We start from the raw sequence: 57,671 nt of genomic DNA on the forward strand, positions 1-57,671 counted from the left end.
TAACGGTTCAATTTCTTTAAAGGCTTCTCGACTAATGTCGCTGGGATATGGTTTTCTCATTGAATAATTTTAACAAATTCTTTTTTTAAGTGCTAAAAAAGAATGAAATTAATACTGGATAGGCTCTTAGTTACTGGAGCTGGTTCTGGTATTGGCAAAAGTACCGCTATGCTTTTGGCCCAACAGGGCGCAAGTGTGGTGGTTTCAGATATTAACATGGAAACTGTTCATAAAGTTGCTAATGAGATCATATCTTTAGGTGGGAAAGCTGTAGCAAATAAAGCCAATATAGCTGAGCCTGAAGATATGAAAGCAGTGGTTGAATTTGCTGTTAGTACATATGGTGCACTGCATTTAGCATTTAATAATGCGGGAATTCTGGGGGAACTTAACCCAACTGCAGAATTGAGCATTGATGGGTGGCATCGTGTGCTTGATGTTAATCTAAATGGGGTATTTTATAGCATGCGCTATGAGATTCCTGCAATATTGGCTGCTGGAGGTGGAGCGATTGTTAATACCTCTTCAATTGCAGGCTTAATCGGGTTTAAAAATATTCCTGGTTATGTGGCTGCAAAGCATGCTATTACCGGATTAACAAAAGCAGCGGCATTGGAATATGCGGATCAAGGTATTCGCATTAATTCGGTACATCCAGGTTATATTAAAACGCCTTTAAGTGCTGAAATTGATGAGGGAGAGATGGTGAAATTACATCCGATTGGTCGAGCAGGCAATCCGGAAGAAGTTGCTCAGGTCGTTGCCTTTCTGCTTTCTGATGATGCTTCATTTGTGACTGGCAGTCAGTATGTGGTCGATGGTGCATATACTTCACAATAAAAAACAACAAAGATGGCTATGTGTGTCTAGTTGTTTGGCTAGGATCATGTCTTATCGTGTGTTCTATGTAAAAGTATTCCCATGGTTTCATTTTTATTCCTCTTGATGAGTTTTACCATTCATTGAATAAGTTTTTTATTTTTTTCATAAACAATATACAGTTCATAGCCATAACTGCAACACATGCAATATTCCAAATCTTTAAGATGGTGTGATAGTGCTCTTGCAGATTAGCCGACTCAAGAGAATTTTGAGTCGGTTTTTTGCTTTTAATATCTGTGGATAAGTTGTTGTAAACACCAAGATTACACCAATAAGTTGCAAGGTACTGATTATTATAAGGAGTATCTATACAATGATTTTAGTGACGGGTGGTTTAGGCTTTATAGGCTCACATATTGCGTTAAGCCTGATGGCTCATGGACAAGAAGTCATCATTGTTGATAATTTATCCAATGCAACTTTACAAACCTTAGAACGACTTGAATACATTTCCGGCATGTATGTGCCTTTTGTCAAAATTGACATCCGAAATACACCCGCCTTAAACAAAGTTTTTGAACAATATTCTGTAGAAGCCGTCATTCACACCGCTGGTTTTAAATCGATAGAAGAATCTGCGCTTAAACCGTTGGAATATTATAACGATAATGTCAGTTGTATTATGAGTTTGCTGCGATCTATGCAGCGTACAGGCATTCGAACCTTAATTCACTTATCCAGTCTGGCAGTCTATGGTCAGTCCAGCTTAATTCTGAGCGAAGATACGCCATTTAATTATTCCTACCCCAATCCCTATATCAAATCGCAGCAGATGACGGAAGAAATTATCCGTGATACCGCACTGACCGACAACGAATGGAAAATTGCCATTTTAAGACTATGCAACATTGCCGGTGCTTTTGAACATGGCGTGCTTGGAGAATTTGTGGCGCCATTGCCGAAAAATATTATTCCACTGGCTTTACAGGTTGCAGCGAAAAAACGTGATTATATTGAACTGCGACAGCAAGCCCAAACCCTGGACCGTACCGTTGAGCGCAGCTTTTTGCATGTATTGGATTGCTGTGATGCCATTTTAGCGACTCTACAATGGTTAAGGACTCAGCCTTATACCTGTGATGCCTTTAATATTGCAGGACAAAATATGTCCATTCGAGCCTTGCTCAGTGAAGTTTCAAAAGTCACCCAGACTGAAATCAAAACCATGGATGTGCCGTTTTATACTTATGCTGAATTGGATCAGGTGGGGGCGACCTCAGGCAAAGCCCATGAAATTTTAAAATGGCAACCTAAGCGCAGCATTACCCAAATTATTGAAGATGCCTGGCGTTTTTATCAACAAACACTGAAGGGAAATTAAAGCAGCTGAGAAACAAAGTGAATAATGTAAATAATAATCATTTACAATTATAATATGTTTGATTAAGATCAGTAAATATGTCAAAACTATTGAATTGGTTTAAATCATAAAACGACATCGATATGAGGTGGAGAATGCAAACACGTATTGAACATGACACTATGGGCGAGGTAGAAGTTCCAAGTGAAGCAATGTGGGGTGCGCAGACACAGCGTAGTTTGCAAAACTTTAAGATTGGTCAAGAACGTTTACCCCGACCGATGATTCGGGCGATGGGCTTGGTCAAAAAAGCGGCCGCCATGACCAATGCCGAGTTAGGTCAAATTCCTCATGAATTGTCACATTATATTGTCAATGCTGCAGAAGAGGTGATTTCTGGAAAGTGGGATAGTCAATTTCCACTGGTGGTGTGGCAAACAGGTTCAGGTACGCAAAGTAATATGAACTGTAATGAAGTCATTGCTAATATTGCCAACCAGAGACTGGGTAATCCTTTGGGTTCTCAAAAGCCGGTTCACCCCAATGACCATGTCAATCGTGCACAATCGACCAATGATTCTTTTCCGACAGCCATCCATGTGGCTGCAAGCCTGCAAATCTATGAATTGCTGATTCCTGCCGTACAACGTTTACGCGATACTCTAGAGGCTAAATCGCAAGAATTTTCCGACATTGTCAAAATTGGCCGTACCCATTTACAGGATGCAACACCCTTAACGCTCGGGCAAGAATTTAGTGGCTATGTGTCACAACTGGATCATGCCTTAAAACGTTTGCATTATGCCTTACTGGGTTTATATGAATTGCCTTTGGGGGGCACAGCAGTTGGAACAGGTTTAAATGCACATCCGGAGTATGCAGTAAAAGCTGCAGCACAGTTAGCTAATTTAACCGGTTTGCCATTTGTAACGGCTCCGAATAAATTTGAAGCTTTAGCTGCGCGTGATGCTGCGGTATTTGCCTCTGGGGCTTTAAAGACGTTGGCAGTGAGTTTAAATAAAATTGCCAATGATATTCGCTGGTTGGCCAGTGGTCCGCGCTGCGGTTTTGGTGAAATCCGTATTCCTGAAAATGAGCCAGGTTCAAGCATTATGCCCGGCAAGGTCAATCCAACCCAAAGTGAAGCCATGACCATGGTGGTGGCACAGGTGCTGGGGAATGATACGACTATTAATGTCGCCGGAGCTTCGGGCAACTTCGAGCTGAATGTGTTTATGCCGGTCATTGCATTTAACCTGTTGCAATCGATTCAACTGTTGGGCGATGCATGTAACAGCTTTAATGATCATTGTGCCGTTGGCATTGAGCCCAACCGCGAAAAAATTGATCATTTCCTGCATAATTCACTGATGTTAGTCACTGCTTTAAATCCGGTGATTGGTTATGAAAATGCTGCTAAAGTGGCAAAAACAGCATATAAGGAAGGCAAAACCTTAAAACAGGTCGCGGTCGAATTGAACCTGGTCACTGCCGAACAGTTTGATGCCGTGGTAATTCCGGAAAATATGGTTTCACCTAATGTGAAATAGCCATCTAAAAGTTGGAACAGCTATCAATTGATCATCAGTGGTTTTTATCTGGGGCATATATGCGTACAATAGTCCTAGAAATTAACTGCTGATGATTGATTATGCTTGACGTTTATTTAACAGATGTTCAGAGAAAGGTTCAATTTAAGGATTATCCGGGTGAGCATCCTGTTAAATTTATTTTGAATTTTAAAAAGATTTTTCCGAGTGTGATGGAATTATTGCTTCCGGTTCTGCCTGGCGATGAAAATCTGGATGAAATGACCTGGGAATCGACCACTGAAGATTTTGAATTGTTCAAATTATTACTCAGCGGCTGGGGCGTGATTGAATTACGTTTAAATGCGATTTCTCAATTTAAAAATAAAAACTATGCCGATCAGCTAGTCAAAACTGCGCAGCAAAAGCGTAAAGAGTTTGCGAAAAACAACCATCAATTGAAAACTGTAGAACTCGATTATCTGTTTATGCACGAAATTCATGCACTGATTGATGCAGAACTGGTTGAAATTGGTGAAAAATTCTATTTACCCACACTGCGTGATTTGTGGAAACACAAAGTTCCGCAAAATGTGTTAAATGCCAAATTCTAGAACAGCATAAAATACGATAACAATCCTCCAAATATTGGGGGATTTTTTATGCCAGTTTTAGCTGTAAAAAGATAAACTTAAGCTATTTAAATGCATCTATATAAAAAATTAAAGATTTAATTATCAATAAAATGTACTAGAAATTGGAATTATTATTGCATATGGTAAGACAGCAATACATTTACCTAAATATTGTTATAAAAGTAGATATTTCACATTTTATTAACAGTGAGGGTAGATTGTTTCAAATTTTCGCGAAGAAATATCACAGGATTTCATTGAATGTCAAATCAGTTTTTAGATTTAATTAAGAAACGCCGTACCATTTATGCAGTCGGTAAAAATGTAGAGCAAAGCCCAGAGTATTTAACTGATTTGATTAAACATGCGATCAAACAGAGTCCATCCTCTTTTAATTCGCAGTCTTCACGTGCCGTGATTTTGTTTAATGCCGAGCACGAAAAATTTTGGAATTTTGTCAAAGAAAAACTCAAGTCTTATGCCAAAGATGAAGAAAGTGCAGCAAAAACCAGTGCCAAAATGGACAGTTTTGCCGCAGGTGTGGGTACCGTTTTATTCTTTGAAGACATGGATGTGATTAAAGGTCTGCAAGAGCAGTTCCCGTCTTACGCAGAGAATTTCCCGATCTGGGCAGAGCACTCAACAGCCATTGCCCAGTTCGCAACTTGGACCGCCTTACATACTGAAGGTTTAGGCGCTTCACTTCAGCACTATAACCCGATCGTGGATGAACAGGTACATGCTGAATGGGAAATTCCAGCCTCCTGGAAACTGCGTGCCCAGCTGGTGTTTGGTTCAGTAGAAGGTGAAGCCAAAGATAAAGCTTATATAGATGATGCAACACGTTTTAAGGTATTTAAGTAATTCATAATTTTTCGAAATCCCCTTTATAAAAGGGGATTTCATATATTTTAGCCAATGGTTTTAATTTTTCCTGGCGGTATTGGAAAATGATTAAGCAGCTTTAATGGCTTTACTTTTCACTTTATGTCCATGTAATACATAGTAGAAACCAATACAGATCAAAGCTGCAATCGCGCTATACATATACAGCTGCGCATAATTTATATAATCCAGCGCCCTACCAATAAAATAAGGGCCAAAGCCGAGTCCTGCATCGAGGAAGATGAAGAAGGTCGAGGTAGCAAAGCCCATACGATCCAGCGAGGTACTTTTCACAGCAACAGTCTGACAAACTGACTGAATGTTGCCATAGCCCAGACCGAGCAAGCCTGCACAAAGTAACAAGGTCATCGGACTATGGGCCTGACTGAGCAGATACAAGGCCAATGCCATAATGATAAATGCGGGATACATAATGATATTTTCACCTTTACGATCCATCAGTGGGCCGGTAAATGGACGTGAAAATAAAATCGCAATCGCATACATTAAGAAGAAGAAAGAAGCTGTTTCAACCAGATCAATTTCTTTGGCATAGAAATTAATAAAGGATAAAACCCCAGAATAACAAATCGATGTCAATAACATGATGATCGAGATCGGCAAGGCTTTCATTTCAATAAACTGGGAAATGAAACTCGGTTTTTTCACATTGACTTGAGTTTCAATGGTTTTGGGGTGTTGTGGCAAATTAGGTACTTCAATCAGCAAAGCCACGATTAAACAGCTCATAGCGACCATGCTAGATAAGGCAAAAATCGCAGTATAGCCGACGTGCAACATCATCCAGATGGCCAGAAACGGGCCAATCGCAGTACCCAATGTACTGCTCATACTGTAGTAACCAATCCCTTCACCGCGACGGGTCGGCGGTAAAATCTGCGCGATGATGGTACCCAATACAGTCGATGCCATACCCATCATAAAACCATGCATGAAACGAACACTCAGCAAGGCAGTGACATTCATCGGAATAAAATAGAATCCTGAAAAAATCAAAAATCCAATTAAACCCACAATCATGGTGGTTTTGCGGCCAAAACGTTCCAGAAACTGACCAACAAATAAACGACCAATCAGGGTACCGACAATGAACAAACCGGAAATCAGACCGGCCTGAGCCGTGGTTGCATCCATTTCAGCAACTGCGTAGCCGACAATGACCACCACCAGCAGATAAAAGGTCAGGACCAGCTGAAAGTTAATGGCACTGACAAGAATAAAATTTCTTGTCCATAAGGGCGTATGTTCACTCATGACTGGCTACCTTTCATCTCTTGCAGATGCTCCATAAGTTGATGCAGGGTATTTAGCGTACTATTTTGCGCAGCTTGATCTAAGGGCAATAACAGTCGTTGTTCAAACAGGTCCAGTTTTTCAGAGCACGCGGAAAAAAGTTGTTGACCTTTAATGCTTAGAATCAGTTTCTTTTGCCGTTTATCATCAGTGTCGACCTGATCCAAAACCTCCAGTTGTATTAATGCATGAATACGTTTTGCAATCGAAGGTTTGGAAACATTCAGGTATTCAGCAATGTCAATAGAGGTACAGCCTTGCTTAAGCTGTATGACATACAGCACCTGCCACAATGAATAATTCAGCTGATGTGGAAGCAAAATAGTATTGATTTCATCACTCATTAAACGCGCACAGCGCAGTAATGAAGCACGAAAGTTAAGTCGATTTGGCATAATAGTTAGCTAGGGTAACTAAATTGAGATAACTTTACGCCTGTTGAGTTGATTGTTCAAGTATTAGTCAGGGAGCAAGAATAATTTATTCTGAAAATGACAGAATCATATTAAGGCACTTCAATTCTCAGTAATAAGTTGCATTTCAAAATTATTTATACCGGTTTGTCTTACTGGGTGTTCCGCGACAAAGTACGCATTGGTGATGAAGGCTATCATTAAGGAGTAAATATGAAACTTTCACAGATGCAGTGGTTTATTGTGTTGTGGCTAGGTGGATTTTTTGCATTAGCATTGATTGCTGGAGCATTCCGACTGCTTGTTCAACTGGCTTATTATCTTTAATTGTTGATAATAAATTTTAAAGTGGCTTGTTTTAAACAAGCCACTTTATTTTTTAACCCGCCAGTGTAATCCATGAAATCAAACTCGAAACTATATTTGAAGATAATTATTTATCTATTCTAAAATTCTATTTATTTCGCTTACGATAAACACTAGGGCGTACCGGATGCGAATTTTTCCATAAGCCTTTTTTCTGCTTCTTGGCCTGAAGTTGTAGAGCTAACCATTTCTGTTTTTGCGTCGGGTTTTTAATATATTCCTCATACACCCATGCCGCGCCGCGTTTGACCAGTTCCTGATTGATATTTCGTCTAAAACGGTAAATGACGCCAACGCAGCGCCCATAGCGATCGACATCGGTAATCTCGACACGGACCAGTTTGTAATACACCATTTTTTTAACCAGACGCTGAGATTCCTTGCCATAGGTTTGTGTTGATTCGGGAGCATCAATATAGGCAAAACGCAGTTTGGTTTCTGAGCGACGCAAGTTATAGCGCGTACAGGTGATGGTATCGCCATCACTCACCGCAATGACTTTGCACCAGTATTTTTTTCCTTTTTTAAACGGTTTAAATACATCGGTAAGGAAAGCGTGAATTTTGCGGAAGATAAAAAACAGCACTGCACAAAGCAGCATGCCCAAGATAATGAGCCAAACAGGGGAGAGATTTGCCAACATAGATAAAATTTGTGGAATCTGACTTGAAAATACCAGTCCAGATTCAACAATAAAAAGATAAAAAATGAGCTGCTATATTAATGGAAATTCTCAAAAATAATGGCTTGAGAAATAGTCAAATAGCATTAAAAGCCTTGCCAGTTCAACATTTCGGTTATTTATTCAGTAAAAGGTGATATCTGCATAAAAAATCATTCAGATCCATAACAAATACTTAAAATAGCCTAAGCAAATAATAGATCTATTAAAATAGCCTAAGTAAAAATTTTAATTATTTCGCTGCGCAAAAATTGATGACGCGAATTATCTTCCAAATCTTTATGCCAATACATCCCCAAAGTAATTAGCGGCAAGTCCACAGGCACTGCAAAAATATTTAATGTAGTAGAAACTTGTAAATGACTAAGCAAATTTTGAGGAATAGTTAAAACGGATTGAGGGTTTTGTAGCAAAATCTGTAAAGCGGTTGAATAATGTTGGCAACGTAAAAAAATCTGTCGCGACAGTTGTTTGCGGTTTAAATATATATCTTCAACCAAAACTCCAGTTCGGCGTGATGAAACCCCAATATGTGGAGCAGCGAGATAAAGCTGTTCCGTCATTTCAGGTTGCTGCGTACATACCACAAATTGATCTTGTACCAGTTTCTGAAATTGAATTTTCTCACCGAAGTTTTGTTCCAGATCAATGACAAAGTCTATTTGCTGGGTGGCGAGATCTGTGACAAGCGTTTTACGGTCTAATTTGCTACTGAAAAATTGAATCTCTAGATTTAAGCCCTGAAAATGCTGAACCAGTTTGGGAAAAATCATCGGTTCTATTTCATCATGCACCGCAATTCTTAAGCTTTGCACCATACGGGGTTCAAAATGCTGTTTTTGCATTGAAATGTTTTGAATAGCGAACAGTGCATTTTTAATGATGGGATAAATTTCCTCGGCAAATGAAGTAGGCAACATTTTATTGCCGGCACGTGCAAATAAATCATCCTGTAAATGTTGTCTTAAACGCTGTAAGGCATGGCTGGCAGCAGATTGGCTGATACACAAAATCTGTGCAGCCCTGGAAATGCTTTTTTGTTCATAAACTGCAATAAATAAGGGATATAAGTTAATGTCTATGCGATGAAAAACACTCAGGTCAATCGCGGCTTTATTATGAATACTGTTCATAGTGTTATATTGAATTAAATCATTTTATTCATAATAGTTTTCGGGTTATGTTGTTGTAAAGATCAGATAATATATATTTTGAGGGAATTGGCCATGTTTGAGTTATCAACACGTGCACAAGATTATATTGAAAGAACAAAAACGTTCATTAAGGAAGAAATTGAACCGGTTGAAACCGAGTTTTGGAATGATGTCCATGAGCTCAATCAAGGGGGAGACTGGACAACATGGCAATGGCCCACTCAACTTGAAATATTAAAAAATAAGGCCAAGGCAGTGGGTCTTTGGAATATGTTTTTGCCATGTCCAGAATTGGGGCAAGGCTTATCAGTTCAGGAATATGCACACATTGCCGAACTTTCCGGTCGTAGCTTGCTTGCACCAACGGTCTTTAACTGTAATGCACCAGACAGTGGCAATATGGAGGTGTTGTGGCGCTATGGTTCTGAAGAACAAAAACAGCAATGGCTCATACCATTATTGGAAGGCAAAATTCGTTCCGTATTTTGTATGACTGAACCTGCTGTGGCATCTTCTGATGCCACCAATATGCAGGCTACGGCGGTGATCGACGGTGAGGAAATTGTGTTAAACGGTCGCAAATGGTGGTCGTCAGGTTTGGGCGATCCCAATGCAAAAATCATCATTTTTATGGCGCATACGCCTGATGAAAGCAAAGACCGTCATCATCAACATTCCATGGTTTTGGTTCCTGTAGATACTGCGGGCGTAACAATTGAACGCATGCTGCCTGTATTTGGGGATTATGATGCACCGCATGGACACGGCGAAATTAGCTTTAACAATGTCCGTGTACCAGTGGCCAATTTTATTGGTGGTGCAGGTCAGGGTTTTGAAATTGCGCAAGGCCGTTTAGGGCCAGGTCGTATTCATCATTGTATGCGTTGTATCGGTGCAGCAGAAAAATCTTTAGAGTTGATGATTGATCGTGGTATGAGTCGTACTGCTTTTGGCAAAGAAATTTTAAAGCTGGGTGGCAATCTGGAACGTGTTGCAGAAGCACGGGTAGCCATTGACCAGGCACGATTACTTACACTTTATGCTGCTTACAAAATGGATACTTTAGGTAATATGGCAGCATTGACTGAAATCTCAGCAATTAAAGTGGTTGCACCAAGCGTACTGGAAAAAGTGGTAGATATGGCCATACAGATACACGGTGGTGCAGGTGTTTCTCGTGATACACCTCTAACAGGATTCTTTGCTCAGGCTCGAAGCTTACGTTTGGCCGATGGCCCAGATGAAGTGCATAAAGGCATGATTGCTAAACTTGAACTGGCAAAACGCGGTTACAGTTCAGGTCGGAAAAAAGATTAATTACATAAATAGTTGAGGCTGCTTATCACTTGCCTGAAAATTTTGCTGTTTATGAGAAATTAAACGGGTATAAATAAGTAAGCGATGAAGTGTTATAACATTGATGATTTAGGGAAATAACAATGTCAGTGATTGATGTAGGTGGGAAGGTTCGTCAAGGCGAAGAGCTAGATGTCATTGCTGTTGAGAATTGGCTCAAAGCACAAGGAACTGATTTACAGGGTCAAGCCGAAGTTACACAATATTCAGGTGGAGCGTCCAACTGGACTTATCGTTTGAAATACGACAATACAGACTTGATTTTACGCCGTCCTCCAAAAGGAACCAAAGCCAAATCTGCGCACGACATGGCACGTGAATACAATGTGCAAAAAAATTTGGCACCATTCTATCCTGTACTGCCTGAAATGGTGGCGCTCTGTCAGGATGAATCGGTGATTGGCTGTGATTTCTATGTCATGCAACGTGTGGAAGGCATTATTCCACGTGCTAATTTACCCAAAGAGCTCAACTTTAATGAAGCTCAGGTCCGTGAATTGTGCATCAATGTCATTGATAAATTGATTGAGTTGCATCAAGTTCCTTATCAGGGTACAGAACTGGAAAAGCTCGGCAAGGGCGAAGGCTATTGTCGTCGTCAGGTAGAAGGCTGGGATGCCCGCTATGAAAAAGCCAAAACCCTAAATGTACCGTCTTTTAAATATGTCCGAAACTGGCTAAAAGACAATATCCCTGCCGATTCAAAAACCTGTGTCATTCATAATGACTGGCGTTTTGATAATGTAATTTTAGATCCGAAGCATCCGACACAAGTGATTGGCGTTCTAGACTGGGAAATGGCAACCCTCGGCGATCCTTTAATGGATTTGGGTTCAGCCCTCGCGTATTGGGTTGAAGAAAGAGACAATCAAATTTTTAAAGCCACGCGTCGTCAGCCCACCAATTTAAAAGGTATGTTCACGCGTCAGGAAGTGGTGGATTATTATTTGCAAAAAACTGGCTTGCAAACAGAGAACTGGACCTTTTATGAAGTGTTCGGCATTTTCCGTTTAGCCGTAATTGCACAACAAATCTATTACCGCTACTACCACAAACAAACCAATAATCCAGCCTTTAAGGATTTCTGGGTTGTGATCCATGCCTTGCATATTCGTGCGCTTAAATTAATTGGCCTACAAAAACTTGAGGCCAATGAACTGGCACAAAAATATATCGCGAAATTTAAGGAATTGATGCCAACATGACCACAATTTATCTGATTCGTCACGGGCAAGCCTCTTTTGGGGCTGAAAGTTATGACCAACTTTCTCCCAACGGTGAATTACAGGCGAAATTATTAGGGCAATACTTTGACCAGATTCTAAAAGAGGCACCTTATGTGGTGTCAGGTTCGATGCAACGTCATCAACAGACAGCCCACTTGACTTTGGCACAATGTTTTCCTGAGGCTGAGATTCAGACCGATAGTGCATGGAATGAATTTAATCACCAGCAGGTTTTTGCCAGATACGAACCACGTTTTAATGAACCGCATCTGTTAAAGCAGGATGTCGCCAAGGAAGATAATCCTCGGGCTTACCTGGCTAAAATTTTTGAAGGGGCGATTGAGCGCTGGACGGGTGGTGACTATCATCATGAATATGATGAATCTTGGCCGCATTTTAAAAACCGGGTTGAAACAGCATTGCAAAACTTATGTGATGAACTGGCTAAAATAAAACCGCGTTATGCCGTAGTGTTTACCTCTGGCGGGGTGATTTCGGTGGCTGCAGGAAAACTGTTAGAGCTGAATGCTAACCGAACTTTTGCCTTAAACTGGGCAATCGCCAATACCAGCATGACCACACTGCGTCTAGTGGGAAATGAACCACAATTACTGAGCTTGAATGAACACCATTTTATTAAAGCCGAAGATCCCGGCTTACTGACCTGGATCTGATTAAAAAAATAGCAAAGGAAGAAAACATGGCAAAAACAATTTTAATTACCGGTGCAAGTTCAGGGATTGGTGCAGGTATGGCACGTGAATTTGCACAAAAAGACTATAACCTTGCCATCTGCGCCCGTCGTTTGGAGCGTTTGGAAACTTTAAAACAAGAGTTGGAAAGCAAATACGGCATAAAAGTCATAGCCAAAACCTTAGATGTGACCCATTACGACCAAGTCTTTGAAGTGTTCCGTGCATTTAAAGAGGAATTTGGCACCATCGACCGTATTATTGTCAATGCCGGTGTGGGTGAAGGTCGCCGGATTGGTAAAGGTAATTTTGAAATTAACAAAGCCACTGTCGAAACCAACTTTATTTCAGCTTTGGCACAATGTGAAGCCGCAGTGGAAATTTTCCGTGCGCAAAATGCAGGGCATCTGGTGATGATTTCTTCCATGAGCGCGATGCGTGGCATGCCGAAACATTTAACCGCGTATGGAGCCAGTAAGGCAGGAGTTGCGCATTTGGCTGAAGGCATCCGTGCCGAGTTGATTGATACCCCGATTAAAGTCACTACCATTTTCCCGGGTTATATCCGTACAGAACTGAATGAAGGTGCGAAAAAACTGCCTTTTGAAGTGGATGAAAAAACCGGTTCACATTTACTGGTCAAGGCCATTGAAAAAGCACCGGTTAAAGCCTACGTTCCACAGTGGCCTTGGTTACCTTTAGGCTTGGCCATGAAAGTATTGCCACTGAAACTGGTTAATAAGTTAGGTTAATTTTTGGATTCTAAAAAGCTCATTCAATGGGCTTTTTTTATACGCGGGAAAAACATTGTAAAACTAAGCTCGATAAAAAAATAACATCATCAGCAGATATCGACCACCCTCAGCCCTAGATCGCTACTGACCTGATGCAGCCATTCACTATTTAATTAGATGAAACTTATTGTAATTTAAGTCAATGCTTCTCACCCCATAAACTCCTATATTGATACAGATATCATTGTGAATCTTATTTTGTATGCTGTTAAAAATTTCAACCATCGTTCTGATTCCATCCCTGATTATTCAAGGCAATGCCGTTAAGAAAAATACTCTACGTTTAGCAGAACCAGAAGGACAACGTCAGGGGACAGTTGGAACTGGAAAAATGCTGTCTATTTTAATTTTAGGAGATTCGGCTGCGGCTGGAGTCGGTGTTGCAACTCAGGAAGATGCTTTACTCGGTGCAGTGCTGAAAGAGTTAAAAGATGGCTATGAAATCAGTTATCAACTTGAAGCTACCACTGGCCATACCAGCGGACAAGTGATTCAGACGGTAAAGAATATGCCCAATCAACACTTCGATGTGGTCATTACTTCTGTCGGGGTAAACGATATTACCAAACTGACCTCACCTAAAGACTGGATTCAAAAGCAGCAACAACTTTATGCAGAAATTAACCAGAAATTCACGCCTGAATTAGTTATTGTATCTGGCGTGCCACCGATGAACATGTTTCCTGCATTACCTCATCCACTGGCTTGGTTATTTGGACAATATGCCAAAGGCATGAATAAAAATCTTGCCAAATTTGTTCAGCGGAACGGCAATATGCAATGGATTGAATACGATTTGCAACGTTTTAAAAGCCTCAATCTGGAAATGGCAAAGGATGGTTTTCATCCCAGCAAGGAAATTTATACACTTTGGGGCAAACAGGTAGCAGATAAAATCCGTCAAATGTTTTAAATTAAACTGAATACGAATAAATGGACTGTTATGAGCACCGAACCAAATATTGAAACCCATCCACTGGAACCTTTTTTACCCCCAAATGCCAGATTGCTGATGATGGGTAGCTTTCCACCACCTAAAGTCCGCTGGAAAATGGAGTTTTATTATCCAAATTACCAAAATGACATGTGGAAAATTTTTGGTTTGGTATTCTTTGGCAATAAAGAACACTTTTTAGATATTGCCAATAAAAATTTCAAGGAACAGCAGATCCGTGATTTTTTAATGGAAAAAGGCATCGCAATTTTTGATACGGCGTACCAAATTATCCGTTTAAAAGGGAATGCTTCGGATAAATTTCTGCACATTGCTCAAGCAACTGATTTAAACAAGCTGCTACAGCAGATTCCTGAGTGTAATAGCATCATGACAACTGGAGATAAAGCAACCGATACCTTGATGCTTTCAATGCCAGAACATACTGAAAAACCGTTAATTGGTCATGCCTCAAAAACCTACTTTGCGGAACGTGAATTGACTTTATACCGGATGCCATCTTCATCCCGTGCCTATCCACTTGCTTTGGAGAAAAAGGCCGAAGCTTACACTCAGTTGTTTAAAGAAATAGGCTTACTATAAGTAAGTTAAATAAATCAAGAGTTAATTAAACGCATCCAAGGATGCTGACTGTATTTTGTCCATTTTAGGCTGTGCTAGAAAAAGTTTTTGATATCTTTAAGAATGTCATCGAAAACTTTTCAAATGATAAATAGATTTAAAAAGGAATTTAAGTGATTCAGAGTAGGCCACAAAAGCTATCCATCATATTCAACATAGTCCCATAAATTTAACCGGGATTTAATCTCTTTACGGATATTTGGCAACATTGGCAGCAGGGTTCCGTCAATCCACAGCCTTAAGGCCTGAGCAGAAATGACCTGTTGATTAGCATCTATAATTTTTGCGCCTTTGACCATCACCAGAGTTTCTTCACTCGCTGCTGTTTCAATGCCTTTAAACAGGACTTGGAGTTCAAAACCGGTATCCTGAATCAGCCATTCCAGTTCCAGCTGTACATTCTGATTGGATTTTAAAATGGCCTGACCTTCAACAATTTCAGAATCGGACTGGCAGTCATGCTCTACACGAACTTTCGCTAAAAACCAGTCTTGGCGGCCTAAATCGTCCAGCGTTTTATACGGGGTTAAAATATCACTTAAATTAAATTGACGGCTTAAATCAAAAAATTGCATTGCAGAAGATCACGATTGGGAGAGAACTGAGTTAAAAACTCGAAAATGGCATGTTAAATCAAATCAGGAAACGAGTAAAATCATTGTATGGATTGATCTAAAATATATATAAATAACATTTAATTTCTTATAAGTTTTCGCAGAAATATTCATCAGGGAAGTGCCCAGTCTGATAGATGAGACAGGGAGGATTATAGACTTGTAGATTTTATCAAGGCGGGTTGTGTAGATTCATGAGCACAATATGATCCCGTGCTGATCTTCCAGTACTCGATGATTTAGAAAAACAAGACTTGTGCGTGTTTTAATGTCATTAATTTGTCATTACATCATCCATTCAAATGGGAGGGATGACACCGCTTGCATGCTAAAACGCTGAAATCTGGTCGATTGTGGATCATGTGAATACTCTGTGCGAGTTCCATCTTTATGATGCTCTATCCAAATCACTTCACCTTGTGGATTAAGTTTCAATTCATAGGCAATGAGCGGTAAATATTTATCTAAAGCGTTCGAAATTCGTTCTTGTAACATAGCGGATTCGACCACCAGTCCCACTTCACTATTTAAATTGGCGGAACGGGGATCAAAATTGGCAGAACCAATAAACACCATTCCATCTATATCCAAAAACTTGGCATGCAAACTGGAGGCGTTTTTCCATTTAGCTGGAATGACATTACCTGTCATCACTTCATACCAGGTCCGTTTATTGCGTTCTATATAGGGCTTAAATTCATATAATTTTATCCCGTTTTTCAGTAAATCATGGCGATATTGTCTATAAAAGGCATGTACCAGAGGAACGTCATTGGCAAGGAATGAATTGGTCAGCACTCGAACATTCACGTTGTTTTGGGCTAAACTGGTTAAATAATCCCTGCCTTTTTTTGTGGGGACAAAATAGGCAGAGACCAGCTCCAGATGCTGTTCAGGTTTTCCCACAAGCTGCATTATTTGACGGTAAATCAGTTGATTATCCGATGCCTGAGCGCGAATTTTATCGGGTGAATCTGCGACAAAATGTGCTTTTGCCCAGTTAATCGGACGATCTTTTAGATGTTCAGTGATCTGTTTTTCAGCCAGTTCAATCCGCCTTTTTAGCTGGTCTTTTTGTAAGGCAGTCAGCTCATAATATCGACGTAATTTGGCAAGCTGTTCTGGACGGCTTTTACCCAACAGCAGGGGTACAGGATAACTTAAATCATCACTCCAAAAGTCCTGAAATACTTTGTTGGCATGCTTCACGGCAGTGCCATAAAACAAAATGTCCATATCGGTAAACTGGAAAGACTCACTGGCTTCAAAGTATTCACGGCTAATGTTGCGGCCACCGGTCACCGCTATGGCACCATCGGCAATAATCAGCTTGTTATGCATACGGCGATTAATTTGTTTGAAACGAAAAATATAATCAAACACGCGCAGTTTTCTGACCCTAAAGGTATAGGGATTAAAGATTTTAATTTCAAAGTTTGGATGTTGTGCCAATTGTTTTAAGGTAGCATCGAGTTGGGAGCCGTTCTGGTCATCAATCAATAAACGGATTTTTACCCCACGATCAGCGGCTTTTAGCAATTCAGCCAGCATCAGGTGACCAATTGAGTCATCTTCCCAGATGTAATACTGCAAATCGATATTATATTCTGCTTTATTAATCAAATGCAGCCTTGAAGCAATACTGGTAAAAGCATCATCTAAAGCAAGATAGGCGGTAAGGCCCTGGATAATTTGTGTATCTACATTGGAACCGTTTAACCAGTGCTCGGCATGCACCTGAATGGGAGACTGCTTTTTGGATTCATTCATCGGCAAACCGCACCCCGTCATTGTAAAAATTGTAACAGCAAACATGACAGCATGCATGGATGGTCTAATCTGCATAATTGTTATGAAGTCATAAAGTTATAAGTACATATTATCATCATGTTATAGGTTGAATCGGACAATAAAAAGAGGTTACTGTAGCTCATCTGTTAAAGAACCAAAAAAGGATGAATCATTCATGAAATCACGTGCTGCAGTCGCATTTGGTCCAGGTCAACCGCTCCAAATTGTTGAAATTGATGTTGCTCCACCGAAAGCAGGTGAGGTTTTGGTAAAAATTAGCCATACTGGTGTATGTCATACTGATGCCTTTACATTATCAGGTGATGATCCTGAAGGCGTGTTTCCCGCAGTATTGGGCCATGAAGGCGCTGGTGTTGTAGTGGAAGTTGGTGAAGGCGTAACCAGCGTGAAACCGGGCGATCACGTTATTCCACTTTATACTGCAGAATGTGGTGAATGTTTATTCTGCAAATCGGGTAAAACCAACCTCTGTGTCGCAGTTCGTGCAACGCAAGGTAAGGGTTTGATGCCGGATGGCACCACCCGTTTTTCTTATAACGGGCAGCCGATTTACCACTATATGGGTTGCTCAACCTTTAGTGAATATACCGTGGTCGCTGAAGTCTCTTTGGCAAAAATTAACCCTGAAGCGAATCATGAGCATGTATGTTTGCTCGGTTGTGGCGTGACCACAGGTTTGGGTGCGGTAAAAAATACTGCTAAAGTTCAGGAAGGCGATACCGTTGCTGTATTTGGTCTGGGCGGTATTGGTCTGGCTGTGGTGCAAGGTGCCAAAAAAGCCAAAGCCAGCCGCATTATTGCTATTGATACCAATCCTGAAAAATTCAAACTGGCTGAACAGTTTGGCGCGACAGAATTTTTAAATCCAAAAGATTATGACAAACCGATTCAGGAAGTGATTGTTGAAAAAACCGGTTGGGGTGTAGATCATTCTTTTGAATGTATTGGCAATACCAATGTGATGCGTTCTGCACTGGAATGTGCTCACCGTGGTTGGGGACAATCCATCATTATTGGGGTTGCGGGTGCAGGTCAGGAAATTTCAACCCGTCCATTCCAGCTGGTCACCGGCCGTACCTGGAAAGGCACCGCTTTTGGTGGAGTGAAAGGCCGTTCACAATTGCCAGGTATGGTAGAAGAAGCCATGAAAGGAGATATTCAGCTTGAACCTTTTGTTACTCATACCATGGGACTGGAAAAAATTAACGAAGCCTTTGAGTTAATGCATGATGGTAAATCGATTCGTACCGTGATCCATTTTGAAGACTAAACATTCTCAAATAAAAACGAAATAAAAAAACGGGCAGATTGCCCGTTTTTTTTATATCAGCCTAAAGAAATTCGGCCCAAATTAAGCAGTGGCTTTAATGACTTCAGCAATCGATTCAGCCACATAATCGATATTACTTAAATTCAGACCCGCAACACACATACGGCCACTACGCACTAGGTAAATGCCGTATTGATTTTTGAGAATATCGACCTGTTCAGCACTCAGCCCGGTATAGCTAAACATGCCTTGCTGTTTGACTAAATAGCTAAAGTCACGCTCTGGTAAGGCTTGGCTGAGTTTATCTTTTAAAATGTGACGCATTTTAATAATACGTTCCCGCATTTCTTTCAGTTCAGTTTGCCACATCGCGGTAAGTTTCTCGTCATGCAAGACATTATTGACTAACAATGCCCCAGTCGTTGCCGGACTGGAATAAATACGGCGTACTGTCGCTTTGAGCTGGCCCAATACTTTTTGTGCAGTGGCCGAATCATCACAGACAAAAGTTAAACCGCCTACACGTTCACCATAGAGCGAGAAAATTTTAGAGAATGAATTGCTGACAATAAAGTTCATGCCTGCTTTATCTAAGGCACGAATCGCATAGGCATCTTCTTCTAGTCCTTGACCAAAACCTTGATAGGCAATATCCAAGAAGGGAATCAGATCCTGTTGTTTTAGTACAGCAATCACCTGATCCCATTCAGCAGGCGTCAAGTCTGCACCCGTCGGGTTATGGCAACATGGATGTAATAACACAATACTTTTTGCCGGTAGCTGGCTTAATTTTTCCAGCATTACTGGCACATTAACGCCATTGGTCGCTGCATCAAAATAAGGGTAGAAATGTGAGTGAATGCCGGCACCGTTAAAAATGGCAATATGATTTTCCCAAGTCGGTTGGCTAACCCAAACATCAGATTCAGGAAAATATTTTTTCAGAAAATCCGCACCAACTTTAAGCGCGCCAGAACCGCCTAAGGTCTGGATGGTCACCGCGCGTCCATCACGGCGCGCCGAACTATTTTCTCCCAATACCAGTGCTTGAGTAGCCTGATTATAAGGTTTTAAGCCATCCATCGGTAAATACAGCTTAACCTGTTCATTGCTTGCTTCAATATTCTTATACGCTGCTTTGATCGCTTCAAGTTGAGGCACAATATTGTCTTCATTGTAATAAAGCCCAATACTTAAATTCACTTTTTGTGTCCGTTCATCTTTAGCAAATTCTTCCATTAAAGAAAGAATCGGATCACCTGCATACGCATCAACATGTTGGAACATGAATACATCCTTCGTTATGGAGTAAAACAAATCAAGCTTTCAGTATGAATAGCATTCTAGCGGCTTATTGCAATTGCTGTGCTGCTTTTTTCTTATCAAAAAATCAACAACTCTTACTGTTTTTTTGTTTATGGAAAATAATAATGGAGTTAGAGAGAGGTGACTTTGAGGTGATTTTATAGAGATATAACTCGAAAAAGAAAGGTGAATCTTTGCTATTTAAAAATCTTTCACAATCACTTGAATTTTATCTGGTCCGGTTTTTAACCCATATATAAGCAAAAGTTTAATGATTGATGTAGTTTTATTTTAAATAAAACTATTGTCAAATATGGCAATACAGCGTATTTTAATTTCAAGATACATACTTTTTTGAAGAAATAAAGATGTTAAAGCAACCTGTACTCTCAAACGCGACTTATTACTTTTGGCAATTTAGATAATTGCCTGAATGCGTTCGGGCAAGAAAAGGTTGCCCACCAAGTTTATAACCTGATCGGGCAACCCTGATCAGGTTTTTTTTATATCTTATTTTTTACATTTTGGGAGTTTAGACATGCAAACATTAAATTATTCATACTTTAGCAATTTTTATTGGTTTTACTTTAGTCAATTGATGACTCTTCACACGCAATCCATTAGACCCATAACGCTCAAATAAAAGATTGGACTGAATAGTCCCCAGGAAAGACCAATGAATGCTTTAAATACTGCTTTACAACAAACTCAAACAACTGCAAAAGAAACCATTTTAACTTTGCCTCACCAATTGAAGGCACAATTGCCATTATCGAATAAATTGGCGCAACAAATTGCTGCGCAGCGTCAAACCATTGAAAATATATTGGCAGGCAAGGATCATCGTTTGATGGTGGTGACAGGCCCATGTTCGATTCACGATCCCGTGGCTGTACTTGAATATGCGCATAAATTACAACAATTACAAAGCCAGGTGTCAGATCAGATTTTCCTGGTGATGCGTGCCTATATTGAAAAACCGCGTACCACCATAGGCTGGAAAGGCTTCCTCTATGACCCAAATTTAGACGGCTCATCCAATATGCAATTGGGACTAGAAAAATCACGTGAGTTGTATCTACAAATTATTGAAATAGGTTTGCCGATTGCTTCGGAAATATTAAGCCCAATGGCGACTGCGTATTTCGATGATTTACTGGCATGGGGTGCTATTGGTGCACGGACCAGTGAATCTCAGATTCATCGTGAAATCTCAAGCCATATGCCATACAGCATCGGTTTCAAAAATGGCACCGATGGCTCCATTCAAATTGCACTGGATGCTATTCAATCTGCATCGCATCCACATCAATTCCTGGGGCTGGGCCAATCCGGTTTACCGTGTATTTTAGAGTCGCAGGGCAATCCAAAAGCACATTTAATTCTACGCGGTGCAAATTCAGGTCCCAATTACCAGCTGGCGGAAATTGAAAAGATCAAAGAAAAATGCAAAGGTGAATTACCGGCTTTGGTGATTGACTGCAGTCATGGCAATAGCCACAAAGATCCGCTTTTACAGCCTCAAGTGCTCAAGACGATTATTACGGAACGTACTCAAAGTCAGGTTCGTGGGGTAATGCTGGAAAGTCACCTGGTTGATGGCCAACAAAAAATTTCCTGCGATATGACTTATGGTCAGTCTGTAACAGATGGCTGTCTGGGTTGGGATAAAACCCAGCAACTATTAATGGATGTAGCAAATTCACTCCGTGTTTCTCAATTAAAACAGAGTGCCTGATTTTCTATAAAAAGTTTATCGATGATCAATAATCTATAAATAATGTTGTGATAAAGCCCCTGAATTTAGGGGCTTTTTTCTTGTATAGATCTATTTTTGTTATCTGGTTAATTTTAAACCACACGTTTATTGATGGTGTATGCAATTTCTATGCATATTTTTAACCAGTTAAAAATAACAAAGTTGAGTACTTTACTATGTTTATGCACAATAGGGAAAAATAGTAATCAATAAAACATGAATTGTTTCTTCACGACTGAGATAAGCATTTAAATAAATTAAACCAATTTCGGTATGCGTGAATCATAGAAACAATTCTCATCGGGGAATATATGTATAGTACGGAATTACTGGAAGAAGCACGTAAAATGATGTTCCATATGCTGACTAAGGTGGTGGAATATGGCGGCTCGGATTTATTTATTTCAGCAGATTTTCCACCGAGTATTAAACATCAGGGCTTAATGAAACCGCTTGGCCAGCAGGCATTGACTGCCGACAAGACCAAGTTGTTTGCCTATAGTTTAATGAATGAAAAACAGAGGCATGAGTTTGAAACCGAGCTGGAATGTAATTTTGCCATTAGTGTTCCCAATGTTTCGCGCTTTCGTGTCAATGTATTCCAGCAGCAATTACATGTAGGGATGGTAATACGGACCATTACCGCAGAAATTCCAAATTTTGATCAGTTAAAGCTTCCCGAGTCCTTAAAGCATGTGATGATGGCAAAACGCGGTCTGATACTTGTGGTGGGTGCTACCGGCTCGGGTAAATCGACTTCTTTAGCCGCCATGATTGATCATCGTAATGAAAATTCTGCCGGGCACATTATTACCGTGGAAGATCCGGTGGAATATGTGCATAAGCATAAGAAATCGATGATTACCCACCGCGAAGTCGGCGTGGACAGTCATTCATGGCACAATGCCTTGAAGAATACCTTGCGTCAGGCACCGGATGTTATTTTAATTGGTGAAATCCGTAATACCGAAACCATGGAACATGCCATTGCCTTTGCCGAAACCGGACATTTATGTTTAGGTACTTTACATGCCAATAATGCCAATCAGGCGCTGGATCGAATTATCAATTTTTTCCCGGAAGAACGTCGCAATCAATTGTTGATGGATTTATCTTCCAATATGAAGGCGATTATTTCACAGCGTTTGGTGCGTACTGAAGATGGACGTGGACGTCGTGCAGCCATTGAAATTTTGCTGAATACACCTTTAATTGGAGATAATATCCTGAAAGGCCAGTTTCATGAACTCAAAGAAATCATGAAAAAATCCCGTGAATTGGGTATGCAAACATTCGATCAGGCTTTATATGATTTATATAATGAGGGTGCGATCAGTTATGAAGAAGCATTGCGTAATGCCGACTCCATGAATGAATTGCGCTTGCAGATTAAATTGAAAAATAACAGACAGGATCAAACGGTTCCAGGTTCAGCTGCATCATTCAGTATGCTGCAAGATAAAGATCCGGAAGAGAATCAAGCTAAGACAGGCCCGGAAACACCTTAATCATAAATGTCTTAAGTTAGATACTTTTTTATTAAAAAATTTGAGCTTTCTTTTTCAATTTGCTTTTTCAAAGATTATTTTTTTAAAGTGTACTGCATTTTTCTGACGATAAAAAAAATCAGCCATACAGGCTGATTTTTTTATTTAAAGCAGTATTACAAACCTGCTTCATATTCACTACTGGAAAGCAGTTTCTCTACATCCGCCATGTTGTCTGGCTTGATTTTATAAATCCAGCCTTTGCCATAAGGGTCATCATTGACAAAATCAGGATCATCTTCAAGTGCTGAGTTTACTTCAACCACTTCACCTGAAACAGGTGCATGAATATCAGAAGCCGTTTTCACCGATTCAACTACGCCTGCCTGTTCACCGGCAGTGATTTTCTGACCCACTTCTGGCGCTTCAACATAGACCAGGTCGCCCAAAGCATCTTGTGCATGGTCGGAAATCCCAGTAATAACCAGATCACCTTCAATTTTGACCCATTCGTGTGTACTTGCGTACTTTAACTCTGAAGGGTGATTCATGGATGACTCCTTTAAAATATTCAAATCATTTTTGCCATGTTTTATACATGTTTTTTGATAAAAACAAAAGTTTATAGATAAGGATCTTTACGCCAATTGCTTGGACTACGCCCACTCCAACGCTTAAATGCACGGCTGAAATTGGCGACATCGCTATAACCAATTTCATCGGCAATCTGCTCAAGCGTGTAATCAGTACGTGACAGCAGGGAAGTGGCATGCCGATAACGTACTTCATCTACCAATGTAGAAAATGAGGTGCCTTCGGCTGCCAGTTGACGTTTTAAAGTGCGATCCGACATATGCAGACGATCTGCCACATTTTCAATACTTAAATAATGCTGTTCAGAATTGGTCAAAATGTCACGCACCCGCATGGCTAGGCGGCGACGTTCGCCCAAGGCAGACAGTTCCGCTTCACACTGGTTAATCGCAATCTGGCTGGCAATTGGGTCAGCATTGACCATTTTCAAGCTCAGATATTTTTTATCAAAACTGCTTAATAGATGTGGCTGTTCGAAACGGAACTGATGCGATGGAAATTTTGCCATGTAACGTTCAAAACCGGACGGTTTGGGAAAATCAAAATCAATCTCCCCGGACAGGTCCTCACAACCGGTCAGGGCTTTGGCCATGGTAATAATGCCAAAGGTCAGGGCAATGGCAATTTCAGTACGTAAGGGTTCAATATCAAAATCACACTGCAACTGTAAGGTCGCTTTTTCACCAAAGGTGGAAAAATAAAGTTGTAAAAATGGCATACGTAGCTGGATAAACCGGTTCGCCAGTATCAGGGCATCAGTAATGTCATGTGCCGTCATAATGGCATAACCAATAAAACCATGAATCGAGATACGCATCTGGGTGCCCAAATGGAAACCCAGTGTCGGCTCGCCAGTTAAACGTAGTGCATGCTTGACCAGTTCATTGGCAACTGGTGTCGGAATACGAAAGTTGGGGTCTGCCAACTGTTCACTGTTTAAATGAAATGGGGTGAAGAGTGCTTCAGCAGTGTAACCCCAACGGGATACCACATCTAACAGCAGCAGTCCATAAACACCCGGTATGCCTTGATCCTGTCTTGGAGAAATCGTTTTCATGCGCCATCCATTGCATTCATTCGTTTTTCTATTTGTAGATGCCATATTGGTATGAGTTGAAACAGTATTCGATTAAAATTGTTGGACAATATTTTTAAAGCCTGAAAATTATTCAGGCTGAACATCTTTTTTAAAGACCACAATTTTAGTGGTTGAAATAAGTAATACATCATGGTTCTGATTGAATGCCTGAGTCACATAACTGACTATAGCTCGGTCATTTTTACTTTTTGATGGCGTAATTGCCACAATTTCGATCTCGACATGAATCTTATCGCCAGGACGGGTCGGACGCGGCCAGCGCAGGCTGGACTCTGAACCAATCAAACCATAAGCGACCGGAAAACACTCAGTCCATAAACGCATGGTAACTGCACAGGTGTGCCAGCCACTGGCAGCAATGCCCTGAAAAACAGGATGTGCTTTGGCCTCATGTTCATCAGTATGAAAAACTTGAGGATCATAAGCATGTGCAAACTGTTTGATTTCTTCTAAGGTCATTTCATATTCACGGCTAATGAAACGATCACCCACTTTTATATCTTCTAAATACAGCATCAATACATATCCTTTTTCTTCAATGCCTGTTGTTCGATTAAAAAACTGCCCGTCTGTCTTTGCCACAAATGTGCATAAATACCACCCAGCGCAACCAGTTCTTCATGCGTGCCTTGCTCTACAATGTTACCTTCATCCAGCACAATCAAACGGTCCATTTGTGCAATGGTGGATAGTCGATGGGCAATCGCAATCACGGTTTTACCTTGCATCAATTCATCCAGACTGGATTGAATTGCCGCCTCTACTTCAGAATCTAAGGCACTGGTGGCTTCGTCTAAAATCAGAATTGGCGCATCTTTTAAAAACACCCGGGCAATGGCGATACGCTGGCGTTGACCACCCGATAGTTTAACACCGCGTTCCCCCACATAGGCTTCATAGCCAGTTTTGCCACGCAAATCAGTGAGCTGTGGAATAAAATCTTCCGCCTTGGCTTTGCGCACGGCTTCAAACATCTCTTCATCTGTTGCATCGGGACGGCCATATTTAATATTTTCAGCCACGGTACGATGTAACAAAGAGGTATCCTGAGTTACAAAAGCAATATTTTTACGCAAACTGTCCTGAGTCACATCTTGAATATTTTGACCATCGATCGAAATACGACCTTGGTTAATATTATAAAAATGCAATAACAGTTGAATCAGGGTCGATTTTCCTGCACCAGAGCGGCCGACAATGCCAATTTTTTCTCCCGGTTTAATGGTTAAATTAAAATGATCAATCACATTTTTATTCTGATAAGCAAAACTGACATCTTCAAATTTAATTTCACCATGCTGTACCTGTAAAGGTTGTGCATCCGGTTTGTCCTGAATGTGAATTGGCCGTCCCAAGGTTTTCATACCATCCTGAATGGTTCCGACATTTTCGAACAGTGCGGATGACTGCCACATCATAAATTCGGCAATACTGTTGAGTTTTAAAATCATGGCGGTCGTTGCAGCAATAATACCGAGTTCGGCCTGACCGTTGATCCATAACCAGATGGCGGTACCTAAAACGCCACCATATAAAACCACACTGAGTAAATTGATGCTGATCTCATACTGTGTGCCCAGGCGCATTTGTTTATATACCGTGATCATGAAATCTTGCATGGATGCTTTGGCATACTTGCTTTCACGCCCAGCATGTGCAAATAGTTTCACGGTTTGAATATTGGTGTAAGCGTCGGTAACACGACCAGTCATGACTGCACGGGCATCGGCCTGCTGGCTTGAAATCTGGCTTAAACGTGGAATAAAAAAGCAGGCAGCACAAATAAACAGTACCAGCCAAAGCAGCAGAGGCAAAATCAGCAACGGAGAAATTGCCCCCAGAACCAGACTGATCGTGACAAAGTAGATCAGAACATAGGCAAGCATATCACCCAAAATCACCCAAAATTCACGTACCGCCAGTGAAGTCTGCATTACTTTGGCAGATAAACGTCCGGCAAAGTCGTTGTGAAAAAAGTCTAGACTTTGCTGTAACAGTAAATTATGGAAACGCCAGCGTAAACGCATGGGAAAAGTACTGTATAAAATTTGATGCTTGATAATAGACTGTATATTGGCAAATAAGATATTGGCCAGCAGAATGCAGCTCAAGATCGTAAGATTTTGGCTATGTTCAGCCAAAAAAATGTCTGGTTGACTCTTGCTTAGCCAGTTCACCAAATCACCGATTTTAGAATAAAGAAAGGCTTCAAAACTTGCAGCAGCTGCAGTAAACAGCACCAGCAACAATAAATAAGGGCGCACACCTTGAGCGGCTTGCCAGACAAAAGGGAAAAAACGGGTAGGAAGTGGTTCGTTTAAACCTTTGGATGGATAAGGATCGACGAGTTTTTCAAACCACTGCAACATGCGAATTTCCTTGAGTAAATGGCTGTTAGGTTGAATATTATTGCAACTTCAATAGTATAAATAATAATTTAATGAATATCTAAAAGTCTGATTAAATCAGTAAACTTTTCATTTTAACGGCTTTGTTACATAAATATTTAAAAGCTGAATTTACTCCAAATCATTAAAATTTAGGAGATCACTTGGGTATGAAGGTCTACCTCACTGGGTAAATTTGTTCAGTACAGCCACACATACATGAATTTCATTAACCTGGCTTTGAAAATGTCTTGAAGTTAATTGATCACCTAACAATTTGATACAGTGCATTTTGGCGTCATCTAAACTTCGTCGATGATAGCCCCCGATCATTTTTTTCAGAAAGTTCTACCTGAGAAACACTGCTTCGCAAGATTAATGGTTTGAATTAATTCATTTCGATCAATTGAACTGATTTTAGAATTTTTTTAGGGCTTGGCATTCTTTTAGGTGGATTCTCCTCAGCACCTTAGAGCAGCATTCAACTGAAACGATTTGTAGATTGCAGTAGTTTTGGGTCTCGCCCTGATTGAACAGGGCGATTCTTTAATATTTCCAAGTCAGATTGCCTTAAACGCCTCTATGGCACGCTTGCGCGATAAGCTTAAATCCACAATTGCCCGTGGGTAATTTAATTTTCGCACCTGTGGGTAAGCATAAGGATCATGGATTTTTTTTGCATCCAGATGTGCCAGTTCCGGTACCCATGTTCGGATATAATCGCCGTTTTTATCAAACTTTTGCGATTGGGTGATTGGGTTGAAGATTCGGAAATAGGGTACTGAATCGGTTCCCGTTGAAGCACACCATTGCCAGCCACCATTATTTGCGGCCAAATTGCCATCAATTAAATGCTGCATAAACCATTTTTCACCCAGACGCCAGTCAATCAGCAGGTTCTTGGTTAAGAACATTGCTGTAATCATACGTACCCGGTTGTGCATCCAACCGGTTTGCAGCAACTGACGCATACCCGCATCTACAATGGGAATTCCAGTCTGACCTTGTTGCCAGGCATGCAGGTCTTGCTCAGCATTACGCCATTGAATCTTCTCAGTATTGCTTTTAAAAGGTTTATGTTTGGAAACGGCAGGAAACTGATAAAGAATGTGTTGATAGAACTCACGCCACAACAATTCATCCAGCCAGGTTTGTTGTCCCGCATTGTCTATATGAAAATGACCATTTTGTTTTCTAAACACGGCTCGTAAGCACTGCCTGATTGAAACCGCACCGATATTTAAGTAAGCAGACAATCGGCTGGTTGAATTAAGATCAGGAAAATCCCGTTCCTGTTGATACTGCTGTATTTTAGAGTCAACAAAATGATTCAAAATATTCAGTGCATAGTCTTCCGTTACCGGCCAAAGCTGCTGTAACTGATCTGATACAGAGCTTTGCATATATGTTGATGCACTGTTTTTCGTTTTTTCTGATTCCAGGTTCAGCGCTATTTTTTCCTGCTTTGCCACTGCTGGATAACATTGCTGTAGGCCAATGCCAAGTAATTCATAACAGCGTTTTTTAAACGCACTAAACACCTGATAAGGCTGATTAGATTTATTTGTGATTGAACCGACAGGAAAAATCGTCTGGTCATGATAAAGCTCAAGCGAAATCTGATGCTTTTCCAGATTTTGTTGCGTTTGGGCATCTCGTTTTAATTCATTCACTCCAATTTCAATATTGGCATGTACAGCGTCAATACCAAGTCGCAGACAAAGCTGCAGCATCTCATTGGGGACATCTTTCCATAAAGGAATGTGCTTGATCAGCAGTGGAATATTTAGCTGATTGAGCTGTGATTTTAGCGTTTCCAGTTGGCGTAAATAAAATATTTGTTTGGCAGGGCTGTCATCATGTCGTTGCCATTGCTCAGGTGAGAGAATCACCAAGGCAACACAGTTTCCAGATTGAGCTGCATGCCAAAGTGCAGCATGGTCTTGTATACGCAAGTCCTGTCGAAACCATATTAATTGCATGAACGGGGGATGCCTTATTTTCAGTTGAATCATTCAAGTACAAATAAGAATAATAGCAATACGTTTTAACTATTGCATCAGCCCGTTTGTTTTTAAAGTTCGGCTTGATCTGCTGAACGTGCGGTGAATTGCCTGAAATCCGCACCGGATGGTGCCTGATAAACTCTTAAACCAAATTCCGGGACAATTGCAATCAAATGATCAAAGATATCAGACTGTATCGCCTCATAATCTTTCCATACTGTCGTATTTGCAAAAGCATAAATTTCCAGGGGCAAACCTTCACTGGTCGGTTGTAATTGTCGAATAATCAGCGATTGATTTTGCGCGATGCCTGAATGCTGTTTTAAGTAAAACTCAACATAGGCGCGGAAGGTACCTAAATTGGTTAAACGGCGCTGATTGTATAAAGATTGGTTCGAGAGTTGCTGGTTAAAGCTTTCCAGCTCATCATGTTTGCTATTTAAATATTGATCCAGCAATAAAAAATCTTTTAGTTTTTGCTGCTCATCCGGTGTCATAAAATGCACACTACTTTGATCAATAAAGATGGACCTTTTGATACGGCGTACTCCAGCATACGCCATACCGCGCCAGTTTTTAAAAGTATCTGTTACCAGCTTATTGGTTGGAATAGTGGTTAAGGTTTTGTCAAAATTTTGCACGGTAATGGTATGTAATGACATATCAATGACATCACCGTCGGCATTCAGTGAAGGCATTTCTATCCAGTCACCAATTCGCACCATGTCATAAGATGAAATTTGTACTGAGGCTACCAAGGAGAGAATGGTATTTTGAAATATCAACATCAGTACTGCTGCCATGGCACCAAAACCTGCCAGCAAAGTAAAGACATCTTTTTTGAGGAAAGTACCTAAAATCATCAAGCCACAGACAATAAAGATAATCAGCTTAACCAGCTGTAAATAACCTTTAATTGGTTTGTTTTTTGATTTGGGATTACGTTGATAAACCAGATTGAAAATACTTAAAAATTCACTGATGGCTAAAGCAAGAGTGAGAAAAATAAATGCCTGTGCCGCCATCTGAACAAAAACAATGACTTTTTCTGAAAGATGCGGAACAGTGACAATACCATTCATAATCACAATCGCTGGCACAATGTTTGAAACCCGGCGGATAACACTATGCTGGGCAAAAATGTCCTGATTGACAAATTTCATCTTGGAAATCAGTTGGCGGATACCACGAACCACGACTTGCTTGGCAATAAAATTTGCCAGGAGTGCCAGTAAAATTAAAATACTGAGAGAGGTGAACATTTCTAGCCATGGATAGTGATCTGACCAGTCCTGAATATTTTGTATGAATGCCAATTGTTCCAAAAAATTATCCTGAATTTTTTAAATTATGGAATAGTGTATAGCGTTATTTTTTGATTATTATAAAGATAACGTTTTATATACATGAACTCAAATAAAATTCACCAGCTGGGCTGATGCTGAAATTACTTAATTTCTTATCATTATTCTGTTCTTGTTATCTATGCCAATACGAATACTGGCATAGTGAATTCCTTCAACGATTGATGAACTGGACTTACCACATTAAATCATCAGGAATGACGTAGGCTGCATATGGATCGTCTTCATCGGTGGTCTGTTCATTCTTTTCAGAATTGTTGACAATAATGAAGCCTTCCATCTTGTCGTTAATGCGCTCTGCCAAGGCTTTAGGCAAAATGGCATAACTATCTGCTTCTTTTGCAATAATGAGTGAACCTGCAACCAGCGCATTGTAAATCTGCTGATTGAGATAAATCTTTTTGACTTTATTGTCATCAATAAATTGATAGGCAACTTCGCCATCGGTGTCTTTAATTTTGTGCTGATTGATCATTTGCACAATGGCAGCTTTTAATTCTTTACCCTGTAACAGGCGTTTTTTTTCTAAATCCAGCGCCTGATCGCGAGCCAGCTTTTCTTGCTGGTCTTGAGCAATTTTGGCCTTTAATTCAGCTTCATTGCTTTGTCCGGTACGTTGCTCATGTACTGCCTGTTTTGACAGTTTTTTAGCCTTTTTATTATCGACTAAACCCGCTTTTAGCAATTGAGCCTGTAATGCATTTTTGACCATAATAAATTCCGATATTACTCTTGAGTCTGCCGATAACGATAATAAATAACCCAATAAATCAAGCTAAGTGTCCAGCTTAACATCACTGGGACGAGGTAGGCATGCAATTTTAAATAAGGATAAATCACGCTGGCAAGTAGACCGCCAATGAAAAATCCAAATAAAATGAGCAAGTGCAGAATAATACGTCTACGTTCTACTTTTAGTCCCCGTAACCTGTAGCCTAAAGCCAAGCCCAAATCTGTCAAAACACCCGATAAGTGGGTTGTACGAATAATCGTACCTTTATAATGACTGACCATAGCATTCTGGATACCCATGGCACCACATGCCCAGAGTAAGGCATAACGCGGGAAATAGGGAAGTAAAAGCCAACATAACAGGATAAAAAAAGCCACCAGACTTAAAGGAAAACCGTAGCGGCGTCCTAACTTAAACTGACTATTTCCGAGTATAAATCCACTATAAAATGAACCAATGACATAGCATAGAATAACCAGGATTAAGTAAAGGATGTGTTCAGGTTGCCACTTGAGTAAAGCCATGGCCAACATGCTGACATTTCCGGTCATATGGGAAACGGACTGATGCAGCACGGTCACCAGTCCGAGAACGTTAATCATTCCTGCATTGACTGCAAGAAAAAAAGCCCCTAATTGAACCCAGAGCGGTAAAGTTTGAAAAGGCATAACGTCACAAAAAAAACTTAATAATGACTATCTTAATCCAAACCGCGGTCAACGGCAGCAGTAAATAGCACATCTGTTGAAGAATTTAATGCAGTTTCTGTTGAATCCTGCAATACGCTAATCACCATACCAATGGCTACCACTTGCATGGCGACATCCGAACTGATCCCAAACAGGCCACAAGCGACAGGAATCAGCAATAAAGATCCACCGGCAACACCGGAAGCACCACAAGCTGAAATGGTTGCCAGTACCGATAAAACCAGCATGGTGGTGAAATCCACCGAAATACCCAATGTATTCACAGTGGCTAAGGTGAGAACGGTAATGGTAACAGCAGCCCCCGCCATATTAATCGTTGCTCCTAAAGGAATGGCAACGCTGGCTGTAGATTCAGCAACACCTAAACGTTTGGCCAAATCCAGATTCACAGGAATATTGGCTGCCGAACTGCGAGTAAAAAACGCCGTAATGCCACTTTCGCGTAAACATTGTAAAACCAGTGGATAGGGATTTGCACGGGTCACAAAGGCCACCATCATTGGATTGACTACCAATGCCACAAACAACATGGTGCCAATCAATACTACTAACAATTGTGCATAGCTCTCAAACGTACTTAATCCAGCTTCTGCAAAGGTCACGGCAACCAGACCAAAAATACCCACCGGGGCAAAATTGATGACCAAACGGATCACGCTATTGACGGCATTTGCAGCATCGGTGAGCAATACTTTTGTTGAGTCATGGGCATGACGGAATGCAACCCCCAAAGCAACAGCCCAGGCCAAAATACCAATAAAGTTGGCTTCACTAATCGCAACCACAGGATTGGCCACAAAACTTAAAAGCAGGTTTTTTAAGATTTCAATCAGACTACCTGGTGGTTGCAAGTCTGCATTTGCGGGAATATCCAAAAACAAGGTACTTGGAAAAATGATACTGGCAATTACGGCACTTAATGCAGCCAGTAACATTCCAATTGCATACATTAGTATGATGGGTTTAATTTTCGCGCTATGTCCGACTTTAAAATTAGCAATAGAGGCTAAAACCAGCACAAAAACTAAAATGGGTGCAACAGATTTAAGTGCTTTAATAAACAGGTCACCTAACAGGCTTAAATAAGGAGCCAGATTCGGGAACAAAACAGCAACACCAATACCCAGAATAATGGCGATAATAATTCGGGAGACTAAACTCAAACGCATTAAAGCAGAAAACATAAAGGTGCCTTGTTACAAATACGAGGACTAAAAAATCACAAAAAATATTCGGCATTTTATACCTAAAAGTGATATGGCTAAAAAATAATTTCCATATAAAAACTAACTGCTTATTTTTAAAGTTGATATTTTTAGTTTTTCATCAAATTTTTGCCATATTTTTTAAATATTCAAATAATACAAATGCTTCCGATTATTCTGCTGTGTTGTACTCTGTTAAAAGATTCTATTTTCAAGCTCTTAATAAAATATCAAAGGCAGTCTCAAAAAACCACAGCAGAAATTGAGTGAGATCATTTATATCTGATTTGTCTTAAAATACTTCCGGGGAAAGTTCTTGCATGGCCTGAAAATGAGACAGATAAATCCGGCCACTTAAGTGATGCAGCAGTTTTGAATGTTGTAATTTATCCATCACTGGACCCTTAATTTCGGAAAAATTCAGTTTAATGTTCAGTTTATTTAACTCGGCATTCAGGTCTTCCAGCATTTCCAGCGCGCTCAGATCGATGGCACTAATACTGGAGCAGTTAATGACCACATGCTCTAAATCTGTATACTGACTCACGGCATTAATCAGAAAACCTTTAAAGGTATTGGCATTTAGAAAGGTCAGATTTTCATCTATCCGCATGGACAGGACTGTGTCTGAGGTCAGTACCTGATGACGCTGTATATTTCTAAAATGCTGGGTTCCTTCAACCAGACCAATGACGGCAATATGCGGACGGCTGATCCGCCACAGCAGCAGAATAAAGGTAGAAACAATACCCAGTAGCAAACCAGTCGAGATATCGATGCAGAGCACACCAAAGAAGGTAATCCACATGGCAATACCATCAGCTTTGGAATAATGCCAGGTTTCAATAAAGGGCTTGAAATCAACCAGTTTCCAGATAGAAACGATGATGGTGGCGGCCAGAATACCTAAAGGCAAATCACGGAAAAAGCCGGTAAAATAAAGACTGACCACTACAATAAGCAGAGATGAAATGACCCCTGCCAGCGGAGTTTTGGCACCGGCATCTGCATTGACCACCGTGCGCGATAAGCTTCCGGTAACCGGAAATGCTGAGCTGAGCCCGGCACTTAAATTGGATAAACCCAATGCGATAAGTTCCTGGTTACTATTTAAATGACTGCGTTGCTGTAGGGCAGTCGCTTGAGCAATAGATAAAGACTCGACAAAGCTGATCATGGCGATCATTGCTGCACCGGGTAACAAGGTAATGACCAGATCCAGACTCCAGTAGGGCATACTCAGCGGGGGAAAACCTGAGGGGATTTCTCCTACTGTTTTAATGCCTACGGCTTTTAAATCCAGAAAATAGACCGCCGCAATTGAAATGACCACCAAACTTAAAGGTAAGGCTTTCGTCATAAATGCAGTCGACCCTATTCGGCTTTGCACAGCATTGGACTGTAAAACTTTAGGGAAATAAATCAGAAAAATGAGCGCAAGCATGCCAAACATCAAAGAGGCGAAATTGCTGTACCTTAGATATTGCCAAACGCTGACTACAAACTCAGGGATATTATTCGCCTTTAAAGGTACATCGACCAGAAATTTGAATTGACCCAAAGCAATCAGCAGCGCAGAAGCAATAATAAAACTCTTGATGACCGGATGACTAATCAGCTGAATCAGAAAGCCAAATCGAAATATCCCGAGCAATAAGGAAATGACACCCACCATTAGTGCAAGCAGGCAGGCAGCCTGTATATAAACTGGTGAGCCAACCTCAAATAACGGATTGAGTGTCGCGAAAGTCATCATGGAAATAATCGCGACCGGGCCAATAGAAAGCGTAGGACTGCTCCCGACCATGGCGTAAATGATCATGGGCAAAATACTGGCATACAGTCCCGTAATGGGCGGTAGTCCTGCCAGCATGGCATAGGCCATACCTTGCGGAACCAGCATTGCAATGACAATAAGAGCTGAAAGAAGGTCAGATTTAAACTTGGTCGGGTTGTAGGTACGCAGCCAGCGCCAAGCGGGTAATAGCGCCGTTAAGCGAGAATTTAAATCTGACATATCTAAAGCTAAATCACTATTTTAGATATATTATGCATAAAAAATGCTAAGAAGTCTTATCAGGACGATTACATCTTCTCAATTTTCTTTTATTTATATGATTAAATTAAATTTTTAGGACAATAGAGTTGATATAGGGTATTGAGTACCTGAACCAGTTTTTCATCTTTAATGGAATAAAAAATCTGTTTTCCATCGCGACGTGTGGTCACCATATCGCTTTTACGTAGCATCATCAGTTGCTGTGATAAGGTAGGCTGGCTTATTTTTGTCGTCTGTTCTATTTGGGAGACATTTAATTCTTGTTTGGCAAGATGACATAAAATAAGTAAACGATCTGTATTGGCTAATGATTTTAATATTGTGACAACAACATCAATAGACTCATGCATAGAAGCAATTTCAAGATCGGTGTTCATACAGCATTTCCATACTACGCAACAGTAACTTAGGCAGTATACTGCCTGATTAATCTCATATAGGATGAAAATGTAACATTTTCAATGGTTTTTTATGAAAGTAATTATCAGATATTCTTATATCCATTAAAATAAGGCATTTAATCCAGATTAAATGCCTGATAGCAATGCAAAATATGATTCATCAATTTTTATGGGTCTATTTAAATCCTTTTAATTCTTTTTCATTAAAATGCACGGCTTCAGTGATTGCCTGACGCGTTTCAGGATTATACCAGTTAAAAATTGCAGACATTTTTTCTTCAAAATCATCGCTAATGACAAAATGATTTTCTTGAGTACTGAGCAGACTTTTTTCTTTTAATATAGCAATAAAGCTTTTTAATGTGGCGCTGTCAAAATAATAACCGGCCTGAATCTTTTTGGTTTGTGACAGTTTGTTCAGTACAGCTTTACCCATTTTCTCCAGTTCTTTCAGGCTCAGTGCTTGCAGCGAAGCATACTGCTGAAGTAATGTAGCAATCATCGTCATGTTATTCAGGCTAGAAGCAGACAAATGGGCCAATGTTACAAGCTGGTTTTGCATGTGTTCATCGGCTGGGATAGAAAGGGTTTGATCCTGACGAACAATCCAGCCTAAATGTTCTAAACCTTTTATAATGAGTGTGATTTCTTTTTCTAATTCATCCATAGACCATTTTAAGAAAAATTCTTCTTTAAAATAGGGATAGATACTTTTAACACTATCAATTAAATAATGCGTAGAGATTTTTTTATATGAATGCACCAGCATTGCAATTAATGCCGGTAAAATAAAACAGTGTAGAATATTATTACTAAAATAACTTAATAGAATTTTTTGACTTTCGGCAACGCGCACCCAGTTTTGGTTATTTTGGCTGAAGATTTCAACCTGTTTTAATTTTGCAGCATATTGAATAATCTCTGTGCTCGATAATTCTGTCATGATCATTTTTGCATCATATTTCGTTATTTTTAATAAATGACGATATTGATCAATTTTTCCGATTAAATCATGTTCAGTTAAAGCATGATGTTCAGCATTTAGTAAAATCAGCGAGATTAAAGAGATTGGATTAATCACTACTGCTTTATTAATATTTTCCAGAATTGAATTAGCAACTTGATTGACGGTTTGAATCACAGGTTGGGGTAATTCATCGTGAATATTGAGTTTAATGTGCTTGGCCTGATGCTCGGATAAAACCTGATCCAGAAAAACCGGCTCGCCAAAATTGACGTGCACCTGCCCAAAGACTTTTTCAATTTTACGGACTGAACTCAAGATCCCCCAAATCGATTCGGCTTCTTTGGGTTTGCCATTCAGTTCATTTAAATAAGAGGTGCCTTCAATCAGTTTTTCATAACCAAAATAGGTCGGAATAAAGGCTATCGGCTTGGTTGCACCACGTAAATGGCTTTGTACCGTCATCGACAGCATGCCTTTTTTCGGTGGTAACAGCAGACCAGTCCGTGAGCGTCCACCTTCAATAAAGTATTCCAAAGGCGTGTTACGCGACAATAAACTATGTAAATATTCTTTAAAAACAGAAGTATATAATTCATTGCCGCTAAAAGTACGACGGATGAAATAAGCACCGCCGCCACGCATGATCTGACCGACCACAGGCAAGTTGAGGTTAATGCCTGCCGCAATATGCGGCACCATCAAGCCACGGTTAAAAATCACATAAGACAGCAGTAAATAATCGATATGACTGCGATGGCATGGGGTATAAACAATTTCGTAATCTTTGGCCAGCTCGCGCACGGTATCGAAATTATGCACTTCAATTCCATCATAAAGTTGCGTCCAGAGTTTGGTCAGCGCCAGTTCGGCAAAACGTAGGGTAGAATAGGAAAAGTCCGACACCACTTCGGTTAAATAGCCTTTGGCACGATTCTCTGCTTCGAACATGCTGATTTTGTTGTCAATACTTTCTTTACGAATGGCATCTTGCACCGTTTCTGTTTTCATTAACTTGTTAATGAGATTACGGCGGTCGGATAAGTCGGGACCTAAAATGGCTTCTTTGTATTTATTGAAATTGCTATTGAGTTCCTTGACCACAGAATGTGCCGGGGAAAAGTTTGGATATTCAATTTTAGATTTTTCTATAGCTGCTCTTAGGGAAAGCGGTTTGTGAAATTCAATATAGTTTTCACGGCTATATAAAGAAATATTCAAGGCCTGCTTTAATTTGGACGGTGTCGCCCAGGCATCGGCAAATAAGGCTTTAAACCAGGAGTCTTCATATTCGGGTGAGCGGCCCCATAAAACCGTCACCGGAACCAGTTCAATATCGTATGCGGGATATTTTTCCAGAGCTTCAATCAGCCGAATGAGCTTGGCTGAATAATGATAGGTTTGATTTTGTGAGTTGGGGAGGTTTAAAGCCAGAATAGAATCATCTTCCTGCAACTCCTGAATGCTGAAAGGCGTAAAAACAGAAGGCAGTTGGCGTGCTTTGGCTTCAGTATCAATCAGGACCGTGTTGCTTAAGGATGCATCTTGTAATACATAGCAAATTATTTTTTTATCCGTTTGATATTCTAAAGTTTTTTTTAATTTTTCAGTATTACCCAAGACTTGAGGAGTCACAATTTTATCTAAAATTTTCTGTGTAAATTGTCGATAGAATCGGCTATAACTCTTATGAGACATGTGATTCCCTAAATCAGTTTTCATTTGCTGGATATTGTGTGCAATTGCATGAATAAATACAAACTTTATTGATGACAATTACGTCATTTAAGTGGTAACTCTTTGGTCAATATTACAAGCTTATCGGTTTAAAAAGCATTGTTTTTTAGATTGAAATCACAACTTAAGTTGAATAAGCATAGCAATAGAAAAACTTATCTTGAAAGTGTAAATGGCTTATGATGAGCGCATGACTTTAAAATCAAAAGACAGCTCAAGGAGTTAAAATGAGTACTGATTCTGCTTTTCCAGCACCGAACAATTTAGCCATAGCGGTTTATAGTGATAATGCTGAAGCGATTGGCAATACACCTTTAATTCGTATTAATCGTGCCATTTCATCCGATGCAACCGTATTGGCAAAAGTTGAAAGCCGTAATCCGGCATTCTCGGTGAAATGTCGGGTAGGTGCCGCTTTAATTGCAGATGCTGAAGAAAAAGGTTTGCTTAAACCGGGCATGCATATTGTCGAGCCAACCAGTGGCAATACCGGTATTGCACTGGCATTTGTTGCAGCTGCTAAAGGTTATGACATTACCTTAACCATGCCTGCAAGCATGAGTGTTGAGCGCCGTAAGGTGCTGAAGGCTTTTGGTGCAAATCTGGTACTGACTGAGCCGGCCAAAGGCATGAAAGGTGCGGTCGATGAAGCAGTACGTTTAGCCACTGAACAACCGGATGTGTATTTTTTACCGCAACAGTTTGAAAACCCGGCCAACCCGAAAATCCATGAACAGACCACAGGCCCCGAAATTTGGGAAGCTACTGGCGGTAAAGTCGATATCTTGGTATCTGGCGTCGGTACGGGTGGCACCATTTCCGGTATTTCACGTTATTTTGAACAGGTAAAAAATCAGCCGCTTTATTCGGTTGCTGTGGAACCTGCGGAATCACCGATTATTGGTCAGGCGAAACGTGGCGAGCCATTGACTCCGGGACCGCATAAAATTCAGGGCATTGGCGCCAACTTTATTCCTAAAAACCTGGATCTGGATTTAGTGGATGAAGTGATTGCGATTGAAAGTGCTACAGCTATTGAATGGGCACGCAAAACAGCAACCCATGACGGTATTCTGGTGGGTATTTCAAGTGGTGCAGCCATGGCAGCCGCAGCTCAATTGGCAGCACGTCCTGAAAATGCCGGTAAAAACATTGTAGTGATTTTACCTGATGCCGGTGAGCGTTATTTATCTTCAGTATTGTTTGAAGATATTTCAGCAGATTAATTGCTCACACGTTAAGGTTTGACTTAAATTTGAGAGGTTCAGGTTTAAGTCAAACCGTTTGAGTGATTTGTTTCTTTAGCGTTCTTTTATCATTCCTTTTATTTCTCTTGTGCAGACTTGAAATACATTTCAATTCCGTTCGGGGAGAAAAATAAAGAGTGTATCAACAAGGGTGAAAGAGGTCTGTTATGTTATTTTGATTTTTATTGATAGAATTTATTTTATAAGCTTCAGCCAAAGCTTATTCGCATGGCATGCTATTTCGGTATAAATGGACATTGGAAATAGCACTCAAAAGGCAGATGATGTATTGCCTCTACAAATTAAAGATTTAGGGATTTGAATCGGTGTTTGAGCTCGACTGTAAATTACTCAGCGTTTTTCTTTATATTTATAAATATAAAAGTGTTTCCATCGCGGCTGAATATCTGGCCATGAGTCAGCCCACGGTCAGCAATATCCTGAATAAAATCCGCCAGCATTATAATGACCCACTTTTTTTAAGAATCGGCAATGAAATGGTGCCGACTGAACTGTCGAAACAGCTGTTCCCACTGGTCAGTGAAGCCTTAAGTAAAGTTGAAATCATCAATAATTTCACCGTTGATTTTGACCAGACTACTTCACAGCAGAAATTTACTATTGCCATGACCGATGTGTCGCATTTGGTGTTATTGCCTAAAATTTCCCAATATTTAAAACAGCATGCTTCAAATATTCGTTTAAATGTTCGCGCCATTACTTCTGAAACCAGTTATCAAATGGCCAATGGAGAAATTGATTTGGCGATTGGTTTTTTACCCCATCTGGAAAATGGTTTTTATCAGCAAAAACTGTTTGAGCAATATTATGTGGTGATTGCATCCAAAAACCATCCGCGGCTGAGCGAAAACAGTCTAAGCACTGAACAATATATCAATGAACCCCATATCGATATTGATGCCGGAATGGGGCATTATCATATTGAAAATGAATTGTTAAATTTAGAACTGAAACGTAATATCTTGATGCGCTTGCCCAGTTATCTGGGCGTTGGTCTGGTGGTACAGGAAACAGATGCAATTGCGACCGTACCTTATTATTTAAGTGAAGTGTTATTGTCGCGCGGCAATTTACAGATTTTTGATGCACCGATTACTTTTCCCACCTATGCAGTCAAGCAATATTGGCATATGTCCTGCCATCACAAGACCAGCCATCAATGGCTGAGACAGATGTGTTATGAATTGTTCTCGAAAATGAATGACCTGGATGACCCTATGCATAAAATCATTCATCAATAATTGATTTATTGAAACCCGGCCATCAAGAAATTTTATCCGGGGTCATTAAGGCCTGGTTAATATACAGTTTAATCAGGCGTTCACGTGAACCAATGGCTTTCTGGTAATGGGTTGAATTAAGCAACAAGGAAGCACCATAGGTGACTGTCCAGATATAAGACAAATAGTCGCGAATCGACATGGCACTATTAAAGGATTTCAGATATTCGTCGGTCATGTCCTTAATTTCAATAATCCGCTCTTCACGTACCCGATAAAGCTGTTCAAATAGTTCTTTCAGCTTGCGTTCATTATTGGTTAAGCGTTCTTCAATCACATGCAATAAAATGGTCCGGTTGGAATTTAACATGTTGTAGAGCATGTACTGTGAAACATAGGTTTTAATATTATTTTTATACTTTTTTGAAATTTCTAACAATCTTTTTTCATTCAAGATGATCAGTTCTAAATAGAGCTGATTCTTGCTTTTAAAATGTTTATAAATGGTCCCTTTGGCAATATCCAGCTCACACGCAAGTTCTGCCAGGGTAATGTCCTGATTATTATCCAGCAACAGTGTTTCTGCCATGGCTAAAATTTTCTCTTTGCGTAATTGAAAATTTTGTTGGCGTACCGTATTCATCGCAAGTCCCAGAAAGACATAAAAAAAGCCAATTTAAAATATACCGATATCAAGCCTATGACAACCCAACTAATGTCTGATATGAGTCAAAAACTAAGTGCTTTGTTTTTAGCGCAAGAAAATAAAAAGCACTTTTTATTTTAATACAAGAGAGGCAATATAAACTGATAGTTAACGAAGCACATTAAATCAGCTTAAATTTGCAATTGCATAGCACAAAATAAAAGTCAATCAGTGAGAACCTGAGAGGTCAATAATCATCAATAAAATTCCAATTACCGCATAATTATTTTATTGTCTTTTTGCGTTGAAAAAAGGGATTAACCCATAAAACGCAAAGAGCAAATATGCTGATTTAACCGTATTTCATTCACATATTTAAGCTTAGGCTTGATGGTGAGTGGTTCAGTTTAAAGTGATTTACAGAAACCATGTTTCATTCGCTGCTCATAATAGTAATGATGAAATGAGTCTGAACACTCGAGCTGATGAGTAAAGTTTTTAAACCTGATTCTCGCTGCATTCATTTTTTTCTTCATGGATGTTGCAAACTGCGCGAATGGTCAAATTTTACTTAGAGAGATGTACGTGAGAATAAATCCGTTATTTCAGTATAGGTTCTTACAACTTTAAAAAGCACTTCACTATTTTTAATGCGAAGTCTTCACATAAGGAAAGCAATATGCCTATTTATAACGCACCCCTTAAAGACATGGAATTTATTTTAAATGATGTATTTAAGGCAGATGAATTCTGGCAGGGTAATGAAAACCTCGCTCACTTAGATATGGCAACGGCGAATGCGATTTTAGAGGAAATGGCCAAGTTTTCTAAAAACGTCATCCTTGATTTAAACCGCAGCAGTGATGAAGAAGGCGGCGCACAGTTTAATAATGGCGTAGTGACTACACCTAAAGGTTTTAAAGAAGCATTTAAACAGTTTGCCGAAGGTGGCTGGGTGGGTCTGGGGGCACCTGAAGAATGGGGTGGTCAGGGCATGCCTAAAATGCTGACGGTACTGGCTGATGAAATGATCTGGAGTACGAACCCCTCATTTATGCTCTACCCATTACTGACTGTGGGTGCAGGTATGGCGATTAATGACCGTGCTTCCCAAGAACAAAAAGAGACTTATCTGCCAAAATTCTACACCGGTGAATGGTCAGGTACTATGTGCCTGACAGAACCGCATTCTGGTACAGATCTCGGACTGATCAAAACCAAAGCAGAACCGAATGAAGATGGTTCCTTCAATATTACAGGTACAAAAATCTTTATTACCAGTGGTGAACACGACCTGTCTGAAAACATCATTCACCTGGTTCTGGCAAAAACACCAAATGCACCGGCTGGCTCACGCGGTATTTCCTTATTCATCGTGCCTAAATTCCATGTCAATGCAGATGGATCGGTGGGTGAACGTAATGCCGTATCTGCCGGTTCTATCGAACATAAGATGGGGATTAAGGGATCTGCGACTTGCGTGATGAACTTTGATGGCGCCAAAGGTTATATCGTTGGTAAGGAAAATGAAGGTCTGGCAGCCATGTTCGTGATGATGAACTACGAACGCTTATCTATGGGAATCCAAGGGATTGGCGCGGCTGAGTTTGCCTACCAGAATGCTGCACAATATGCCACAGACCGTTTGCAGGGCCGTTCGGCAACCGGTGCAAAAGCGCCTGAAAAACCAGCCGATTCTATTTTAGTGCATGGCGATGTGCGCCGTATGTTGCTGAATGCTCGTGCCAACAATGAAGCATCACGTGCTTTTGCGGTTTATGTGGGACAACAGCTCGACATTACCAAATACTCAACCGATGCAGAGGCAGTACGTAAAGCGAATGACCGTGTTGCATTGCTTACCCCAATTGCAAAAGCTTACTTAACCGACAAGGCGCTCGATTCAAGCCTGGAAGCGCAAATGGTGTTTGGTGGTCATGGTTATATTCGTGAATGGGGCATGGAACAATGTATTCGTGACTTGCGCATTTCCCAAATTTACGAAGGCACCAACGGCGTTCAGGCGATTGACTTGATTGGCCGTAAGACCATCAAATGCGGTGGTGCATACCTTGCTGAATACATTGCGGAAATTCGTGAGTTTGCACAAGCTTTAGATGATGCCTTGCCAATTAAAGCCGCTACATTAGATGTGTGTACACAAGTTGAAGACATTACCGCTTTCATTGTGAACCATGCAAAGACGGCGCCAGAGTTTTCTAATGCTGTAGCAGTGGATTACTTGCATGTAGTGGGATTACTCAGCTTTGTCTATATGTATGCGCGTATTAGTCAGGCCGCTCAACCAAAAGCGGAAGCGTTCTTCCAGAACAAACTGGTGTTAGCGCAGTATTATGTAGCCAAAGTTTTACCTGACCTGGCTGCACGTGTACAACGTATTCAAGCCGGTCCCGATGTAGTGATGCAGTTACCAGAGGAATACTTTACTGCCCAATCTTAAGTTTGGCACGATGCTTTAATACAGGGTTTAATAAAGATGGAAATGACATGAGCTGAAGGTATAGCTCATGTCACACAACAAGATTGATAAATTAGGATGGAAAAAATGATTGTTATTGTAAATGGTGTTCGTACAGCAATGGGTGGCTTCCAAGGAGCACTGTCTCCATGTACAGCACCAGATTTAGGTGCAGCAGCCATTAAAGAAGCTGTAGAGCGTTCCGGCTTGCAACCAACCGATATTGATGAAGTGATTTTTGGCTGTGTACTTCCGGCCGGTTTAAAACAGGGTCCGGCACGCCAAGCCATGCGTCAGGCAGGTTTACCTGATAGTACGGGTGCAACCACCATTAATAAAATTTGTGGTTCAGGCATGAAAGCGGTGATGCAGGCTGCTGATGCCATTAAAGCCGGTTCTGCTGAAATTGTAGTTGCAGGCGGTATGGAATCGATGAGTAATGCACCATATCTACTGGACAAGGCGCGTTCCGGTTATCGTATGGGACATGGCAAAATCACCGATCATATGTTTCAGGAAGGTCTGGAAGATGCTGAAACCGGTTTGTCGATGGGTATTCTTGCACAAGAAATGGCAGATAAAAAAGGTTATACCCGCGAACAGCAAGATGCCTTTGCAATCAGCTCGTTGAATAAAGCGGTCACTGCCATCAACAATGGTTATTTTAAAGAAGAAATCGTGCCTGTAACCGTGTCTTCACGTAAAGGTCATGTAGTTGTTGAGCAAGACGAACAACCGCTGAATGCCAAGGCCGATAAAATTCCAACTTTACGTCCTGCATTTAAAAAAGATGGCACCATTACTGCCGCCAATTCCAGTTCGATTTCAGATGGTGCATCGGCTTTAGTGCTGACTTCAGAGGAAATTGCGGCGCAACGGGGCTTAAAACCACTGGCAAAAATTGTCGCTTATGGCTCCAACTCACAACATCCTACAGAATTCAGTATTGCACCAGTCGGTGCGATTGAAAAAGTATTGAAAAAAGCCGGCTGGAATGCTCAGGAGGTTGATCTTTGGGAAATCAATGAAGCATTTGCCATGGTGGCGATGGCTGCGATAGATGCGTTCAATCTGGATGAAGCAAAAGTGAATATCAATGGTGGTGCTTGTGCATTGGGTCATCCACTCGGTTCATCAGGTTCACGTATTATCGTGACTTTAGTACATGCCCTAAAACGTATCGGTGGTAAAAAAGGCATTGCCAGTTTATGTATTGGTGGTGGTGAAGCAACTGCTGTTGCAGTCGAGCTGATCTAAAAAGTCTCTATCAGCGTAGAGCGATAAGTAACGAATTAGAATTTAATAAGCAATAACAACCACCATTCCAGCACGCCGGGATGGTGAAAAACAATATGTTTATTTTTGAGATTTTTATTATGAATGGTTTAGATCGCATTCGCTTAGTCTCCCTTCGCGACAAAGTTATGTCTGCTGAACAAGCGATTAAATTGATTCAAGACGGTGCTGTAGTCGGTTTAAGTGGTTTTGGTGGTGCAGGTGAGGCAAAAGCAGTACCGTTGGCGCTGGCTGAACATGCCAAAGAGCATCCCTTGAAAATTACCCTGGCGACAGGTGCCAGCCTGGGCAATAAAATTGATGGCCGTTTAAATGAAGCTCATGCAATTGAGCGCCGTTATCCTTATCAGGCTGATCCCGGTCTGCGTAAATCCATCAATGCTGGTGAGGTGATGTATATCGATCAGCATTTGTCTGAAATGGCCGATAACATCCGTCATCACAACTTGCCGTCGATTAATGTCGCGGTGATTGCAGCAACGGCGATTACTGAAGATGGGCAGATTATTCCAACCGGTTCATGCGGTAACTCGGCCAACTTTGTGGAAATGGCGGATCATGTGATTGTCGAAATTGACAATACCATTAATCCGGTGCTGGAAGGCGTACATGATATTTATGTACCGAAAGCCCGTCCGAACCGCGCACCGATTCCGTTGATTCATGTGGGTGACCGGATTGGTACCGTAGGAATTCAGGTCAGTCCGGAAAAAATTTCAGCGATTGTGCTGAATGACATTCCTGATACCTCTTTTAACATGGATGAACCGGATGAGGATACTTTGGCTATTGCCAAACATCTGATTCAGTTCTTTGAAGGCGAAGTGGCAGCTGGACGTTTACCGGAAAATCTGGGCCCATTACAGTCTGGAGTCGGTTCGATTGCCAATGCGGTTTTTTCAGGTTTTGAACATTCCAATTTTCATGACTTGGAAATGTATTCGGAAGTGTTACAGGACTGTACCTTTGAGTTGATTGATTCAGGTAAAATGACCTTTGCTTCAGGCTGTTCAATGACCTTGTCAGATTCTTGTGCACAACATGTGATGCAGAATTTTGAACAATACAAAGACAAAATTGTGCTGCGTCCGCAGGAAATTTCCAATAATCCTGAAATCATCCGCCGTTTGGGGATTATTGCCATCAATACCGCACTAGAGTTTGATATTTACGGAAACGTCAATTCTACCCATGTCACCGGTACCAAAATGATGAATGGTATTGGCGGTTCAGGTGATTTTACCCGGCATGCCCATATAGCAATTTTTGTGACCAAATCGGTCGCCAAAGGTGGGGCTATTTCATCTGTAGTTCCAATGGTCAGCCATACTGACCATACTGATCATGACGTTGATATTTTGGTGACAGAAAACGGTCTGGCAGATTTACGCGGTCTGGCTCCGCGTGAGCGTGCCCGCAAGATTATCGATTTATGTGCGCATCCTGATTATCGCGATGAACTGAATGATTATTTTGAACGCGCCTGTGCACGTGGTGGACAAACCCCGCATCTTCTTGAGGAAGCCTTGTCCTGGCATGCAACATTTGAAGAGACTGGAAACATGCATAAAACTGCATAAAGATAGCTAAATATATAAAACAAAACCCATCTTCTGATGGGTTTTTTAATTTCTAATCTAATTCTAAATTAAGTTTTTATGAATGAAATGTGGAGAGAATTTTCAAAAAATGACGAAGGCAAGACAGATTCATTACGGCTGAAATGTTTTGCCTACAAGATCTCGCTTAACCCTCAGAGGGTTCTTTTTATAATGACCGCGTCGTAACATTCAAGGTCTTAAGTTTTGAGATATCTTCAATATTTTTCAGGAATCTCATTAGCACTGTTGTTAACTGCTTGTACTACTGAAGCACCGGATTATCAGGGGAACTGGAAAAACACCCTGGAAAATCCAAAACTGGAAAATATCCTAGTCATTTCCAAGAATGGTGACAATTATTTCATTACCAATACTATTAAAGATAAAGCGACGGGTAAAACTGAAAAGAAAAATCCTGTACCTGCCTCAGTGGGCAAGAATGGTTTTCTTGAGGTCAATGCTGGTGCGGCTATGGTTGATTTTGCGATTGATGAGAAAACCGGCAATCTGGTGGGTTCAGGCTCGGTCTATAAGAAAGCAAAATAATCATATACACCTACGTCTACAGAAGATGTCATGAATATGAATGATTCATGACATTTTTTAGCTGAAAAAAATTAATAAGGCTTCAAAATCTTTAATGAAATATTCTACGTTCGCTCGAATTTCATCTATTTCATGCGCTGAATACTGATCAACGATGGCAATAACAATGATGCCTATGTTATTGAGAAAGGGGAAACGGTGAAAAACAGGGCAGGTGCTGTAATATACTTATAGCCATCACTGGGAGAAAAATGGCATTGTCTTGAGGGTAACCGTTTAATCCAACATTTTACAATTACAGATTTTTGGCCAAACCATCGTCAAAATTACCGTGTGACCTTTAATGAACCGGATCAGGTCAAAAATTTGTAAGACCAAAAACTAAGGGAACAATTTGGTGCAACAGCCTAATACCAAGATATGAACATTGAGTTCAAAAACGGGTTGATTCTACTAAAATGTCTCATCTTTTTATCTGGGATTTTTTATTTTTCAGAAATCATTCATTTTATTTTTTGGCATAGTTCCTGCTGTATTTAAATCACCATATTTATAGAGGAGAGCCATTCATTTGATCACTCAACAACAAGTATCGGTTAATTCAGTATGTATAAAAAACTGTACATACACTATAAAATAAAAGACATCAATAACTAAACCAAACTTAGTTTAAAGCAAGTTTCAAACGGCCCCGAGTGAGTTACAAGGGGCTTCTTTTTGCCTATATCTCATTTTTATTCTTATTTATCTCAAGAATCTGAAAACCTTTCCAGCTGAATGTAACAGAATTGGTCTTCGTTAATTCTTTTGATCATTGCTAACAGCTTTTATTATGCAAATGTATAAAATCAGTTAGATAGGATATTAAAACTGGAAAATATAATTAATCTTGAACAGAAGTTAAGCACAAAATTAGAGAGTTTATTTATTAGGTCTATTGCAGGAGAATAATGATGACAGATAATCAAGATCGTGAAAAATTATGGGAACTGATTAAAGAGATACGATTTTCAATGATCAGTCATAGTACTGAATCCCAGGAAATCCATGCACAACCCATGACTATGCTTAATTCTGAACGCATGAATGAAAGCCAGAACCTTTACTTTATTTTGAAAAATACCAATGATCTGGTGAATGCGATTGAATCTGGACGTAATCAGATTGGATTGTCCTTCGCTAAACCTTCAGATAGCATTTATGTGTCAATTAGTGCACATGCACATATCAGTACAAACTCAGCCCTGATTGATGAACTGTGGAACTCATCGGCTGAAAACTGGTTCGAAGGAAGAGATGATCCGAGTGTACGGGTTCTGGTTGCGGAAGCCGTCAGTGCCGAGTATTGGAATGTCACAGACAATAAAATGACCCAACTGTTTAAGGTGATGAAAGGAAGTCTTACCGGTAAAACGGATGAGCCCCATGCAGAGCATAAAAAAATGAATCTGTAGAAGGTTAAGATTGTCTCATTGAAGATCATTATTCTAAAAATAAATAAAATCTTGAAGTTTAAAAACCGGCTCTGTAGCGTAAAACTATAGGGCTTTTTTATCGGGTCATCGAGATAGTTGAATGATCATTTTACTTTTCAAAGGAAAGTTGAAATAGAGCCACTTCCTCATAAAAATGACTCGACAGGATTGCTGAAAAACGAACTAAAGCTAGCCTCATGCACTGAGGTAGAGGTCTGCTATGAAATTAAAATATTGAATCTTTGGCAGATTTCTGTAGTTAGTCATATATCTTATAAAAATATTAATGAATAACCATTTTAAATTTGGCTTTTCCTCTAAATAATTGCCATAAAAATCTTCGATGGAAAAGATCAGATAATCTTGAGAAAATTTTTATAATTATTTCAATGATATGATTATTTAGTGGAAATTTTAAAAAACATAAAATATTGTTTTATATTAATTTATTTTAAAATAATTGAAGTTTTAAATTATTTGTTGTTCTTTTACCTAAAGAGATTAGATATTTGCAGCAGTTACAAAATATTTTTTAAAACTCCTAAAAAATCGGCTTGATTTGCTCTTTTTTTGTGTATAATTTCGCCAAATTAAAACCCTGGTTGATTTATAGAAAATATCTATAATTCTTCCGGGGTTTTTCTCTGGAAATTATCCTGAAAGGGACGGCCAAAAAACCTATTTCTTGTGGTGGCACACATATGTTTTTAACTAAAACAGCACATCTGGATCATGCAACTCAGCACTCTGCACAGCGCTTATCTACATTACTGAGCTTCTTTAGTTTAGGTCTCAGTACAGCAGCATGGGCTCCGCTGATTCCTTATGCACAGCAGCGACTTCATTTGAATCATGCCGATTTTGGTACCTTATTGCTATGTATCGGTGCAGGTTCCATGCTGGCAATGCCTGCAACAGGTTTACTGATCCAGAAAGTGGGGTGTCGTGCCATTATTTCCGTAGCCGTTTTATTGTTGCTCATGGTTTTACCCACCTTTGCCTTAAGCAGTAGTATTTTGATCATGGCCATTGCTTTGTTCCTGTTTGGTACAGCTGCGGGTAGCCTGGGTGTGGCAATTAATTTACAAGCTGTGATTGTGGAAAAAAACAGTGCCAAAAGCATGATGTCGCAGTTTCATGGCATGTGTAGTTTAGGTGGTCTGGCCGGAGTCATGACTGTTACTGCCTTACTTGCAGCGGGTGTGAGCCCCTTGATGAGTGCTTTGGCAATTTGTCTTTTATTGATGGTTTTGAGCGTCATGGCTGTGCCTAACAGTTTAGCGGTCATTGAAAAGGAAGCAAAAAACGATACTACTGAAGTTGAAAGCAAGACCAAAAAATTCCCCAGTCCGTTAATCATTTTAATGGGTCTGGTGTGTTTTATTGCTTTTCTTTCAGAAGGTTCGGCAATGGATTGGAGCGGAATTTATCTGATCAATGAATACGGCGTAAAACCTGCTTTAGCTGGTCTGGCGTATACCTGCTTTGCAATTGCCATGACTTCGGGGCGTTTTGCAGGTCATTATTTAATTAAGGCTCTGGGTGAAAAAAATATCATCATCTACAGTGCAGTTTGTGCAGCGCTTGGACTGTTTACGGTGGTGGTTGCTCCACACTGGATTGTGGTTTTATTAGGCTATGCTTTACTGGGCTGGGGTTGTTCGAATATTGTTCCGGTGATGTTTTCACGTGTGGGCCGTCAAAGTGTCATGTCTAAAGCAGCCGCATTGTCATGTGTCTCTACCATGGCGTATACAGGCTCTTTATTGGGACCTGCTTTGGTTGGGATTAGCAGTGAAATGATGGGCTTGTCTGTCGTCTTTGGGTTTATTGCGACTTTGCTTTTAACCATTGCTTTTTTAAACCGTTTTACTCAGGTCAAAGCTTCTTAATATCTTGATTTAATTTATTAAAATAGAACGAGCATATTCAAGAGTTGATATGCTCGTTTTTTATCACTAAAAAATATAAAATTCTTGTTTTAAATACTTAATAATTCGCAATTTTCTGACAAGATTTTTTTAGTCAATGAGGGGAGGATATTCACTTTTTCAGCGCCTTTCAGATCGGCTAAAAATGCATTACGCCAGTCATTGATATCAAAACTTTTTAAGCCATTCATTAATTGCTGATAACGTTCCAAACGTTCCGATTTTGCCATGGTTAAGGCTTTTTTTAATGCATGAATCATGCTGCTGCAATTTTCAGGATCGACCATTAATGCTTCAGACATCTGTGCTGCTGCACCGGTATATTTTGAAAGAATTAGTACTCCCGGATTTTCCGGGTCCTGGGCCGCGATAAACTCTTTGGCTACCAGATTCATCCCGTCACGCAAAGAATTTACCCAGCAAATATTGGCTTGCCGATAAATTTTCATTAATACATCATGTGAAATGGTGGCATGGGTGCAGTTAATCGGTAACCAGTCATCTTGAGAAAATTCCTGATTAATCAAATCCACCTTGGACTGTAAATGCTCAAATAAATCTTTATACGCGGCAATTTCCATACGGCAGGGACAGGCAATTTGTATGTCGGTAAGATGCTTATGGTATTCAGGATTGCTCTGTAAAAATGCTTCCAGGGCATTAAACCGTTCGATTAACCCTTTGGAATAATCAATGCGATCGACACTAATAATGGTTTGCTGATCACTTAGACTCTCAAATTCAAATATAGTGGAAGTATTTTCATCTTTTTGCTCGGCGACTTTTTGTATCAGTTCGGGGTTAACCCCAATCGGATAACATTGCACAGTGACCTGATGATGATTAAAGCTCAACATGTGAGTATTGATAGGCTGAGTAGCCAGATAATGACTGCACACTTGCATACATTGCTGCTGGTCATGTTCAGTTTGTAAACCCACAACATCATACTGGCAAAGGTCTTGAATCAATGATTGTGCGGTAGGAATTAAATTCCAGATCTTTAGGCCAGCAAAGGGAATATGCAGGAAAAATCCAATTCTATTTTTCATGCCCATTTCCCGACAATAACGCGCCACACTTAAAAAATGGTAATCATGTACCCAGATCAAATCGTCGGGCTCTGCCATTTGTTTGAGCTGTCTGGCGAATAGCTGATTAACCTGTTGATAGGTCGTGTATTGCTGAGCTTGGTATTCAATTAAATCGGCGCGATTATGCATTGCCGGCCATAAAGTATTATTGGCAAAGCCACAATAATAATTTTGGTACTGTTCTTCAGTTAAAGGACATGTAACGTATTCCACATCTTTATATTCAGTTTGATTAAAGTGCGGCTCTTGATGATTGGCAATTTTTTCACCATTCCAACCCAGCCAGATTCCACTAATATCAGCAAGTGCATCTTGCAAGGCCACGGCTAATCCCCCAGCGGTAGATTTATCGGGATTGGGTAAACTGACACGGTTCGATAATACGATTAATCTAGACATGCTTTTTCTCCCTGTGATACTTGAGACAGTCTCAAACAATGTTTTTCTAAGAATTGTGAAAATAAATCAAGAAAATCAGTAACATCTTCAACATTTTTTAGTCGGTAATGCGCCTGGGTAGGTTCTGGTCCAACTTTTATACTGATACCTTCTAACTGATTGATAACTTTGAAGCCAGACTCGTCGGTTTTGTCATCCCCAATGAAAATAGCGAATACATCATTAAGATTTAAATACTCCAATATCGTTTGAATCGCTTGTCCCTTATCTGCCTGTTGAGGGAGCAATTCAAATACATATTTCCCTTCATTTATTTTCAGTTCTGGGTAGGTTTCTAGAACTTCTTTAGCAATTTGTTTTGCAATATCAGCAAGTTCAGGATGTTGACGATAATGTATGGCAACAGAATAGGTTTTGTTTTCAATCAACAATTGAGGATAGGGCTGACAGCGTTTTCGAATATCGTCTTGTAATGAAGAAAAATGAATTGTATTTGTAGCAATACTGAATTGAGTGTCGTCATCGATTTTTATTTCCAGGCCATGCGTACCTGCTATGGGCATTTTTAAAGGAAACAGGAGTTTTGAGGCAACCTTGACTGAACGACCGGTAAGAAAGATGATCGAAACATTCAAATGACTTAACTGCTGTAAAGTATTTAAGGTGGTGAATGAAATAAAACTTTGAGAGGGATCAGGATGAAATTCTGAGATTGTTCCATCAATATCCAGAAATAAACAATACTTTTTATCCCAGGATAAATAAGGAATTATAAATTGTAGCAAGTTATGAGCATAATGTTGATCGGAGTGATAATAAGAACTTGAGCCACACATATTTACTGTCTATTAATTATTTGATTCATTCATAAATATCATTAAAAAAATAATTGAGGGATAAAAATATTATTAAAGCTACATAAAATAAATAAATTTTACATAGTTTATGCTTATTTTATTTTTGTTTAATTTGAAATATGTGCCTGAGTGAGATTAAAAAAATATAGATTTTAAGGTGTTAGAATGTAGATAAAGCCTCATTCCAAGTATTTTTTTACATTTAAAATCTGATTAAAAATACTTGTAAAATCAGCCAAAAAATAAATTGTAATTATTGATATTTAATGAATATATAGTTAAAAAATAAGGTATTAAACTTGCTAATTAAATATTTTTGCATAACATGGTTACATTTTATATAACTTTGATTACACGAATGTACATTGACGTATATTTGTCACAATGCAATATTTTTTCTATGAAAAAATATTGCATTTATAATTCAAGTGGATATTCACTTGGAGTGTTTATTAGACATGATCTTGAAATGATATTTAAAAAGATTAATAACGTCATCTTCTTGATTATAAATTTGAATTGAAAATTATTATCCTTTTTTAAGGAGGAAGTATAAGCCTTATTGTTATCGATTATCCTTGTAAGCAAAAAATGATTTATTAATTTCTTTAGTTTGTAGAAAATTTAACCATAATTACTTTATAAAAAATATTGTTATAGAATTTAATTTGTAATTTGGTTAAATCAATCTAAAAATATTTATATAGGTGGATAAGCATGAATATGCAAAATGAATTATGTACTCTGGAACAAATTTATAATTTTTTACTTATGCGTCCTTATTTTCATAAGAACACCCAGTTCGAGAAGTTAAAAGAATTTTTTTATGAAATCCATGGCGGTTTTTTTGAAGTTAAAAATTCTTATAGCAATTAAAAGTGACTGATTAAAGTCGCTTTTAATTGATTCAATCTGATGTTGTTAATGGATACGTACCCAAGTCTGGCTTCGACCAAGGGCAGATATACCAATGTAGCCTCGACCATTTAAAGTTTTGCCATCTTCAGAGAGTTTGGCATTAAAGCTATAAGTTTTACCATTTTTAGGATCGGTAATTTTTCCGCCATCATAGCTATTGTTCCCCGCTTTTTTCAGTCCAGATACGATCTGTACGCCTTGAAGCGGTTTATTATAAAATTTACCCTTACACTTGGTACATTTTTCTCCTTCAGTGCCTTCCAATACATCTACAATCTTTGCTGAAAGCACACCCTTCGATGTTTCAGTAAATTGAACCACAGATAAGGGTTTCTTGGTCACATCATCAATCGTTTTCCATTTGCTTCCATGTAAGGGGTCGGCAGCCAGAGCCAGTGTGGAAACGAGCGACAGTCCGATTATGCTTAGCGTTGTTTTTATCATCATTTGACCTCAACTGATTTGAGTAAACCTTTTTTGTAGAAATGCTTGAAGTCGTAGTTCGAGTTCAGACTTCTAACAGGCACAAAATGCAGGTTTGCAGTTTGTAGCTAAAATCTTATTAAAAGATTTGGTATCTATTGTGGAAATTTTTATGAGCTTATGTGTGGAACCCTTTAATTCAGTGTAATTTTTATTTTCTTTTTCTACATAATTTGATTGAAATTTACTTTATTTCACAATTCATGATGAAGCTCCACATGATGTCTAGTCGTGACTTATACCTGAGTAAGACCTACATATTTAGTAAAGTGTCTGGAAATATTGTCTTGATACTGCCAGATCTAAGTTGTCCTATTTTAAGCATTTCTAATGAATAGGCGACAACAGCAGACAAAAGTTATCAATCAGGCAAAATCCCTCTATAATACCGTCCATCATTTCTAGGGTCAGTCGTTTGCTTTGTTATACGAATGACGCTAGTCACACTATTTTTTAAGTCAGTTTCTTATCTGTAATTCGGCTTATATTTTATTTTCTGGTTTTTATGTGTTGCACTGACACATAAGAATATTTAGGTGCTCGCATGGAAATTAAGGTCAATTATCTTGACAACCTTCGACAAGAAGCCAAGTTCGATGATTTCACGGTAATCGCCGATCAACCCATCCGCTATAAAGGTGACGGTTCAGCGCCGGGTCCCTTCGACTATTTTCTCGCATCATCTGCATTATGTGCCGCTTACTTTGTAAAGGTGTACTGTGCAGCGCGTGACATTCCAACCGATAATATCCGTTTGTCGCAAAACAATATTGTCGACCCGGAAAACCGTTACAAGCAGATTTTTAAAATTCAGGTTGAATTACCGGCTGATATTTCCGAAAAAGACCGCCAAGGTATTTTGCGCTCCATTGATCGCTGTACGGTAAAGAAAGTGATTCAAACTGGTCCGGAATTCGTAATCGAAGAAGTGGAAAGTATTGATGCCGATGCTCAAGCTTTGCTGATGCCGAGCTTGACTTCGGAAAGCAGTACTTATATTCCGGGTAAAGACCTGCCATTAGAAGAAACCATCGCCAATATGTCCGGCATTATGGCGAATCTGGGCATGAAGATTGAAATCGCATCATGGCGCAACATTGTACCGAATGTGTGGTCTTTACATATTCGTGATGCACAATCGCCGATGTGCTTTACCAACGGTAAAGGTTCGACCAAAGAAAGTGCTTTGGCTTCCGCTTTGGGCGAATTCATTGAACGATTGAACTGTAATTTCTTCTATAACGACCAGTTCTGGGGGCAAGAAATTGCCAATGCTGAATTTGTGCATTACCCGGATGAAAAATGGTTCCAGCCAGGTCCAAATGGGGAATTGCCAAAAGAAATTCTGGATGAATACACTTTAGAAATTTATAACCCTGAAGATGAACTGCTCGGCACACATTTGTATGATACCAACTCGGGCAATACTGCGCGTGGTATCTGTTCATTGCCATTTGTGCGTCATTCTGATGGTGAAACAGTTTATTTCCCATCCAACCTGATCGAAAACCTGTATCTTTCCAATGGTATGAGTGCGGGGAATACCTTGGCCGAAGCCCAGGTCCAGTGTTTATCTGAAATTTTTGAACGTGCCGTTAAACGCGAAATTTTAGAAGGTGAGCTTGCACTTCCGGATGTGCCTGAACATGTACTGGCAAAATATCCAAAAATTGTTGAAGGGATCAAAGGTCTGGAAGAGCAAGGCTTTCCGGTACTGGTTAAAGATGCGTCTTTAGGCGGCCAGTATCCGGTAATGTGTGTGACTTTGATGAACCCACGTACCGGTGGTGTATTTGCCTCTTTTGGTGCACATCCGAACTTTGAAGTCGCTTTGGAACGGAGTTTGACTGAACTGCTCCAAGGTCGCAGTTTTGAAGGCCTGAATGATCTGCCTAAACCGACATTCAGCAGTAACGCGGTAACCGAGCCGAATAACTTTGTCGAGCACTTTATTGATTCCAGCGGTGTCGTGTCATGGCGTTTCTTTAGTACCCAGTCTGACTACGCGTTTGTAGAGTGGGACTTTACCAACCAAGGTCAAAACTCCAATGCTGAAGAAGCGGCAATGTTGTTCGGCATTCTGGAAGATATGGGCAAGGAAGTGTACATGGCCGTGTACGAGCATTTAGGTGCAACCGCTTGCCGTATTTTAGTACCGGGTTATTCGGAAATTTATCTGGTTGAAGATTTAATCTGGGATAACACCAACAAAGCCTTATTGTTCCGTGAAGATATCCTTAACTTGCACCGTTTGGATGAAGACCAGCTGGTCGCTCTGGTTGAACGTCTAGAAGATGTTGAAGTAGATGATTACACTGAAATTAGTACCTTGATTGGTATCGAGTTTGACGACAATACGGTATGGGGCCAGCTCACCATTCTGGAATTAAAACTGCTGATTTATATAGCTTTGCAAGAGTTTGAAGAAGCCAAAGAGCTGGTGGAAACTTTCCTGCAATACAATACCAATACCGTTGAGCGTGGCTTGTTCTATCAGTGTATGAATGTAGTGCTCGAAGTAGAACTTAACGATGACATGGATCTGAATGATTACGAAGCCAATTTCCGCCGTATGTTTGGTGATGAGCGTATGGATGCGGTGATCGGCTCGATGGACGGCAGTATCCGCTTCTATGGTTTAACTGAAACCAGCATGAAGCTTGAAGGTTTGGACCGTCATTTACGTCTGATCGATAGCTACAAAAAACTGCATGCAGCACGGGGCAAAACTTTGTCAAAGTAAACTCTTATTGAGGAGGACTCAGGTTTTCCTCTAATGCGAATATAAGCAAGAAAACGGTTTGTTCATAATGAATAAGCCGTTTTTTATTTTGAAAACCGCTTCAATTATTTCCTGATGTTTTTTTAAATTAACTTTTATGGGATAGAGAGGTGTAGATGAACCATTGGTAGTATTCCTGGTCTCTAACAAAATATTTATCCTTTGGGTTGATTTCAGATCATCATAAGCAACTTTTATCTACTAAATACAGATTCATCCTTATATTTTCAAGTCATGTTTCAAGTCTAAATGAAGTCCTCGAATTGAAAGTGTTAAGCCGCTGCAAATAAAATTTTAGCAGCCTATAAAGGCTGTAAAAAGTAAGTAAATATATGAAATTATTAGTATTAACTATAAGCCTGATAA

The 57,671-nt window shown here is 39.9% G+C and carries 47 protein-coding genes and 1 pseudogene; 24 read left to right on the forward strand and 24 right to left on the reverse strand.

Annotated elements, in window-relative coordinates:
- The first annotated feature begins 102 nt into the window (after positions 1-102).
- The 5 genes from FTT83_RS05720 to FTT83_RS05740 all read left to right on the forward strand — a co-directional run bounded on the left by FTT83_RS05720 (position 103) and on the right by FTT83_RS05740 (position 5,210).
- Positions 103-840: an SDR family NAD(P)-dependent oxidoreductase gene (locus tag FTT83_RS05720; RefSeq protein ID WP_180176395.1), complete on the forward strand. Its 738-nt coding sequence runs from the start codon at positions 103-105 to the stop codon at positions 838-840.
- 355 nt (positions 841-1,195) lie between these two features.
- Positions 1,196-2,203 carry an SDR family NAD(P)-dependent oxidoreductase gene (locus FTT83_RS05725; RefSeq protein WP_180042601.1) on the forward strand — a complete coding sequence of 336 codons (1,008 nt, stop codon included), beginning with the start codon at positions 1,196-1,198 and terminating at the stop codon, positions 2,201-2,203.
- Between the two features lie 134 nt (positions 2,204-2,337).
- Positions 2,338-3,732 carry a class II fumarate hydratase gene (gene fumC / locus FTT83_RS05730; RefSeq protein ID WP_180042600.1) on the forward strand — a complete coding sequence of 465 codons (1,395 nt, stop codon included), beginning with the start codon at positions 2,338-2,340 and terminating at the stop codon, positions 3,730-3,732.
- A 101-nt stretch (positions 3,733-3,833) separates the two neighbouring features.
- On the forward strand, positions 3,834-4,325 hold the full coding sequence (locus FTT83_RS05735) for a hypothetical protein (protein WP_180042599.1): 492 nt from the start codon (positions 3,834-3,836) through the stop codon (positions 4,323-4,325).
- A 282-nt stretch (positions 4,326-4,607) separates the two neighbouring features.
- On the forward strand, positions 4,608-5,210 hold the full coding sequence (locus tag FTT83_RS05740) for a nitroreductase family protein (protein WP_086196991.1): 603 nt from the start codon (positions 4,608-4,610) through the stop codon (positions 5,208-5,210).
- Between the two features lie 90 nt (positions 5,211-5,300).
- Here the strand turns inward: FTT83_RS05740 and FTT83_RS05745 are convergent, their stop codons facing one another.
- Both FTT83_RS05745 and FTT83_RS05750 read right to left on the reverse strand, forming a co-directional pair.
- Entirely contained in the window at positions 5,301-6,506 is a 1,206-nt protein-coding gene (locus tag FTT83_RS05745; protein WP_180042598.1) for an MFS transporter, read from the reverse strand.
- Positions 6,503-6,940, reverse strand: a complete 438-nt coding sequence (locus FTT83_RS05750; protein ID WP_180042597.1) for a MarR family winged helix-turn-helix transcriptional regulator — start codon at positions 6,938-6,940, stop codon at positions 6,503-6,505. Before FTT83_RS05750 ends, FTT83_RS05745 begins: the two co-directional genes overlap by 4 nt.
- A 231-nt stretch (positions 6,941-7,171) precedes the next feature.
- Between FTT83_RS05750 and FTT83_RS05755 the strand changes: the two genes are divergently transcribed.
- Entirely contained in the window at positions 7,172-7,285 is a 114-nt protein-coding gene (locus tag FTT83_RS05755; protein WP_131272799.1) for a DUF2474 domain-containing protein, read from the forward strand.
- 127 nt (positions 7,286-7,412) lie between these two features.
- On the opposite strand, the gene FTT83_RS05760 is transcribed toward FTT83_RS05755, so the two are convergent.
- Together FTT83_RS05760 and FTT83_RS05765 are read right to left on the reverse strand one after the other, a co-directional pair.
- Positions 7,413-7,967 carry a thermonuclease family protein gene (locus tag FTT83_RS05760; protein WP_180174512.1) on the reverse strand — a complete coding sequence of 185 codons (555 nt, stop codon included), beginning with the start codon at positions 7,965-7,967 and terminating at the stop codon, positions 7,413-7,415.
- Positions 7,968-8,221: 254 nt separating this feature from the next.
- A complete protein-coding gene (locus tag FTT83_RS05765) occupies positions 8,222-9,139 on the reverse strand; it encodes a LysR family transcriptional regulator (RefSeq protein WP_180176396.1) in 918 nt (305 codons plus the stop codon).
- A 93-nt stretch (positions 9,140-9,232) separates the two neighbouring features.
- Between FTT83_RS05765 and FTT83_RS05770 the strand changes: the two genes are divergently transcribed.
- The 6 genes from FTT83_RS05770 (at position 9,233) to FTT83_RS05795 (ending at position 14,765) form a co-directional block, all read left to right on the forward strand.
- Positions 9,233-10,477, forward strand: coding sequence for an acyl-CoA dehydrogenase family protein (locus FTT83_RS05770; protein ID WP_180042593.1), 1,245 nt, complete (start codon positions 9,233-9,235; stop codon positions 10,475-10,477).
- 122 nt (positions 10,478-10,599) lie between these two features.
- A complete protein-coding gene (locus FTT83_RS05775; protein ID WP_180042592.1) occupies positions 10,600-11,721 on the forward strand; it encodes a phosphotransferase family protein in 1,122 nt (373 codons plus the stop codon).
- Positions 11,718-12,416, forward strand: a complete 699-nt coding sequence (locus FTT83_RS05780; protein WP_086196983.1) for a histidine phosphatase family protein — start codon at positions 11,718-11,720, stop codon at positions 12,414-12,416. The genes FTT83_RS05775 and FTT83_RS05780 overlap by 4 nt, the downstream gene beginning before the upstream one ends.
- A 26-nt stretch (positions 12,417-12,442) precedes the next feature.
- On the forward strand, positions 12,443-13,186 hold the full coding sequence (locus FTT83_RS05785; protein WP_180176397.1) for an SDR family oxidoreductase: 744 nt from the start codon (positions 12,443-12,445) through the stop codon (positions 13,184-13,186).
- 244 nt (positions 13,187-13,430) lie between these two features.
- Complete coding sequence (locus tag FTT83_RS05790) at positions 13,431-14,141, forward strand: SGNH/GDSL hydrolase family protein (protein WP_180176398.1); 711 nt, start codon at positions 13,431-13,433, stop codon at positions 14,139-14,141.
- Between the two features lie 30 nt (positions 14,142-14,171).
- Entirely contained in the window at positions 14,172-14,765 is a 594-nt protein-coding gene (locus tag FTT83_RS05795) for a uracil-DNA glycosylase family protein (RefSeq protein WP_086196980.1), read from the forward strand.
- 176 nt (positions 14,766-14,941) lie between these two features.
- Here the strand turns inward: FTT83_RS05795 and FTT83_RS05800 are convergent, their stop codons facing one another.
- Both FTT83_RS05800 and FTT83_RS05805 read right to left on the reverse strand, forming a co-directional pair.
- Complete coding sequence (locus tag FTT83_RS05800) at positions 14,942-15,379, reverse strand: hypothetical protein (RefSeq protein WP_180176399.1); 438 nt, start codon at positions 15,377-15,379, stop codon at positions 14,942-14,944.
- Positions 15,380-15,703: 324 nt separating this feature from the next.
- The gene (locus tag FTT83_RS05805; protein ID WP_180176400.1) at positions 15,704-17,263 is read right to left on the reverse strand and encodes a phospholipase D family protein; all 1,560 of its coding nucleotides are present in this window, start codon (positions 17,261-17,263) and stop codon (positions 15,704-15,706) included.
- 121 nt (positions 17,264-17,384) lie between these two features.
- On the opposite strand from FTT83_RS05805, the gene FTT83_RS05810 reads away from it, so the two are divergent.
- Entirely contained in the window at positions 17,385-18,500 is a 1,116-nt protein-coding gene (locus tag FTT83_RS05810; protein WP_086196977.1) for an S-(hydroxymethyl)glutathione dehydrogenase/class III alcohol dehydrogenase, read from the forward strand.
- Between the two features lie 81 nt (positions 18,501-18,581).
- Here the strand turns inward: FTT83_RS05810 and FTT83_RS05815 are convergent, their stop codons facing one another.
- Positions 18,582-19,787, reverse strand: coding sequence for an amino acid aminotransferase (locus FTT83_RS05815; protein ID WP_180176401.1), 1,206 nt, complete (start codon positions 19,785-19,787; stop codon positions 18,582-18,584).
- A 694-nt stretch (positions 19,788-20,481) separates the two neighbouring features.
- On the opposite strand from FTT83_RS05815, the gene FTT83_RS05820 reads away from it, so the two are divergent.
- Both FTT83_RS05820 and FTT83_RS05825 read left to right on the forward strand, forming a co-directional pair.
- Positions 20,482-21,543 carry a 3-deoxy-7-phosphoheptulonate synthase gene (locus FTT83_RS05820; RefSeq protein ID WP_180176402.1) on the forward strand — a complete coding sequence of 354 codons (1,062 nt, stop codon included), beginning with the start codon at positions 20,482-20,484 and terminating at the stop codon, positions 21,541-21,543.
- Between the two features lie 332 nt (positions 21,544-21,875).
- Complete coding sequence (locus tag FTT83_RS05825) at positions 21,876-23,072, forward strand: PilT/PilU family type 4a pilus ATPase (RefSeq protein WP_180176403.1); 1,197 nt, start codon at positions 21,876-21,878, stop codon at positions 23,070-23,072.
- A gap of 155 nt (positions 23,073-23,227) precedes the next feature.
- On the opposite strand, the gene gcvH is transcribed toward FTT83_RS05825, so the two are convergent.
- The 13 genes and pseudogenes from gcvH to plsB form a co-directional block, all read right to left on the reverse strand.
- Positions 23,228-23,602 (reverse strand): glycine cleavage system protein GcvH, encoded by a 375-nt coding sequence (gene gcvH, locus FTT83_RS05830; protein WP_086196973.1) that lies wholly within the window; start codon positions 23,600-23,602, stop codon positions 23,228-23,230.
- Positions 23,603-23,673: 71 nt separating this feature from the next.
- Positions 23,674-24,702, reverse strand: a complete 1,029-nt coding sequence (locus FTT83_RS05835; RefSeq protein WP_180042582.1) for an AraC family transcriptional regulator — start codon at positions 24,700-24,702, stop codon at positions 23,674-23,676.
- Positions 24,703-24,810: 108 nt separating this feature from the next.
- The gene (locus FTT83_RS05840) at positions 24,811-25,260 is read right to left on the reverse strand and encodes a MaoC family dehydratase (RefSeq protein ID WP_180042581.1); all 450 of its coding nucleotides are present in this window, start codon (positions 25,258-25,260) and stop codon (positions 24,811-24,813) included.
- Positions 25,260-27,113 carry an ABC transporter ATP-binding protein gene (locus FTT83_RS05845; RefSeq protein ID WP_180081007.1) on the reverse strand — a complete coding sequence of 618 codons (1,854 nt, stop codon included), beginning with the start codon at positions 27,111-27,113 and terminating at the stop codon, positions 25,260-25,262. The genes FTT83_RS05840 and FTT83_RS05845 overlap by 1 nt, the downstream gene beginning before the upstream one ends.
- Positions 27,114-27,314: 201 nt before the next feature.
- Positions 27,315-27,577: pseudogene (locus tag FTT83_RS05850) on the reverse strand (IS5/IS1182 family transposase); the annotation flags it as partial.
- A gap of 114 nt (positions 27,578-27,691) precedes the next feature.
- The gene (locus FTT83_RS05855; RefSeq protein ID WP_180176404.1) at positions 27,692-29,113 is read right to left on the reverse strand and encodes a deoxyribodipyrimidine photo-lyase; all 1,422 of its coding nucleotides are present in this window, start codon (positions 29,111-29,113) and stop codon (positions 27,692-27,694) included.
- A gap of 92 nt (positions 29,114-29,205) precedes the next feature.
- Positions 29,206-30,462: a mechanosensitive ion channel family protein gene (locus FTT83_RS05860; protein ID WP_180176405.1), complete on the reverse strand. Its 1,257-nt coding sequence runs from the start codon at positions 30,460-30,462 to the stop codon at positions 29,206-29,208.
- A gap of 214 nt (positions 30,463-30,676) precedes the next feature.
- Complete coding sequence (locus FTT83_RS05865) at positions 30,677-31,213, reverse strand: DUF2058 domain-containing protein (protein WP_180176406.1); 537 nt, start codon at positions 31,211-31,213, stop codon at positions 30,677-30,679.
- A 14-nt stretch (positions 31,214-31,227) separates the two neighbouring features.
- Complete coding sequence (locus FTT83_RS05870; protein WP_086196966.1) at positions 31,228-31,902, reverse strand: YoaK family protein; 675 nt, start codon at positions 31,900-31,902, stop codon at positions 31,228-31,230.
- A gap of 32 nt (positions 31,903-31,934) precedes the next feature.
- Positions 31,935-33,128: a serine/threonine transporter SstT gene (gene sstT, locus FTT83_RS05875; protein ID WP_180176407.1), complete on the reverse strand. Its 1,194-nt coding sequence runs from the start codon at positions 33,126-33,128 to the stop codon at positions 31,935-31,937.
- A gap of 313 nt (positions 33,129-33,441) precedes the next feature.
- Complete coding sequence (locus FTT83_RS05880; RefSeq protein ID WP_180176408.1) at positions 33,442-35,166, reverse strand: SulP family inorganic anion transporter; 1,725 nt, start codon at positions 35,164-35,166, stop codon at positions 33,442-33,444.
- A gap of 101 nt (positions 35,167-35,267) precedes the next feature.
- A complete protein-coding gene (locus FTT83_RS05885; RefSeq protein ID WP_086196964.1) occupies positions 35,268-35,585 on the reverse strand; it encodes a metalloregulator ArsR/SmtB family transcription factor in 318 nt (105 codons plus the stop codon).
- A 199-nt stretch (positions 35,586-35,784) separates the two neighbouring features.
- The gene (gene plsB, locus FTT83_RS05890; protein ID WP_180176409.1) at positions 35,785-38,271 is read right to left on the reverse strand and encodes a glycerol-3-phosphate 1-O-acyltransferase PlsB; all 2,487 of its coding nucleotides are present in this window, start codon (positions 38,269-38,271) and stop codon (positions 35,785-35,787) included.
- A gap of 266 nt (positions 38,272-38,537) precedes the next feature.
- Here plsB and cysK point away from each other — a divergent pair, with 266 nt between their 5' ends.
- Positions 38,538-39,536: a cysteine synthase A gene (gene cysK / locus FTT83_RS05895; RefSeq protein ID WP_180176410.1), complete on the forward strand. Its 999-nt coding sequence runs from the start codon at positions 38,538-38,540 to the stop codon at positions 39,534-39,536.
- Between the two features lie 347 nt (positions 39,537-39,883).
- Positions 39,884-40,819 (forward strand): LysR substrate-binding domain-containing protein, encoded by a 936-nt coding sequence (locus tag FTT83_RS05900; protein ID WP_180176411.1) that lies wholly within the window; start codon positions 39,884-39,886, stop codon positions 40,817-40,819.
- Positions 40,820-40,841: 22 nt separating this feature from the next.
- Here FTT83_RS05900 and FTT83_RS05905 read toward each other — a convergent pair whose 3' ends face one another.
- On the reverse strand, positions 40,842-41,441 hold the full coding sequence (locus FTT83_RS05905; protein ID WP_086196960.1) for a TetR/AcrR family transcriptional regulator: 600 nt from the start codon (positions 41,439-41,441) through the stop codon (positions 40,842-40,844).
- Between the two features lie 682 nt (positions 41,442-42,123).
- On the opposite strand from FTT83_RS05905, the gene FTT83_RS05910 reads away from it, so the two are divergent.
- The 6 genes from FTT83_RS05910 to FTT83_RS05935 all read left to right on the forward strand — a co-directional run bounded on the left by FTT83_RS05910 (position 42,124) and on the right by FTT83_RS05935 (position 50,733).
- Complete coding sequence (locus FTT83_RS05910; RefSeq protein WP_180176412.1) at positions 42,124-43,905, forward strand: acyl-CoA dehydrogenase C-terminal domain-containing protein; 1,782 nt, start codon at positions 42,124-42,126, stop codon at positions 43,903-43,905.
- Between the two features lie 105 nt (positions 43,906-44,010).
- Complete coding sequence (locus FTT83_RS05915; RefSeq protein ID WP_180176413.1) at positions 44,011-45,180, forward strand: thiolase family protein; 1,170 nt, start codon at positions 44,011-44,013, stop codon at positions 45,178-45,180.
- 119 nt (positions 45,181-45,299) lie between these two features.
- Positions 45,300-46,799 (forward strand): acetyl-CoA hydrolase/transferase family protein, encoded by a 1,500-nt coding sequence (locus FTT83_RS05920; protein ID WP_171263234.1) that lies wholly within the window; start codon positions 45,300-45,302, stop codon positions 46,797-46,799.
- 225 nt (positions 46,800-47,024) lie between these two features.
- Entirely contained in the window at positions 47,025-47,366 is a 342-nt protein-coding gene (locus tag FTT83_RS05925; RefSeq protein WP_180042571.1) for a hypothetical protein, read from the forward strand.
- A gap of 953 nt (positions 47,367-48,319) precedes the next feature.
- Positions 48,320-48,820, forward strand: a complete 501-nt coding sequence (locus tag FTT83_RS05930) for a pyridoxamine 5'-phosphate oxidase family protein (RefSeq protein ID WP_166170009.1) — start codon at positions 48,320-48,322, stop codon at positions 48,818-48,820.
- A 722-nt stretch (positions 48,821-49,542) separates the two neighbouring features.
- Complete coding sequence (locus FTT83_RS05935) at positions 49,543-50,733, forward strand: MFS transporter (protein WP_180042570.1); 1,191 nt, start codon at positions 49,543-49,545, stop codon at positions 50,731-50,733.
- 89 nt (positions 50,734-50,822) lie between these two features.
- Here the strand turns inward: FTT83_RS05935 and FTT83_RS05940 are convergent, their stop codons facing one another.
- The 3 genes from FTT83_RS05940 to FTT83_RS05950 form a co-directional block, all read right to left on the reverse strand.
- A complete protein-coding gene (locus FTT83_RS05940; RefSeq protein WP_180176414.1) occupies positions 50,823-52,265 on the reverse strand; it encodes a trehalose-6-phosphate synthase in 1,443 nt (480 codons plus the stop codon).
- The gene (gene otsB / locus FTT83_RS05945) at positions 52,253-53,101 is read right to left on the reverse strand and encodes a trehalose-phosphatase (RefSeq protein WP_180176415.1); all 849 of its coding nucleotides are present in this window, start codon (positions 53,099-53,101) and stop codon (positions 52,253-52,255) included. The genes FTT83_RS05940 and otsB overlap by 13 nt, the downstream gene beginning before the upstream one ends.
- Before the next feature lie 942 nt (positions 53,102-54,043).
- A complete protein-coding gene (locus FTT83_RS05950; RefSeq protein ID WP_180042603.1) occupies positions 54,044-54,484 on the reverse strand; it encodes a DUF2147 domain-containing protein in 441 nt (146 codons plus the stop codon).
- 583 nt (positions 54,485-55,067) lie between these two features.
- Between FTT83_RS05950 and FTT83_RS05955 the strand changes: the two genes are divergently transcribed.
- Positions 55,068-57,266 (forward strand): OsmC domain/YcaO domain-containing protein, encoded by a 2,199-nt coding sequence (locus tag FTT83_RS05955; RefSeq protein ID WP_180042567.1) that lies wholly within the window; start codon positions 55,068-55,070, stop codon positions 57,264-57,266.
- Positions 57,267-57,671: the final 405 nt, after the last annotated feature.

This window comes from Acinetobacter sp. YH01018, assembly GCF_013420295.1.
In the GTDB taxonomy this organism is placed as follows: Bacteria; Pseudomonadota; Gammaproteobacteria; order Pseudomonadales; family Moraxellaceae; genus Acinetobacter.

What these genes read in the sequence shown, in the direction of transcription:
- FTT83_RS05885 (WP_086196964.1), bottom strand. Translation starts at nt 35,585, where the DNA reads ATGAACACCGATCTTGAAATTGCTTCTATGCATGAGTCTATTGATGTT.
- fumC (WP_180042600.1), top strand. Translation starts at nt 2,338, where the DNA reads ATGCAAACACGTATTGAACATGACACTATGGGCGAGGTAGAAGTTCCA.
- FTT83_RS05870 (WP_086196966.1), bottom strand. Translation starts at nt 31,902, where the DNA reads ATGCCTTTTCAAACTTTACCGCTCTGGGTTCAATTAGGGGCTTTTTTT.
- FTT83_RS05770 (WP_180042593.1), top strand. Translation starts at nt 9,233, where the DNA reads ATGTTTGAGTTATCAACACGTGCACAAGATTATATTGAAAGAACAAAA.
- FTT83_RS05755 (WP_131272799.1), top strand. Translation starts at nt 7,172, where the DNA reads ATGAAACTTTCACAGATGCAGTGGTTTATTGTGTTGTGGCTAGGTGGA.
- FTT83_RS05955 (WP_180042567.1), top strand. Translation starts at nt 55,068, where the DNA reads ATGGAAATTAAGGTCAATTATCTTGACAACCTTCGACAAGAAGCCAAG.
- FTT83_RS05905 (WP_086196960.1), bottom strand. Translation starts at nt 41,441, where the DNA reads ATGAATACGGTACGCCAACAAAATTTTCAATTACGCAAAGAGAAAATT.
- FTT83_RS05765 (WP_180176396.1), bottom strand. Translation starts at nt 9,139, where the DNA reads ATGAACAGTATTCATAATAAAGCCGCGATTGACCTGAGTGTTTTTCAT.
- FTT83_RS05790 (WP_180176398.1), top strand. Translation starts at nt 13,431, where the DNA reads ATGCTGTTAAAAATTTCAACCATCGTTCTGATTCCATCCCTGATTATT.
- FTT83_RS05880 (WP_180176408.1), bottom strand. Translation starts at nt 35,166, where the DNA reads ATGTCAGATTTAAATTCTCGCTTAACGGCGCTATTACCCGCTTGGCGC.
- FTT83_RS05815 (WP_180176401.1), bottom strand. Translation starts at nt 19,787, where the DNA reads ATGTTCCAACATGTTGATGCGTATGCAGGTGATCCGATTCTTTCTTTA.
- gcvH (WP_086196973.1), bottom strand. Translation starts at nt 23,602, where the DNA reads ATGAATCACCCTTCAGAGTTAAAGTACGCAAGTACACACGAATGGGTC.
- FTT83_RS05810 (WP_086196977.1), top strand. Translation starts at nt 17,385, where the DNA reads ATGAAATCACGTGCTGCAGTCGCATTTGGTCCAGGTCAACCGCTCCAA.
- FTT83_RS05950 (WP_180042603.1), bottom strand. Translation starts at nt 54,484, where the DNA reads ATGATAAAAACAACGCTAAGCATAATCGGACTGTCGCTCGTTTCCACA.
- FTT83_RS05735 (WP_180042599.1), top strand. Translation starts at nt 3,834, where the DNA reads ATGCTTGACGTTTATTTAACAGATGTTCAGAGAAAGGTTCAATTTAAG.
- FTT83_RS05920 (WP_171263234.1), top strand. Translation starts at nt 45,300, where the DNA reads ATGAATGGTTTAGATCGCATTCGCTTAGTCTCCCTTCGCGACAAAGTT.
- FTT83_RS05820 (WP_180176402.1), top strand. Translation starts at nt 20,482, where the DNA reads ATGAATGCTTTAAATACTGCTTTACAACAAACTCAAACAACTGCAAAA.
- FTT83_RS05930 (WP_166170009.1), top strand. Translation starts at nt 48,320, where the DNA reads ATGACAGATAATCAAGATCGTGAAAAATTATGGGAACTGATTAAAGAG.
- cysK (WP_180176410.1), top strand. Translation starts at nt 38,538, where the DNA reads ATGAGTACTGATTCTGCTTTTCCAGCACCGAACAATTTAGCCATAGCG.
- FTT83_RS05935 (WP_180042570.1), top strand. Translation starts at nt 49,543, where the DNA reads ATGTTTTTAACTAAAACAGCACATCTGGATCATGCAACTCAGCACTCT.
- FTT83_RS05855 (WP_180176404.1), bottom strand. Translation starts at nt 29,113, where the DNA reads ATGCAATTAATATGGTTTCGACAGGACTTGCGTATACAAGACCATGCT.
- FTT83_RS05825 (WP_180176403.1), top strand. Translation starts at nt 21,876, where the DNA reads ATGTATAGTACGGAATTACTGGAAGAAGCACGTAAAATGATGTTCCAT.
- FTT83_RS05740 (WP_086196991.1), top strand. Translation starts at nt 4,608, where the DNA reads ATGTCAAATCAGTTTTTAGATTTAATTAAGAAACGCCGTACCATTTAT.
- FTT83_RS05805 (WP_180176400.1), bottom strand. Translation starts at nt 17,263, where the DNA reads ATGCAGATTAGACCATCCATGCATGCTGTCATGTTTGCTGTTACAATT.
- otsB (WP_180176415.1), bottom strand. Translation starts at nt 53,101, where the DNA reads ATGTGTGGCTCAAGTTCTTATTATCACTCCGATCAACATTATGCTCAT.
- FTT83_RS05775 (WP_180042592.1), top strand. Translation starts at nt 10,600, where the DNA reads ATGTCAGTGATTGATGTAGGTGGGAAGGTTCGTCAAGGCGAAGAGCTA.
- FTT83_RS05915 (WP_180176413.1), top strand. Translation starts at nt 44,011, where the DNA reads ATGATTGTTATTGTAAATGGTGTTCGTACAGCAATGGGTGGCTTCCAA.
- FTT83_RS05840 (WP_180042581.1), bottom strand. Translation starts at nt 25,260, where the DNA reads ATGCTGTATTTAGAAGATATAAAAGTGGGTGATCGTTTCATTAGCCGT.
- FTT83_RS05750 (WP_180042597.1), bottom strand. Translation starts at nt 6,940, where the DNA reads ATGCCAAATCGACTTAACTTTCGTGCTTCATTACTGCGCTGTGCGCGT.
- FTT83_RS05940 (WP_180176414.1), bottom strand. Translation starts at nt 52,265, where the DNA reads ATGTCTAGATTAATCGTATTATCGAACCGTGTCAGTTTACCCAATCCC.
- sstT (WP_180176407.1), bottom strand. Translation starts at nt 33,128, where the DNA reads ATGTTTTCTGCTTTAATGCGTTTGAGTTTAGTCTCCCGAATTATTATC.
- FTT83_RS05795 (WP_086196980.1), top strand. Translation starts at nt 14,172, where the DNA reads ATGAGCACCGAACCAAATATTGAAACCCATCCACTGGAACCTTTTTTA.
- FTT83_RS05725 (WP_180042601.1), top strand. Translation starts at nt 1,196, where the DNA reads ATGATTTTAGTGACGGGTGGTTTAGGCTTTATAGGCTCACATATTGCG.
- FTT83_RS05800 (WP_180176399.1), bottom strand. Translation starts at nt 15,379, where the DNA reads ATGCAATTTTTTGATTTAAGCCGTCAATTTAATTTAAGTGATATTTTA.
- FTT83_RS05910 (WP_180176412.1), top strand. Translation starts at nt 42,124, where the DNA reads ATGCCTATTTATAACGCACCCCTTAAAGACATGGAATTTATTTTAAAT.
- FTT83_RS05835 (WP_180042582.1), bottom strand. Translation starts at nt 24,702, where the DNA reads ATGAAAACGATTTCTCCAAGACAGGATCAAGGCATACCGGGTGTTTAT.
- FTT83_RS05785 (WP_180176397.1), top strand. Translation starts at nt 12,443, where the DNA reads ATGGCAAAAACAATTTTAATTACCGGTGCAAGTTCAGGGATTGGTGCA.
- FTT83_RS05845 (WP_180081007.1), bottom strand. Translation starts at nt 27,113, where the DNA reads ATGTTGCAGTGGTTTGAAAAACTCGTCGATCCTTATCCATCCAAAGGT.
- FTT83_RS05865 (WP_180176406.1), bottom strand. Translation starts at nt 31,213, where the DNA reads ATGGTCAAAAATGCATTACAGGCTCAATTGCTAAAAGCGGGTTTAGTC.
- FTT83_RS05745 (WP_180042598.1), bottom strand. Translation starts at nt 6,506, where the DNA reads ATGAGTGAACATACGCCCTTATGGACAAGAAATTTTATTCTTGTCAGT.
- plsB (WP_180176409.1), bottom strand. Translation starts at nt 38,271, where the DNA reads ATGTCTCATAAGAGTTATAGCCGATTCTATCGACAATTTACACAGAAA.
- FTT83_RS05720 (WP_180176395.1), top strand. Translation starts at nt 103, where the DNA reads ATGAAATTAATACTGGATAGGCTCTTAGTTACTGGAGCTGGTTCTGGT.
- FTT83_RS05780 (WP_086196983.1), top strand. Translation starts at nt 11,718, where the DNA reads ATGACCACAATTTATCTGATTCGTCACGGGCAAGCCTCTTTTGGGGCT.
- FTT83_RS05760 (WP_180174512.1), bottom strand. Translation starts at nt 7,967, where the DNA reads ATGTTGGCAAATCTCTCCCCTGTTTGGCTCATTATCTTGGGCATGCTG.